Here is a 57,671-nt window from a genome sequence, read left to right on the forward strand (position 1 = left end):
TCATATGCGCTGTGATATGGACGCGGGGAAAACTGGTTAACTCAGAACATATCTGGCCTGCGCAATGGGATATGCCCAGTCATATTGATAATTGAGGGCGAAGAAGTATCTTCGCCCCGCAGGGGAAAGGATAAAACAGGCGATGATTTGCAGGTAATTATGGCGAGTGGAAAATATTCATGATCGACAAAAAACTATGAATTTAAAAAAAGTGTAGTGAAAAGTTATGTCTTTTATTCATTCCCCCTTTGTGACCCCCCTCCCATTAAGCAAATTTCATAAGCCTTAAGTGAAATATGATTAAATTCAACGCAACGGTCAAAAGTTAACATACCAATTCTGAAAGCTATTCTACCTCATGGTGTGGAGTCAGATTATGGCAGCCGTAAAGAAATTGTCTGTTATAGAAAAACTCGGTTTTGGTATGGGAGATGCCGCGTGCGGGATCGTGTATTCCTCCGTCACAATGTTTCTGACGTACTTTTATACGGATATCTACGGGCTTTCCGCCGCAGCTGTCGGGGTGATGTTTCTGGTCACGCGCATTCTTGATGCCGTCAGCGATCCGCTTACCGGTATTGTCGCGGATCGCGTAAAAACACGGTGGGGGCACTTTCGCCCCTGGCTTATCTGGTTCGCGATCCCTTACGCCGTGCTGGCGGTCATGACCTTCACCACGCCGGATTTCGGGCACTCCGGCAAACTGCTTTACGCCTACATTACGTATTCTCTGCTGATGCTGTGTTACACCTTTATCAATATTCCCTACTGCGCGCTGGGCGGGGTGATCACCACGGATGATAAAGACCGGCTTTCCGCGCAATCCTACCGTTTTACGATTTCATCGCTGGCCGGTTTGCTGGTTTCCGTCGGTACGCTGTGGCTGGTGGATTATTTTGGGAAAGAGGATCTGCAGGCTGGTTATCAGGCGACGATGGCGGTGATGGGCGCTATCGCTGTTTGTATGCTGGTATTTTGTTTTTGCTTTACCAAAGAACGTATCACTGCCGAAGATACCCGCCAGGTCTCCGTGCGCAGTGATTTGAGGAATCTGTTGTCGAACGATCAGTGGCGGATAGTGGCCATCATCACTTTTTTCTCCAGCATGGCGGGCGTCATGCGCAGTTCCGCAACGCTGTATTACGCGACCTATCTGATGCTGGATAAAGGCCAAAGTCTGGTGAGCGGGACAGCGATGAAAAGTACCTTTATCACCACCAGCGTGGTGGGAACGATATTTGGGGCGATAGCGGCTGGATATTTCGCCAAGCGTTTTAGTACGCTGACGATGTTTAAAAATATCAATTTGCTGCTGGTTCTGGCCGGTGTGGTGATGTTCTTTGTCCCGCCGAAGTTCCTGCCGGTTATTTTCCCGCTGTATTTTATTATTGGTTTTTTACATCAAATGTATCAGCCATTTAAATGGAACATGATGGCCAACGCCGCTGATTATGGTGAGTGGAAAACCGGACGGCGGATCACCGGATTATCCTTCTCTGGTAACTTATTCGCCTTAAAACTGGGGATGGCGTTTGCCGGTGCGTTCGTCGGCTTCTCTCTCGGCTGGTTTGGCTATCATGCGGGTGCGGAAACCCAAACCGCACTCGCCACCACCGGGATTATTGGCCTGCTGACGGTTGGGCCGTCGGTGTCATATCTGATCCTCTATTTCCTCGCCCGTTTCTACAAACTTGATGATGCCACGATGAAAAATATTCAGCGCGATCTGGCAAAACGCAGCGCCGAGATTGCCCGCGGGCAGGAAAACGAAGCCGGTGTCTTAGCTCCTGTGATGGCCGTTAAATAAAGGGATGGCGATGAAAATCAAACCTGAAGGAAGCGCGGATTTAGGCGACGGGCACTATCAGAATCCGATCCTGCATGCTGACTATTCTGATCCGGATATTGTCTGCGTGGGCGATGATATTTATATGGTCGCCTCGAGCTTTAACCATATTCCCGGCCTGCCGGTTCTGCATTCAAGGGATCTGGTGAACTGGACTCTCGTCAACCACGTTGTGCCACGGATCAATTATCCCGCTTACGACAGCGTGCAGCCTGGCAAAGGAGTCTGGGCGCCCAGTATTCGTTATCACAACGGGTTGTTCTGGGTGTTTTACAGTATGCCAGATGAAGGCATTTTTATGTCTTATACCGCAGACCCGCTGAAAGCCTGGAGCGAGCCGCATTGCATTAAAGCGGTGAAGGGCTGGATCGATCCCTGTCCGTTCTGGGATGACGACGGGCGGGCGTGGCTGGTGCACGCGTTTGCCCACAGCCGCTCCGGCATCAAGCATCAGTTGCAGTTGTGCGAAATGTCCTCCGATGCAACATCACTGCTTGATGACGGTCGAATCATTTTTGATGGCTCGGTCTCTCATCCAACGGTTGAGGGGCCAAAAGTATATAAGCGCCACGGCGGGTATTACATCTTTGCACCGGCCGGTGGCGTGGAGAGTGGCTGGCAAACGGTATTACGCTCGCGTCATATTACTGGTCCGTATGAGGCCCGCGACGTGTTGCATCAGGGGACATCAAAAGTGAATGGCCCGCATCAGGGTGGCTGGGTGGAACTGAAGAGCGGCGAATGCTGGTTCGTGCATTTTCAGGATGCCGCGCACGCTGGCCGCATTGTGCATCTGCAACCGATGCGCTGGAATGACAACGGCTGGCCGGAAATTGGTGCAGAAGTGGATGCCGAAGGGCTCGGTCAGCCTGTCGCCGTCCACGCAAAACCGGCCGGATGCCCGTCTGGTTTACCCTGCGCATCGCAAACCTCCGACGACTTTGCACAAGGCCGCTATGGCCTGCAATGGCAGTGGCAGGCGAACCCGCAACGTGACTGGTTGAAACCGTCTGCGGCTGGCCTGAGGCTGGCGTGTTTTCCCTTCGGGCCGCGATCGTTGTACGATACGCCGCAGCTGTTGCTACAGAAGTTCTCCTCGCCACAATTTACCGTCACCACTTGTCTGACCCCATACTTTACCCGCGACGGTGAGCAGAGCGGGTTGATCGTCTATGGCGAAAGGTATGGTGCAGTATCCGTGTGTCAGCAGAATGGCGAAAACGTGCTGGTGTTTGATTTCGGATGGATGAGCGATAAGGGTGAACTGAGCCAGCGAAGAACTGTTCTGACAGCTTTACAGCGCGGGCAGGCGGTATTTGTCAGGGTGAAAGTGCTGTCGCGCGGCGTCTGCCATTTCTCGTTTAAACAGGAAGAGGGCGAGGGCTGGAAGGCCATCGGGCCGCAGTTTGCTGCATCAGCGGGGAAATGGGTTGGCGCGAAAATCGGGATTTATTCGGCATCGTCAGCGGTGAATGCCGGTGCGGGATACGGCGAGTTTGCCTATTTCGATATGCAGGCTGACTAATTCCAAAATAAAAGCCAGCTCCGCGCGGAGCTGGCTGTCATTTTTTAAAGCACTTCTCCGTTGCTGCCAATCACTTTCTGATACCAGCTGAAGCTCTCTTTTTTAGAGCGCGCCATCGTGCCAGTGCCATCATCGTTTTTGTCGACGTGGATGAAGCCGTAGCGTTTGCTGTACTGACCGGTGGTGAAGGACACGCAGTCGATGCAGCCCCACGGCGTGTAGCCCATCAGGTCAACGCCGTCTTCCAGCACGGCTTTCTTCATCTGCTCGATGTGGGCTTTCAGATAGGCGATGCGGTAATCGTCGTGAACCATACCGTCGTCAGCCACTTTATCGATCGCGCCGAAGCCGTTTTCGACGATGAACAGCGGTTTCTGGTAACGTTCATACAGAATGTTAAGTGTGTAGCGCAGGCCGACCGGGTCGATCTGCCAGCCCCAGTCGGAGGCTTTGACGTGCGGATTTGGCACGCTGCCCGCAAAGCCGGACAGGCCATTGTCATCACTCGGGTTGTGCGCGGAAATCGCGTTGCTCATGTAATAGCTCAGGCCAATGTAATCCGCGCAACCCTCGCGCAGCGCCTGCAAATCACCGTCTTCCATTTTGATGTCAAACCCTCGACGCTCCCACTCTTTCAACGCATACGCAGGGTAGTAGCCGCGCATGTGGACGTCACTGAACAGGAAGCGCTCGTGCATCGCTTCGACGGAATACATCACGTCGTCCGGATGGCAGGAGAACGGGTACAACGGCACCATGGCGATCATGCAACCGATCTGGAAATCCGGGTTGATCGCGTGGCCGAGTTTGACCACTTTGGCGCTGGCCACGAACTGGTGATGCAGCACCTGGTACATCGTCTCTTCCGGGTTTTCCTGCTCGGTGAAGACCACGCCGGAGCAGCAATAACCGAACAACGGATACTGCCAGTTACGCTGGTTGTTGATTTCGTTGAAGGTCATCCAGTATTTCACTTTGCTTTTGTAGCGTTCCATCACCACCTGGCTAAAGCGCACGAAGAAATCGACGACCTGACGGTTTTTCCAGCCGCCGTACTCTTTCACCAGATGCCACGGCATCTCAAAGTGGGAGAGGGTGATCACCGGCTGGATGTTATGTTTGAGCAGCTCATCAAACATATCGTCATAGAATTGCAGTCCGGCTTCATTTGGCTGTAATTCGTCACCGTTCGGGAAGATGCGCGTCCAGGCAATCGATGTACGGAAGCATTTGAAGCCCATTTCGGCAAACAGCGCGATGTCTTCTTTATAATGGGAATAGAAATCTACGGCTTCGTGATTGGGATAGCTGTAGCCTTCCAGCACGCCATCGGTCATCACGCGGTCAACACCGTGCGCGCCGCCGGAAAGCACGTCGCAAATGCTGACGCCTTTACCGCCTTTATTCCAGCCGCCTTCAACCTGATGCGCCGCAACCGCGCCGCCCCATAAAAAATCTTTTGGTAACTGATGGCTCATTTGGTTCTCCCTTAATGTTTGATGCGGGCGGAGACCTCCGCCCTTTACACGGGTATTTCAGATTTAATTCATTTCTGCCTGCGTGGCGCGTCGGGATTCAGCCTGCACCTTTTTAGTGGCCACAACGTCGGGCTCATCTTTGAAACCAACCAGCCAGGTGAACAGGGCACCGAGGACGAAGGCGACGCTTATCGACAGCAGGAAGCCGAGGAACTGCGGCATGTGGCCTTCTTTGAAGAATACCGGCAGCACGGCGATGCCCGGCAGGCAGTAACTCCATGACACCGCATTGAAGGAGCCGGCGATTGCGCCGCCGATACCCCCCGCGACGCAACTGCACAGGAATGGTTTTTTCAGACGCAGCGCGACGCCATAAATGGCCGGTTCTGTAATGCCGAACAATCCGGTGACGCCAGCGGACAGTGAAATGCCTTTCATTTCGCGGCTGCGGGTTTTCAGATACACGCCAAACATGCTGCCGGTCATTGCGAAGACGGCAGAAGCCTGCAGGCCAGTGAAGGTGTCGTAGCCCAGCGTCGCGTAGTTGCCGACTGTGACCGGCGTAATGCCCCAGTGGACGCCCAGCGTAACCAGCGGCTGCCAGAATGCACCGACGAAGAATCCGGCGACGGTCGGGCTGAGGTGATAGAGATAGTTATAAACGCCGCCAATCGCGCCGCCAATAAGATTGCCTACCGGCCCGAAGACCAGCAGCGTCATCGGCACCATAATGGCGATACAAAACATTGGCGTGAACAGATTGCGGATAACGATCGGCAGCACTTTATTGAAGAAACGTTCAATGTAAGACATCGCCCAGACCATCAGAATGACAGGGATCACCGAGGCGGTATAGCTCAGGTATTTCACCGGAATACCAAGAAAATCGAGCGTTGGCGCGGCGATCGGTATGCCGACCACCTCCGTCAGGATGCGGGCGATTTCCGGGTTACTCACCGCTTCACGCATTAACTGCTGCATGGCCGGATCGGCGGAGTTGATCGACGTAATCTTGAACGCCGTCAGCATGTTCATGTAATCCGGGCTTATCAGCGCACAGGCGGTAATCACTGCGGTAAACGGATTGACGTTGAATTTTTTAGCCGCGGTGAAGGCGATCATGACTGGCAGGAAGGTAAATGCCGTCCATGAAACAAAGTTAAGAATACGGTAGGTGCCGCTGTTGGCGTCCATGATGCCGACCGCAGCGAGGAAAGAGATAATCCCCTGTAAAATACCGCAGGCGGCGAGCTGATAAAGGAATGGCGTGAAAATGCTGGAGATGACATCCATGACGCGGCTGACAATACCGACATTCGGCGCAGAGACCGGCGCATTTTCATCCACGTGGATAAGCTTCAGTACCTGTTTGTAGGCATCGCTGACGTGGTTGCCGATCACCACCTGCATCTGGCCTCCGGCCTCGATAACAGTAATCACGCCTTTTACGCGTTTTAATTCTTCTTTCTCAACGGCGCTATTATCTTTCAGAACGAAGCGTAATCGTGTGGCGCAATGTGTGATGCTAATCACATTATTTTCGCCGCCGATATATTTAACAATATCCTGAGCTGTCTGAGCGTAATCAATAGCCATTATTTATTATTCTCCTGCCGGGGTGTACAGAGATGATGTTTTATTTTTTTAATTGCTGGCAGGAGTGTAGCAAAAGAAAGGGTGATGTCACGATATAACAAAAAACAGGCTTAGGAATATGTCACAAGTTAAAAACACCTTGTTTTTTCATTGCGCTGCGTCACGTTTTATTAAGGGTAATTTCTTTCCGATGGTCTCGATAATATAAAGTACCGGAATCTGCGTGGTAATATTATATTGCCCTTCAAGCACAATTTGCGGCATGTGGTAAGAGATATTGAGATCGGCCATCCGCGCCAGCGTTGAGTTCTCGCTGTTAGTCAGGCTGATGATCTTGCAGTTATGCTGACTGAACTGGGTGGCGAAACGCAGGACTTCTTCTGTTTCACCGGAGACCGAGAGAATAATTGCAATAGCATCTTTATACATATCGCTGTTGATCGGAAAATAAGGGTCATCAATAAAGGTGCTGAATTTACCGACATTTGAGAAGAACCGCGCGCTGTATTTCCCCAGTGAGCCGGATGTTCCCACACCGACAAATATAATGCGCTGTGCATTAGCAATTTGTAGCGCGGCCTGATCTAATAATTCATCAAACTCATTGTTATTAATACTTTTGAAATAACTGATAATTTCGCTGATGCCGAATGACACTGGCGGTTTTTCTTCATGCTCTAAAAACAGTTTAAAACGGATACGAAATTCTGAGTAGCCGTCGCAATCCATTTTTTTGCAAAACCGTAGCACCGTGGTGGTGGACACACCCGCGGCATCCGCCAGCTCACGGATAGTCATGTACATTACTTTGTCGCCATTTTTGACGATGTAGTTATAAACCGTCAGTTCCAGTTCATTTAACGCGGAAATGGCTTTGTGAGTGAACATGTTGCTGCCTGTCAGGTAATGGAAAGCGAAAACGCGGTTACAGGTATTTTATCATCGTCACTTCGCAATCGACGTGACCTGTATTCCCCAATGCGCCATCAATGTGCTGGAAGCCGAGACGTTCGTACAGCGCGATAGCCTGCGTCAGGCTGGCAGTGGTTTCGAGGTAGCAGCGGGCAAACCCCTGCTGGCGTGCATGATCAATGGCCTGAAGCGCCAGACGTTTCGCCAGTCCCTGACCGCGCAGTGAAGGCATGAAGTACATCTTCTGCAGCTCGCACAAATCATCCTCTGCACCTGACAGCGGTGCCATACCGCCGCCACCGGCGACAACGCCGTCAAGCTCCACCACCCAGTAGGCACAGCGCGGCTGGCTGTAGCTTTCGTACAAATGGTCCAGGTTTGGGTCAGCCACGGTATAGCCTTTATCTGCCGTGAGGCCAAATTCGGCGGATACGTGACGGATCACGCTGGCGATCGCAGCATTATCTTCAGGGCGGATCGGGCGCACCAGCACGCTGACAGGGAGGGAGGTCGTCATGTTACTCACTCAGTTTCCACTATAGGCAATCAAACAGACCGTTTTAATACCATTTTAGGGCGGGCGGATGCAACGCTGCCGTCTTCTCATCGTTCTAATACTTATCCCAAATGAGATTTTTTTTCATCTGAATTGTAAAGATTTTATTGCCTGATTGTATACGTGCGTGATTAAATCTTCAGCGTTACACCAAGCACTACGCCTCTTTCTTCATTATAAGAGAGACGGTTTCTTATTCCTTTCAGGACGAAAGATAAAAATGTCTGATAATAATCAACGCAACGACAGTCTGCATCAGGTTCGTTTTCATGGTAAGGGCGGAGAATATTTCGCAATCTGGCTGGTGAATGCTTTACTGACCATCGTCACTTTGGGGATTTATTCTGCGTGGGCGACAGTACGCCGCCGTCGTTATTTTCTGGGTAATACTGAAATAAATGGTGATCGCTTTGATTATCACGCCAAGCCAATTCAAATATTGAAAGGGCGTTTACTGGTGATCGCCGGCATTATTGTATTTTATATTTTAGCAGCGTTAATGCCACAGCTGGCGTTGCTGTTCGTACTGGCGTTTTTTGCTTTGCTGCCGTGGGTGATTGTCCGCAGCTGGCGTTACAACGCGATTATGACCAGCTATCGTGGCGTGCGTTTTAACTATCACTGCAAAGTAGGCCGAGCTTACTGGACCATGTACCTGTGCCCGATCCTGCTGATGCTGGCGCTGTATATTCCTATTATGTTCGTGGTATTGATCGCCGTTCAAACTGCCAGTATCAGCGCGATATTGCTGAGCATGGTGTTGGTGGCTGTGGCATTAGTACCGGGCGTTGCTGCGGTGCAGGGTATTATCAGCGCAATGACGCACGATTTATACGTCAATAATATGTTCTTCGGAAAGACGGCGTTTCGCGCCGAACTGAAGAAAGCGGCTTTTATTAAATACAGCTTGCTGGGCATTTTATTATTCCTGCCGTTCCTGATTTTCGCTTTCTGGCTGATGGGCTCGTTCTTCACAACGATATACCAGATGGTCTTGATGGGCGGCATATCTGATGAAATGGCTGGTGCGATGCTGATGAGCAATATGTTCGACTTCTTCTTTGCCATCGTCATTCTTTTGGTCGGTTCGCTGGTGGTTGCCAGCTACCAGGTGGTCGCGATTCGCAATTACGTATTCAATCAGACACGTATCGGCGACGGTGTAAAACTGCATTCCTCCATGAAAACGCTGTCCTATCTGGGGCTGTTGTTCACCAATGCGCTGATCGTGGTGTTCTCGCTGGGTCTGGCAACGCCGGTGGCTCATGTGCGTACTGCGCGTTACGTGGCCGCATCAACGGCTGTTTCTGGCGACCTGTCGTTGCTGGATGTGCAGGCGCACGGCGACTCTGCCAAGACGGCTGTTGCAGAAGAAGTGGCGCAGGCATTTGATCTTGGTGTCGGTCTGTAACACATGACTATTGAAGGCTTTTATCAGCCTCCGGGACGGGCAGCGCGTGAGGCTGCCCGCCTTTTTCTGGAAAACGGGCAGTTTGTGACGCTGGATACGCCTGAATCACAAACCCGCTTTACCCTCAGTGAGATTGACGTTTCTGATGCGCTGGGCACCATTCCCTTGTTTCTTACGTTCCCCGACGGTAGCCGTTTTGTTCCCGCTGATGATGCAGCGTTTCGCCACTGGTTACTCAAACATCGCAAGCCGGGCTGGGTGTATCGTATGGAAAGCCATAAACGTGGCGTTGTCCTTACGCTGCTGGCGACCTGTCTGCTGATCGTTTTCTACGTCTATGAATTACTGCCGTGGGCCAGCAATGCGATTGCGCTGCGCATTCCGACCACGATTGAGCAAAACCTCGGTCGTCATACGATGACGCTTCTCCGGGCCAGTGATTTTCAGGATTCAGCGTTACCGCCAGATCGGCAGAAAGCGCTTCAGGTTCTGTTCAGCCAGGTAACGCCGCCGTCGTTGCGTAATGACCGGACACCAGTCAGCCTGAAACTGATGAATATTCCCGATGTGGCCAATGCGTTTATGCTGGCTGACGGCACGCTGGTCCTCAGCGACAATCTGGTCGCCCTCAGCCCCGGCGATGACGCGCTGGCGGCGGTGATGCTGCATGAGATGGGGCATCACGTTTATCGTCATCCGATGCGCATGCTGGTGCGTTCTTCACTGGTGTCGCTGACGTTGTTGTGGATGACCGGTGATGTCACTGGTATTGGCGATACGTTACTGCAGGCGGCGTCGCTGGCTAATGAGTTGCAGTTTTCACGCAATATGGAACGCGATGCAGATGACTGGGCAATAGTGGAAATGAAGCGCGAAGGGCGATCGCTGGAGCAAATGGAACAACTCTATTCGCTACTCGCGGCACAATCGCAGAAGGAAAAAATCAGCGACAACAATCTACCTGACTGGATGAGTACGCACCCTGCGATGCAGTCGCGGATGGAACATATTCGGGATGCCGCAAGGCAATAGCAGGTTTTAAATCACTGAATCTGATGCATAAAAAAGGCCGCTTGCGCGGCCTTCGTCATTTTAGGCATTCATCAACATTACAGCGCAGCGATTGTTGCTTTCTGTTCTGCAATTTTGATTTTGACTTCACCGCAGGCTGCCAGACGGTCGCGCTCTTTAGCGACAACGGCTTCCGGCGCACGCGCCACAAAACCTTCGTTAGACAGTTTGCCTTCGATAGACGCAATCTCACCGTCCAGTTTCGCCATCTCTTTGTCCAGACGCGCCAGCTCGGCGTCTTTATCAATCAGACCAGCCATTGGGATCAGCAGTTCAGCGCCTTCCACCAGTTTGGTGACAGACACAGGGCCTTTGTCGCCGGCAGGCAGAATGGTAATGGACTCCAGACGCGCCAGAGACTGAATGAAGCTCAGGTTCTGTTCCACACGACGCTGTGCATCGGCACTTGCGCCACGCAACAGCAGTTCCAGCGGCTTGGCCGGAGACAGGTTCATCTCGGCACGCACGTTACGGATTGCGATGATCGCCTGCTTGATCCACTCGAGATCGGCCAGCGCCAGTTCGTCCGTTTTGGCTGCATCAAATTCCGGGAAAGGTTGCAGCATGATGGTCTCTGCTGTGATGCCTTTCAACGTTTTCACGCGCTGCCAGATGGTTTCTGTGATGAACGGAATGATCGGGTGAGCAAGACGCAGCAGACCTTCCAGTACTTCCACCAGCGTATGACGGGTGCCGCGCAGTTGTGCTTCGCTGCCGCCGTTCATCACCGGTTTGGTGAGTTCCAGATACCAGTCGCAGAACTGGTTCCAGGTGAATTCATACAGAATGCTGGCGGCCAGATCGAAGCGGTAAGTGTCCATCGCATCGCGGTAGGCTTTCACCGTGCGGTTATACTCCGCGAGGATCCAGCGGTCAGCCAGCGACAGCTCCAGTTCGCCGCCGTTCAGACCACAATCCTGATCTTCTGTGTTCATCAGCACAAAGCGGCTGGCATTCCACAGTTTGTTACAGAAGTTGCGGTAACCCTCAAGGCGTTTCATATCCCAGTTGATGTCACGGCCGGTAGAAGCCAGTGCCGCCAGCGTGAAGCGCAGGGCGTCGGTGCCGTGCGGTTCGATGCCGTTCGGGAACTGCTTCTCGGTGCGTTTGCGGATTTTCTCCGCCAGCTGCGGCTGCATCATGTTGCCGGTACGTTTTTCCAGCAGGTCTTCCAGCGAGATACCGTCGATCATATCCAGCGGATCGATGACGTTACCTTTTGACTTGGACATTTTCTGCCCTTCGTCGTCGCGGATAAGCCCGGTCATGTAAACGGTGTTGAAGGGAACCTGTGGCTTGCCGTTTTCGTCTTTCACGAAGTGCATGGTCATCATGATCATGCGGGCGATCCAGAAGAAGATGATGTCGAAGCCGCTGACCACTACGCTTGAAGGATGGAAGGCTTTGAGATCAGGCGTCTGCTCTGGCCAGCCCAGCGTGGAGAAAGTCCACAGGCCGGAAGAGAACCAGGTATCAAGCACGTCTTCGTCTTGCGTCAGTACCACGTCTGCGCCCAGATTGTTTTCGCTGCGCACTTCCGCTTCGTCACGACCAACGAACACGTTGCCTTCGGCGTCATACCACGCCGGAATGCGGTGTCCCCACCACAGCTGACGGGAAATACACCAGTCCTGAATATCGCGCATCCAGCTGAAGTACATGTTCTCGTACTGTTTCGGTACGAACTGAATTTCGCCTGTTTCTACGGCTTCCACCGCGACTTTCGCCAGCGGCGCTGTGCGCACGTACCACTGGTCGGTCAGCATCGGTTCAATTACCACACCGCCACGGTCGCCGTAAGGTACGGTCAGATCATGAGGTTTGATTTCTTCCAGCAGGCCGGCTTCTTCAAACGCTGCCACCACGGCTTTACGTGCGGCAAAGCGCTCAAGGCCACGGAACTTCTCAGGAATGTCGTTGCTGCACGCGTCGCTTTCTTCACCGTTGGTGTCGAACACTTCAGCGGTCTGGCGGATGTCGCCGTCGAACGTCAGGATATTGATCATCGGCAGGCCGTGACGTTTCCCGACTTCATAGTCGTTAAAGTCGTGCGCCGGGGTGATCTTCACACAACCGGTGCCTTTTTCCATATCGGCGTGTTCATCGCCCAGAATGGGAATGCGACGACCGACCAGTGGCAGAATTATCTCTTTGCCGATCAGGTCTTTGTAACGCGGATCTTCCGGGTTCACTGCCACGCCGGTATCACCAAGTACGGTTTCCGGACGGGTGGTGGCGACCACCAGATAATCTTTGCCTTCAGCAGTTTTCGCGCCGTCAGCCAGCGGATAACGCAGGTGCCACATGGATCCTTTGGACTCGCGGTTTTCGACTTCGAGGTCAGAAATCGCAGTGCGCAGTTTTGGATCCCAGTTCACCAGACGTTTGCCACGGTAAATCAGGTCTTCTTTGTACAGACGGACAAACACTTCGCGTACGGCGTTGGACAAGCCTTCATCCATGGTGAAGCGCTCGCGCTCCCAGTCCACGGAGTCGCCGAGACGGCGCATCTGGCGGGTAATGGTGCCGCCGGATTCTGCTTTCCAGTCCCAAATTTTGTCGATGAATGCTTCACGGCCATAGTCGTGGCGGGTTTTGCCTTCTTCAGCGGCGATCTTACGTTCAACCACCATCTGCGTTGCGATACCCGCATGGTCAGTCCCCGCCTGCCACAGGGTGTTTTTCCCCTGCATGCGCTGATAGCGGATCATGGCGTCCATGATGGTTTGCTGGAAAGCATGACCCATGTGCAAGCTGCCGGTGACGTTCGGCGGCGGGATCATGATGGCAAAGCTTTCTTTACTGGTATCACCATGTGGCTTGAAATAGCCCTGTTGTTCCCAGTGCTCGTAAAGCGGCTGCTCGATGTCTTGCGGGTTATATGTCTTATCCATTTCGCTTCGTATTTTCGTCGGTCGATGTGGTGACTGAGGGCGGCGTGGCCGTCGTCAAAGAGAAACCCACGCTGCGATAGGCTTTGTAGCGTTCGCGCGCAAGTTGTTTAAGGGAATCTTCGTAAGGAACGAAGTCTACCACTTCATGGAAAGCAGTAGCAAAATCTGCAAATTCTGGCAAAAGGCTGATCAGCAGGTCACGTGGCGCATTGCCACGTTTTCCCGGCCAGCAGAGCTCCACCGGTGCGCCAAAACGCGGGCCTTCGCCGGCCAGGTTGTGCGGCACGAAGTGGGTCGGATCGCGCTTCCAGAGTGCTTCATCCAGACGCTCGGCCTGTGCCTGACTTTCACAAGCCAGCAGGACACGTTTGCCCATCCGGTAACGTTCAGCGGCGACCTGACAGGCCAGCGCTTCGTGCGAGCTGAGCTCGCCACTGGCATCCGGCGCATCGAGAAGAAAGAAGGTTGCCTGTTTCATGATGAGTTCACTGTGCTGCTGAGAAAAAACAGGGGCGCAACTGGGTGCGCCCGCCTGTGAAGGGGTTGGCGAACCAAACCCCGATTGTCAAAATTATACCTTATTTGACGGGTGAATCAGATCATTCATCACCGTCAAGACCGGCACGGTTCAGCAGGAACTGTGCCAGCAGTGCGACAGGGCGACCGGTCGCCCCTTTATTTTTCCCTGAACGCCACGCCGTACCGGCGATGTCCAGATGCGCCCAGCTGTATTTGCGGGTAAAGCGCGACAGGAAGCAACCGGCGGTAATAGCACCGCCCGCGCGGCCACCAATGTTCGCCATATCCGCAAAGTTGGAATCCAGCTGTTCCTGATATTCATCCGCCAGCGGCAGACGCCATGCGCGGTCACCCGCCTGTTCAGATGCGCCGATAAGCTCGTGCGCCAGCGGATTGTGGTTCGACAGCAAGCCGGTGATGTGATGGCCGAGGGCGATCACACAGGCGCCGGTCAGCGTGGCGACGTCAATCACCAGCTCAGGATCGAAACGTTCGACGTAAGTCAGCGCATCGCACAGAACCAGACGGCCTTCGGCATCGGTATTGAGCACTTCGACGGTCTGACCTGACATCGACGTGAGTACATCGCCAGGACGGAACGCCTGACCGCCAGGCATGTTTTCACAGCCTGCCAGCACGCCCACAACGTTGAGTGGCAGATTCAGTTCAGCCACTACACGCATGGCGCCATAGACCGCTGCTGCGCCGCACATGTCGTACTTCATTTCATCCATGTCAGCCGCAGGCTTGATGGAAATACCGCCGGAATCGAAGGTCAGGCCTTTACCGACGAGCACGATAGGCTTAGCGTCCGGATTCGGATTGCCCTTATATTCCATCACCGACATCAGCGATTCGTTTTTCGAACCCTGACCGACGGCCAGATAGGCATTCATTCCCAGCTCTTTCATCTGCTGCTCGCCGATGACGCGCGTGGTGATGTTGGTGCTGAACGCGTCGGCAAGCTGACGCGCCTGCGACGCCAGATAAGCGGCGTTACAGATGTTAGGTGGCATGTTGCCGAGGTCTTTCGCCGCTTTGATACCGGCGGACACCGCCAGGCCGTGCTGGATAGCGCGTTCACCGCTGGTCAGTTCACGGCGCGTTGGCACGTTAAAGACCATTTTGCGCAGCGGACGGCGTGGTTCGACTTTATTGCTTTTCAGCTGATCGAAGGTATAAAGCGACTCTTTGGAGGTTTCGACCGCCTGACGCACTTTCCAATAAGTATTACGCCCTTTAACGTGCAGCTCGGTGAGGAAGCAAACGGCCTCCATAGAACCGGTGTCGTTGAGGGTATTGATCGTTTTCTGGATAACTTGTTTGTACTGGCGCTCATCCAGTTCGCGTTCTTTGCCACAGCCAATCAGCAAAATGCGTTCTGAAAGAATATTCGGTACATGATGCAGCAACAGGGTCTGACCCACTTTGCCTTCAAGTTCGCCACGGCGAAGCAGGGCGCTGATGTAGCCATCACTGATTTTATCGAGTTGTTCGGCAATCGGTGACAGACGGCGAGGTTCGAAAACGCCGACTACAATACAGGCACTGCGTTGTTTTTCCGGGCTACCGCTTTTTACGCTGAACTCCATGCACTCTCCTGAATCTTAAAGACAAGGGCGGGAGGTACGGCTAGAATGGTCGCCGGAGATACTCTCCCGTCATTGTGTTAACGACCTGTGTTAACCTTAAACGGCGTTAGTTTTTATTTTGGCGGCTATAAGCATGTTCCTATAGGACACCCCAATTCTCGGTGTTGTAATACTATTTTAGCTGTGAAGGTTGCCATATGATGAGAATAAATGACGGATTAGCGATGAAACTAGCGATTTTCCTTCAAAAAGACAAGTTTTCACAGGCGTATTAAGCGTGATCATCATTAGATATCTGGTTAGGGAAACCTTCAAGAGCCAATTTGCCATTCTCTTCATTCTGCTTCTCATCTTCTTTTGTCAGAAGCTGGTCAGGGTGCTTGGAGCGGCAGTCGATGGCGATATCCCAACAAATTTGGTTCTGTCACTTCTGGGTTTAGGTATTCCGGAAATGGCGCAGCTTATCCTTCCTCTCAGCCTTTTCCTCGGCTTGCTGATGACGCTCGGGAAACTGTATACCGACAGTGAAATCACAGTCATGCATGCCTGTGGCCTCGGAAAACGGTCACTGGTCATCGCTGCACTGGTTTTGGCGTTATTTACCTCAGTTTTCGCTGGCATTAACGCTATCTGGCTTAGCCCCTGGTCATCCAAACATCAGGACGCGGTTCTGGCAGAAGCCAAAGCCAACCCGAGCATGGCGGCGATGGTCGAAGGCCAGTTCCAGCAGGCGCAAAACGGCAATGCGGTGCTGTTCGTCGGCAGCGTGAAGGGCAAAGAATTCCATAACGTTTTCCTGGCGCAGCTGCGCCCTAGTGGTAATCAGCGTCCTTCCGTCGTGGTGGCTGATAAAGGCCACATGCTACAGCGCCCGGATGGTTCTCAGGTTGTTACTCTCGATCAGGGCACCCGTTACGAAGGCACCGCGCTGCTGCGTGACTTCCGCATCACCGATTTCACCGACTATCTCGCCGTGATCGGACATCAGACCGTGCAGCTGGATCCGAACGAGTCCGATCAGATGACTATGTCGCAACTGTGGCATTCCGATGAACCGGAAGCTCGCTCTGAGCTGAACTGGCGCTTAACGCTTATCGTGTCTGTGTTCATCATGGCGCTGTTAGTGGTTCCGCTGAGCGTGGTGAACCCGCGTCAGGGCCGCGTTCTGAGTATGTTACCGGCGATCCTCCTTTATCTGATTTTCTTCCTGCTGCAAACCTCGCTGCGCTCCAACGGCGCAAAAGGCAAGCTGGATCCGATGATCTGGATGTGGGGAACGAACCTGGTCTACTTCGGGCTGGCATTGATTCTGAATGCATGGGATACGTTGCCGGTTCGTAAGTTCCGTGCACGCTTGAGAGGAGCTGCCTGATGTTTGGCGTATTAGACCGGTACATCGGTCGCACTATCTTCAACACCATCATGATGACGTTGTTCATGCTGGTGTCACTCTCTGGCATCATCAAGTTTGTCGACCAGCTGCGTAAAGTCGGGCAGGGCGGATATTCAGCGGCGGGCGCCGGGCTTTACACCTTACTCAGCGTGCCAAAAGATATCGAAATCTTCTTCCCGATGGCGGCTTTGCTGGGCGCATTACTGGGTCTGGGCACGCTGGCCACCCGCAGTGAACTGGTGGTGATGCAGGCATCGGGTTTCACCCGCATGCAGATTGCTGCATCGGTGATGAAAACCGCGATCCCGCTGGTGCTGCTGACCATGGCGATCGGCGAGTGGGTGGCCCCGCAGGGCGAGCAGATGGCGCGTAACTACCGTGCGCAGCAGATGTACGGCGGATCACTGCTTTCCACTCAGAATGGATTGTGGGCGAAAGACGGTCATGACTTTATTTATATCGAACGCGTGGCGGGCGAGAAAGAGCTGACCGGCGTGAACATCTATCACTTCGATAACGCAAATAAGCTGCAATCGGTGCGTTATGCCTCCTCCGCGACCTTCGATAACGGCGAGTGGAAACTGTCGCAGGTGGATGAATCCGACCTGACCGATAAGCTGCAAATCACCGGCTCCCAGACGCTGACCGGCGTGTGGAAAACCAATCTGACTCCGGACAAGCTGGGCGTTGTGGCGCTCGACCCGGATGCGCTGTCGATAAGCGGCCTCTACAACTACGTCAAATACCTGAAGCAGAGCGGGCAGGAGTCCAAACGTTATCAGCTCAACATGTGGAGTAAGATCTTCTCGCCACTGTCCGTTGCGGTGATGATGCTGATGGCGCTGTCCTTCATCTTCGGCCCGCTGCGCAGCGTACCGATGGGGGTACGCGTAGTAACGGGGATTTGCTTCGGTTTCCTGTTCTACGTACTTGACCAGATTTTCGGTCCGCTGAGCCTGGTTTACAGCATTCCGCCGATATTAGGCGCGCTGTTGCCAAGCGGGTTGTTCTTTGTCATCAGCATGTATTTGCTGTTGAAGAAGAAGTAAAACCGCCGTGTCAGAAACAAAAAAGCAGGCTGAGCCTGCTTTTTTTACGTCTGTCTGTTGGCATCTGAGCTGTCAGATTTCGTTATTTCTCACCAGCTCAGCGACCAGATCGTTCACGCCATCGCTCATGTTTTTGAACTTGGTCAGTTCGCTGCGGGTGACCACCACGAACACGCCGATACCGCGTTGCGGTACCATCGCGACATAAGTAATAAAGCCACCGCCGCCACCGGTTTTCTGGATGATGCGCGGCAACAGCGGCGTCGGTGCCATCGTTACCCAGCCCATACCCAGCGAATCGGCCATGCCCGGTACGTCCATGCCTTTCAGCGACACTAAATCTGAACGTTTGTAGTACATCTTCTGCGCCATTTCGGCGGTGGTGGTGCGCTGCCCGAGGAACTGGCGCATCCAGCGGCCCATGTCGGCTGGCGTGGAATACAGGCCGCCGCTGCCCGCTGCGGCGAGGGTATTGATACAAGGGCTTGGACGCAGGCCGACCATCAGCCGCGAACACTGGCTCGCGTTAGGCGTCAGCGTGGTATCGGTCATGCCCAGCGGCTGGGTAATCTGTTCGCGCAGCAGCTGCGGATACGGTTTATTCGCCGCTTTTGATAACGCATCGGAAAGCAGGTCAAACGCCAGATTCGAATAAGATGCGCGGGCACCCGGTGGCACGGTCAGTTTAGCGACGCTCAGCCAGTTCCAGCGATCGCTTTTGGTCGGCCAGGTAAAGACATTACGGTGTGCAACGCCGCCCGGCTGCTCACGCGGCAGGCCGCTGGTGTGCGTCGCCAGATTCAGCAGCGTGATCGGATTGGTGCCGCTGTAACTCGGCACTCGGGCGCCCGCTGGCGCGTACTTGCGCAGCGGGTCATTAATGCTGACTTTGCCCTGCTGCGCCATTTTGACCAAGACTTCGCTGGTGATGAGTTTGGTCAGCGAGGCGATACGCACCACGGAGTCTTCACGCGGACGCACATCGGAACCGGGGCGGGTTTCGCCGAAACTGCGGAAAACCTGCTGGTTGTTATCCACCACCACCAGCGCCATTCCCATTGCGCCGCTGCCGTAAAAAATGTGTTCTGCATGGTCATCCACGACCTGCGACGCCAGACGCGCATTTTGCTGCGCGTGGCTCCATAAAGGCGTACTGGCAAAGGCCAGCGAGAGGAGCGAAAGAGAGATTTTTTTCAACAAGCGGATATCCATCAACAGGCCATTAACGATTCGTAATTTGTATATTAATGCGAAGTTTCTGAAACGGCATGGGAAAAAAGCGCTCAATCCAAAGATATTTGTCAGCAAAACCTCCTCGCAATGCGGCCAATGCCTGTTTTTTCAACACTTAAACCGAACAAGGTGGGATAACTATTGCGTGACCTGCTGGGCTGGGTATAATGCCCACGTTTTCCGCATACTACTTTCTGTGCCGAAGTGGCGAAATCGGTAGACGCAGTTGACTCAAAATCAACCGCCGCAAGGCGTGCCGGTTCGATTCCGGCCTTCGGCACCATTAGTATGTAAATAGACCTCAACTGAGGTCTTTTTTTATGCCTAAAATCCAGTCCCCGCGATAGCTGAATTTCCCCGCCTTTATTCCCTTAAATATAAATTCAGCCAGCACCCAGCTACTACGATCATAAAATTCAACACCACAGTGATGGCGAAGTAAGTTTTAAACGGCTGCTTTTGCGTTTTATGCCGAAACAGCTGCTGGCCGAAAATTGCGCCAATCCAGCCACCCACAAAACCAAATAGCAGTAAGGTAAATTCCGGTATTCTGTGCCTGGCTTTACTGGCGGCCCTTTTGTCTACACCGTATAAAGCCAGTGTGAGAAGGTTGATGATTAAAAACCACATCACAAACGGATGAGGTAAGCATGCACTGCCAATTGCGGAAAATGCCAAAAGAAGATAACCAAACTGCTTAAAATTCATATGACTGCCCGAGTATCTACGCCTTCAGTCTGTACGATGAAATACGCCTTACCGTTTCCGTCAGGGTATCAAAGACTTCTATTTCAGATGTGACTATAACCATGCCCGCTTTTCTCAGTACCGACACATCGGCGGCGATACGCTGAATACTCAGCCAGAAAAGACCATCCAGCGCATTGATCTCCAAGCCGGAGGCCAGGGCTAACCGGAGACGCTCGCGGGGTTCTTTGGTCTGTTTGGCAATTTCCAGATAAGGTGCCGCCGTGGGGCCCGAAGGTTCTACCCGCTGAATGCGGTTTGAAAAGCGATAACGAAACGAGTCAGGGGCTTTGCTGAGATCGGTTGTCAGGCTGTAAACACAACCACGATTCTTGCCGTTAATCGTCACGGATTTCTGGTTAATAGATAGCTCTTCCCGCAGGCGGTCAATTAACTGGGGAGAGCGGATGAGCAACAGACGAAAAGGAAGTTCAAAGCTGGTGACGTAATCGACATTAAGCAGGGCAATTCGCAGGCGTTCTTCACTTCCAGCTTTTTGCTGCAAACATTCCCCGGCGACTTCCGCCCACTGACGGGTAATACGGGGCGACTCCCCGATGTCTGAAAAAACGTACTTTTCGATTTGATAATCAATGCGCTTCACCACAGCATTTCTCTCCGTTGCCCAGTACGCTCGCTGGCCAGTGTAACCACGGAACGTCTCAGCAGAAAGTGCATTATTATCTGATGTGTGGTGCCATCGTCTCCGCCGATAGCCATAAGTGTTACTGCAAAGATTATGAGCTCAGCAAGTGACATGTTGCTGAGCGACATTTCTCAGGTCTGCCGCCGGTTCACCTCATTACAGCCGGATACGATCTGCTGTGTGATGAGGGGGATGCGCTGTTACCCGCCTGACTGAACAGGGCGTTAGTGGCAGCGCCCGGCGCTATCTTGGTGTGATCCACTGCTTCTTCCAGCCTGGAGGCATCAGCCCGGCGGCGCGCAATCTGATGCAGGATATTGCCCTTCAACTCAGTACATCGGATAAGCCGTAATCTTTCTGGTTTTCGCCAGACCATTATTGGCCTTCTCACACAATTCAAACAGCGCAGGGATGAGGTGGGCTGAGGCCTTCAGAAACCCACTAACCTGCGCGATGCCCTCCGGCGGCAGCGTCTCGCAGTTCTCCAGCCCTTCGCTCAGGCATAGCAATCCCTGGCACAGTCCTTCGGCGGATTCAGTGGCCAGCGCACCGAGATCGTAAAGTTGCGCTTCAGCGAAGTTGCCCAAATCCAGCTCGGCAATGAGTGAGCGGAATACGGTGATGGAGTTGGCTGTAAAAGCGGTGTTGTCTGTATCAGTCATGATGATCATTCCATTGTCAGTGAGTTGAAATCCCATTTCCGGCAGGGATGTTGCCGCTGCGAAGTGACTCTATCCCTGTTGATGCACCAAAGAAATGACCTGTATGTATTTACAGTATTTTGTTGTGAAAAATGGAAGGTATCTCGCAAAATTTGTGGAGGGAGTGAGCTTTACCCAATGTCAGCGCGAACGGGAAGGGGGGAAACTATGAATGGAAAGTATGTAGATATAGCGTCATTAAGCCAGCGCGCCTGCGCTGGCTTGTTTTTACGACAATCTGTGATTAATGCGCCAGCGCCTGATTCAGCACTTCCAGCCGTTCACAAAGAATATAGCTCAGCAGGTCTTTCGCCTGCGGATTATCAAGCGTCACAATCGCATAAGACAGTGCACGGCAGTGATCGACGATCTCTTCCAGTTCCAGCGGGGTATTGTCGTAAAGGGTTGGCATTTTGAGTACTCCAGATTTGCTACTACTAGAGACGCTAACCTCGGGGTGGTAGCTCAAACAGCGTTAGCGTTACCGGTTTTCTGGATCCGGTGCTTCATGAGAAGCCACTGCCTGAGCCACCATTAATTGGGCGTGTTCAGACCGTACCACATTTCCCATTTTTACATAGGGTTGTAGGTACCAGAAAATGATGGAACGCTAATTCCGGCAGCGGATTTTGCCGCAGCGATGGGAGTCTAATACGTGGAGATTTGTACAGTAAGTGGTTTTTTTAGGCAACTTTCGTTCTTGCGAGATGTCTTGGGAAAGAAGATGTAACGCATCCTCAATATGTTTCCTAGAAAAACATTATTTCCATCGTGCCTGGTGCAGTTCCTTACGTTTAGTTATTCTTCATGCAAGAGTGAAAAGTATAAAAATTTCGAATGATACGTGTGTTTTCTCGTGGAACCCCATGGGAGAATTTTACATCATTTCATTATGCTGTTTTTATGTACAGTTGTAGCGGTTCAACATACTAGCCGCTGCTTACGCAATTCTGAGGTTGAATATTTTCATTTATGTCTAAATCTATTGGTGTGGTTGATCTCTTTGCAGGGCCTGGCGGGTTAGCTGAGGGTTTTGCATCTTACAAAGACGAGAACGGTAATCATCCTTTTAAGATATGTATATCTATCGAGAAAGAGTCTTCAGCCCATTCGACACTGTTACTACGTAGCTTTCTGAGGAAATTCGAGGACGGTTATCCTGACGAGTACTATAGTTTTTTAAATCAGGAAATTACTGAGCCTGAATGGAACAAAATTTATCCAAAAAAGTGGCAAGAGGCTTGTGCAGAAGCCAAATGCATGGAGCTGGGCAAGCCAGAAACTACGGAATATTTAACCAATAAAATTAATGCGATAAAACAAGATTTTGGTAAGGATACAATCGTTATTGGGGGGCCACCTTGTCAGGCATACTCTTTAGTAGGGCGTGCCCGGAATGCTGGAAATATTGATTATGTTCCCCAAGAGGATCATAGGCATTTTCTTTATAAAGAATATGTTGCGGTACTTAACACATTAGAACCTGCTGTCTTTATCATGGAAAATGTCAAGGGTATGCTGTCATCTGCGATTAAAGGAGATCGGGTGTTTTTACAGGTGATGGCTGATTTGAGAAGTGCGGCTGGAGAAGAAAGCTATAAATTATTTGCTTTATCCCCTAAAGGAGTAAGTCAAATTACCGATAGTAATCCTGAACCTTCTGATTTTATTATCAGAACAGAGGACCATGGAGTACCTCAAGCGCGTCATAGGGTAATAATAGTCGGCATCAGAAAGGATGTAGCTAAAGGATTACCAAATGACTTTAAGTTAGAAATGCCGGAATCTAAAAATGTTGTTTCTGTTCATGATGTTATAGGTAATATGCCAAGGTTGAGAAGTGGCTTAAGCAAACGAGCTGATTCGCCGGAGGCTTGGTTAGAAGTTGTTAATCAGAGTGTACAAGTAATACTTCCAGCACTAAGTAATTATACTGAAGAGGAAAAAGCTGAGTTCACATCGATTCTCGAAAACTGTGTTACAGAACTTGTCTTGGACGAATTACCACCGCGGCGTAGCTCACGATTTAAACGATCTATGAATAAAAGTTGCCCTAAGAAATTATGTGACTGGTTAAGCGATAGCAAACTTCATCATCTACCTAATAATGAAACGAGAGGACACATGGAAAGTGATCTTGCTAGGTATATTTTTGCTGCAACATTTGGGAAGGTTTTCAAGCGTTCACCCAAGGCATCAGAGTATCCTGAAGCACTGGCGCCAAACCATAAAAATTGGAAAAGTGGAAAGTTTGCAGATAGGTTCCGTGTGCAAATTGAAGGAAAACCGTCTACAACAATTACCAGTCATATATCTAAAGATGGCCATTACTTTATACATCCGGATCCTCGACAGTGCCGTAGTTTGACAGTCAGGGAGGCCGCAAGGTTGCAGACGTTCCCCGACAACTATTTTTTTAAAGGTAATAGGACTCAGCAATATGTACAGGTTGGCAATGCTGTCCCTCCATTTTTTGCAAGTCAGATAGCAGAAGCTGTCTCGAGAATAATATTCAAAGTTATAAATTAAAATATTATATTACGGCTTTAATTAACTTGATATTTTACACACAGCATGTGAGGTGAGGAACGTGAAATTAAAATGGAAGTTTTTAGATAATCAAGCCAATGAAAATGAAGGGCTAGCTAACTCTGGCATAGAAACTTTTCGCAGCGCGCCATATTCATCGATTGCACGTGAATGTGGTCAAAACAGCATCGATGCTTCGAGTGATAATAAAAATCCCATCAGCCTTAAATTTGAAAAAATCACTGTTCCAATAATAGAAATACCTGATATTAAAAGTCTGAAAACAACTATTGATCATTGCCTTGAAAAGGCTAAGAAGTCTAATGTTAATAAGGAGTTGGTTTTTTTTGAGAATGCAAAAAAATACTTGAAAAAAATGAAATAAATGTTTTAAAAATAACTGATAGCGGTACTACAGGTATTGTTGGTCCATGTGAAGAAGGGACTCCGTACTATGCATTAGTTAGGTCAACCGGAGTTAGTGAAAAGCAAAACGATACAGCTGGTGGTTCCTTTGGTATAGGAAAAAATGCTACTTTTGCTATGTCCGCGCTGAGAACAGTTTTCTATAGCACAAAATACGTAATAAATAATGAAACACAATTTTTGTGCCAAGGGAAATCACTTCTTATCTCTCACGAAGATGGTATGAAAGCAAAACTAAGGGGGACAGGATATTGTAGCGCTGATGATCATTATAACCCTGCTGAAAATGAAGAGGAAATTCCTTCGTGGCTGCGAGTTGGTGACATTGGTGCCTCAATTTCAGTTGTCGGGTTTCAAGATGATGAGCACTGGGAAGAGCGAGTTGCAGAATCACTTATTAGAAACTTTTTTTCATCGATAAATAACGAGTCTGTGATATTTGATGTTAATGGTAAGTATCTTTTAAATAAATTAAATTTAAAGAGTTTATTCGAAAATAAAAAAATATCAAATGCTGATGAAATATCCGGAAGTGAAGGTTTTTGTTTTAGTTATTCATTATACAGATGCTTGGTTTCCGAGCATTCAAAAGTATTTAAACGAGACATAGATGGTTTTGGTCGATTTAAACTAAATATTCTTGTAGAGGATGGTTTGGAAAAAAAAGTTGGCTTTATACGTAACGGTATGTATATAACAAACGAGTTGTCAAATTTTAAAGATAAGTTGAAGCGTTTTCCCGCATTAAAGGATTTTGTAGCAGTGATTGAACCGATCAATGATCTTTCAATCTCTGCGCTTAGGTCTGTAGAAAACCCTAAACATGATGAGTTTTCACCGTCGAGAATTGATGACCCCAATAAACAAAAGGCTATAATTAAAAAGTTTGGTATTTTAAGTGACTGGGCTAAACAGGCAATAAAAGATCTTACTACTCCCGAACCAAAAGAAGAGGATTTAATTAGTGAGCTTAATGATTTTTTTTCAATGCCTGGCCAGTCAGATTTGATTGATAGCGATAAAGGTGAAAATAATCCAGAAACAGTTTCTGTTGAAAAAATAAAAGTCAAAGTCTCATCAGTAAATGATTCTTCGAACCAAAATAGCGATTTTGATGACACTGATGCGAGTGAAGGGGAGGGGGATAACTTCAGGCAAGGACATGGGAAAAATACAAATGAGGGAGGTCCATATAATAGAGGTGGTTATGGGGGGGGTAAAACAACACCCACAAATAAAGAAAAATCAAATGATAAGAAAGAAAAAGGTGTCGTAAAATACTTTGAATTAAGAACCATTATTGGAGATTCAGCTAGTAATAGAATAATATATTTAACTCCAGCCGAGACTGTTTTGGCGCAGTTAAGGATTTTTACACCTGGGTTGTCTAAGAAAGAAGAGTTAAGTATTAAAGATGTTCATGATAGTAGGTTTATAGGAGGGTATTATTATATACAATTAAATTCTGGTGTGAGAAGTTTAATTAATCTAACTTTTACAACTGAGTATGATGGTCCAATTATTGTAAAGTTGTTAAAGGATAAGGGGGATGCAAAATGAAATATAATGAAGATATGCGTTTCACTCATCCGGTACTGGGGCCAATGACTTCGGATTATAAAGACGCCGTATTTGAGCTTAACGAAATAATTATTGAGGAGAAAAGACCAACTTGGGAAATTGATTTAAGTGGTTTTTTATATATAAAACAACCAGATATTGAGAGGTTAATTTCTGATGGTGAGGCTGGATGCTATTTATACATTTCGTGCGGAGAGACATACTACTCCTCATATGTAGGAATAAATCCTATGAATTGGTGGGTAACTATTCCTCCAGGTTTAGTTAGAGGGCGTGTTCTAATAAGGCCTGTTGTAAATTTACTTCATAATAATGTGCAAATACCTGATGTAAATGTAAATGATGAGTTTGGTCGTAACATTTCTTTACCCCACGGCAAACCAATCGCAATTGGGGCAGCATCAAGTTTTAATGCTGGCTATAAAAAACTTATACCAATGGAATCAATTTTCAAATTAATCAAGAGTAAAGATACTAAAAGTGGCTCATTTGAAATAAATTACTCAGGTCAAAGTGTAGATATTTATGTTGGTGTTGAACTTCATAAAATAATATCTGACCTTAGGGTTAATAAAATCACTCGTGATATTTTATTATCCAGTGTTTATCTTCCTTGTATTGTAGAGCTTCTTGTTGAAATGAATGATGATGAATTTTCAGAAATGCGATGGTTTCAAGTGCTAAAGGCTAAGTGCGAATCACATGGCATTAATTATAAAAAGAAAAGTGATTTTTTAAAAAATGCTCAAATACTTCTGAATGAGCCAGTGGCATTATTGAAGCAGTCACTAAAAGGGATTAATAATTATGGCGATTAATAAGGTGAAATATGTTGGCCAAGACTTTATAGATGACTTGTATAGCAATATATCTGTAAATATTGACCGCTATATTGATAATGATTTGGATTTTTCCGACTACGTTAAGAAAGGGAATTGGGATATTCCATTGTCTGTTGATTATGATCCCGATGTTTTATCTCAGCTAAATTTTGATAAAAGTGAGGCAGAGAACTCTAAAATTGTCTGGGCAGCACTAAAAAATCTTACACCTTCTTTAGCCTGTGAAGAGAGAATTTGGGTGCGGTTTACACATGGTGAATGCTTGGATTTTTGTCGAAAAAGATGGCCTGTTGGAAAAATAATAAGTGAGAAAAGAGAATCACATATAAAAAAACATTTCTTTGCATCTTCAATGACTGGATGGAGGGATGATAATGCAGTATCAAGATTATGGTGGAATGGTTGGATTGCAAGCCAATTTTCAGCTGATAATTTTAGTGTTGCTTTAGATGTTATCCTACGTACGGCTGATATCAGAAGTAACTTGATAGAGCGACCATGGATGTTTAGACGACAAGCGCTTTCAAATGGTATAATAAACTTCTTGCAGAATAAGTTTGTTTCTTCTGAAAACTTACGAGAGGATAGATTTCGAGCTTTTAGCGTTACGTTAAATCTCCGCGGCGCTGGTATTGTCTTTGAATCTATGAGTGAGCAACAAATACAGGGTTTTTTATCCGATTGCTACCATATTTCGCAATCTAATTTTGATGAGTAATGCTATCTATGACCATGATCTTTTGATGAAAGATTATGGTCAGGTTTTCTTTTATGTGAAAATTTTCATTTAAGTGTTAACTGTTTTATTGAAAGTTTATTGGATGCTATGATTATTTCAATGAAGTGTCTATATTATTTATTTAAATGACTTAATGACGCTATTTAGTAATAATTTTTTTAGTGAAAACTTCGGACAATAAAGTTTGCAAATTATAAATACTATATATCTCCCATTCTAATTAAAAGATGTCTTTTGTGAGTCCCCTATGACAGACGTCCACTCCAAAGCTATTCGCAGCAAAAACATGGCCGCGATTAAGAATCGCGGCACTAAACCGGAGAGGATGTTACTGCATCTTCTCCGGAAGCGGGGCTATTCGCCTCTTCTGAACGTCAAAGAACTGCCGGGAACACCAGACCTGGTTTTACCTGAGTATGGTGTTGTCATCTTCGTTCATGGTTGCTTCTGGCATGGTCACGAAAACTGTAAGTATTTCCGGTTGCCCGCTACACGTCCTGAATTCTGGCTGAACAAGATTATGCTCTCCAGGCAAAGAGACAGAGAATGTATCAGCCAGCTTTTAGCTGAAAACTACAGGGTCGCAATATTCTGGGAATGTAGTCTCAGGAGCCTCCCCCAACACATGCTCAATTTCATGCTATCCGGGTTTGATGCTTGGATTCATGATGCATCTGCAAATCGTATTGAATTTTCCTCCGCTACAGTTTCCTGAATTCTCCCCCCTAAAACATCTCCCCCAAATTCAACTGTCCCATCAGCAACGCATTATCACTGTAGTCCACCGGTACGGCGACGACGGCGGGGCCTTGTACGTCCATGGCGGCGCGCAGGGTGCTTTCCAGCGTGTCGGCGGAGGTGACGGCAAAACCTTTCGCGCCGAAGGCGTCGGCATAGGCTTTGAAATCTATCGGGCCGAACTGGATGCCGGAGGTGCGTTGGTATTTTTTCTGTTCCTGAATCGCCACCATGTTGTAGGCCTCATCGACCCAGATGATATGCAGCAGATTCACCCCGAGGCGGACGGCGGTTTCCAGCTCCATGCTCGATTGCATAAATCCGCCGTCGCCGGAAACTGACACCACTTTGCGGCCAGGATCGACCAGCGCCGCGCCAATCGCCCACGGCAGGGCGACGCCCATGGTCTGCTGGCCGTTGGAAATCAGCACCTGACGCGCGCGGAAGCTGTAAAGGTAGCGGGCGATCCAGATGTGGAAACTGCCCATATCGACGCAAAGCGTGACGTCGCTGTTGACGATATCCTGCATCGCGCGCACCAGGCGCAGCGGGTGGATCGCAAACTGGTTCAGGCTGCGGCCTTTCTGGTCTAACAGCGCGCGCTGCTGGCGGCGGTCTTCCAGAATATCGATCGACGCCGGGCTGAGATCGATACGCTGGTGAATTTGTTCGGTCAGCAAATCCAGAGTATCGGCGATGTCGCCCACCAGCTCGACGTCCGGCAGATAGTCACTGTCGGTCTCGGCGGGTACCACGTCGATATGAACCAGCTCGGCGTTGTCGTTACTCCACTGCGCCGGTTCGTACTCGACCGGGCTGTAACCGATGGTGATCACCAGATCGGCGTTGCGCAGCAGGCGGTCACCGGCCTGATTGTTGAACAGACCGACGCGGCCGGCGAAACGGTGGAATGACGCCTGGTCGATAACCCCTGCGGCCTGATAGGTGCTGGTGACCGGCAGATCGCTTTTATGCAGCAACCGGCGGATGGCCTCGGCGTTACGCGGCTGGCTGGCCATCAGGCCGAGCAACAGCACCGGATTTTTGGCCTGCCGCAAAAGGCGCGCGACCTGCAAGATTGCATCGTGCGGCGCGCTGCCCAGTACCGGCGCCTGTGAGGTCAGGAGTTTACCGCTAGCCGGTTCGTTGACGATGTCCATCGGCAGGCTGATGAAGGCCGCACCGGGGCGACCAAACTCGGCGGCGCGAAAGCCGTTTGCCAGCACTTCGGCCAGCGCCGAAGGGGAGGTGACTTCGGCTGAATACTTGGTGACCGGGCGGAACATCGCCACGGTGTCCATGGTCTGGTGAACCTGTTTCACATGATCTGCGCGTTTCACCGCGCCGCCGAGCGCCACCAGCGGATCGCCTTCTGAAGTCGCGGTGGCGACGCCGGTGATCAGGTTCGAACAACCGGGGCCGGAGGTGACCAGCGCGACGCCCGCTTTGCCGGTCAGGCGGCCGACGGCTCCGGCCATAAAGGCGGCGTTGGCTTCGTGGCGCACCGGGACCAGCGTGATATTGGAGTCGAGCAGGGAGTCGAAAACGCGGTCGATTTTGGCGCCGGGAATGCCGAAGACGTGTTTAACGCCCTGCGCTTCAAGCTGTGCGACCACCAGATCTGCACCGCAGTTCCATTCGGTTTTACTGTCTGAATTTTTCATGTTGTCACTCCTTCGCGATGTACGGTGATTAGCTTTCAACAGACTGGATGGCGTCGTTCAAATCGTCCGGGCATAAATTGGCGTGCAGGAAATCGCTGTCCTGCGGGAAGTCGATCAGCAGTTTTTCGACCGAGCCAAACGTCAGCGTGCCGCTCTCGACCTGATAATCCAGCACGTGCCCGCCGCTGCTGCGTTCCTGATTAATAAAGTGTTCGTGATATCCCGCGACGTTGATGCCCTGCATATACGCCGGGGTCAGAAAGCCAATCAGCACGCCCTGACTGTGTTCGATGTGGTAGGTCGGCTGGGCTTCGATGGCTTCGAGCATCGGTTTATAAGGGCGGTGTTGTTCGGGCACGGTGCGGGTCTCGACGCGGCTGAACGTCCCGTCGATGCGCAGCGCGCAGAAGGTGTTCTGGCTGGCGACTACGTTGTCGATCACCTTATGGATCTGCTCGCGGCTGTGCGGGCGATCGATGCGGTATTCATTTGTGGGATTGAAAAATGTCATCACGGCGAACGGCGTTTTTTGATCCGGGCTGGCGCGTCGTGCGGTGCCGTCGCCGCGCAGCTGGAAGATGTTGTTGTTGAACGCAATCAGCTCGCCGTCAAGATGATTAAAGGTGCCGAGACCGAAATCACCGTGTTTGAGCAGATCGGCCATGGTGGTCTCACCTTCGTACACGCCGCTCAGCAGTGCGCTCATCAGCGAAGACTGATAGAGCACGCGCTCAGGATGCTGTTGCTTAAACGCCGTGGCCGTACGGGCGATATCGGCGACGCAGGAACAGGAATCAGAATGGTTTTTCATGCAGAGCTCCGCAGTGGAATGGTTAACTTAGCTAACTAAAGGTTGACGCCATTCCGCCCGGAGTTCCAATATGAGGAGGTGTTCACTTTGAGACGTTTTTGATATGGAACTTCGTCATCTGCGCTACTTTGTCGCGGTGGCAGAGACGGGACACTTCACCCGTGCTGCCGAACAACTGGGCATCTCTCAGCCTCCTCTTAGCCAGCAAATACAGCGGCTTGAACATGAAATCGGAACCCCTTTACTCAAACGCCTGACCCGCGGCGTCGAGCTGACCGAAGCCGGAAAAGTACTGTACGACGACGCCCTGAACATCATCAAACTCACCGATGCTGCCCTCGAGCGTACCCGTGCGGTGGCGCGTGGCATGAACGGCACGCTGCGCATCGGTTTTGCGAACTCGACCGCATTTAACCCGCAAGTATTTGCCCTGCTGCACCGCTTTCGGGATAAATATCCGGGCATGGTGATGGAGCCGCAGGAAAAGGATATGGCCGGGCTGATGACGGCGCTGGGCGAAGGTGTACTCGACGTGGCGTTTATCCGCCTGCCGTGCGAGCGCAGCAAAGCGTTCAGTTTTAAGGTGATGGATATCGAAGAAATGATGGTGGCACTGCCGAAAACACATCCGCTCAGTCAGGGTAAAGATGTCAGGCTGGCAGCGCTGCGGCATGACAATCTGATTACCTTCCCGCGCGACTTATCGCCGGGGCTGTACGATGCCGTCACTCAGGCCTGCAAAGAGGCCGGGTTCTCGCCGCGCTTCGGTCAGCAGTGTCCGCAAATTACGTCATCGCTGAGCATGGTGGCGACAGGTTTTGGCTACGCGCTGGTGCCTGCTTCATTGAGTAAGATTGATGAGAATAATGTGCGCTGTCTGCCCCTTGCCGGGCAAACACTGACGACGCAAATCGCCCTGGCCTGGCGTCGCACGGATAACTGCAAGGCCGCGCTGCATCTGGTGGGATTGTTATAAAAGGGGCGATAAGTGTTTTATCACCCCACATTCATCACATGACGCTATCTATACGACAATAATCACAGACACGCGGCGATTCTGCGCGCGGCCTTCCTGTGTTTTATTGCTGGCAACCGGCTGGCTCTGGCCTAATCCACGGGTGTGAATATTGGCGCGTGGCATGCCTGCCTTCGCAAAGGCGTCGGCGACGGTATTGGCGCGGCGTAATGAAAGATCGTTATTGTAGCTGGCGTCGCCGTAGTTATCGGTATGGCCGTCGAGGTTCACTTTGGTCAGGCCGACGTGCATCAGCTCGTTCGCCAGTTTTTCCACGGTCTGTTCACTTTCAGGTGACAGTCTGGCCTGATTGTTCCCGAACAGTACTTTCGCATCCAGGCCCAGTTCCCAGCCGGAAGCAGTCTGGGTGAAGCCATTTTTTTGCAGCACGGCGATCTGTTCCGGGGTCAGTCCGGCGGGTTTGGTCTGACAGGCGGCCAGCAATAAAATGCACAGTCCCATCGCGGCGAACTGGTACCAGGTTTTAAACGTTTTATACGGATGCATCGGGGTAAACTCCTTTTAGTCTTTCGTCACGAGGGTCAGCGGCATACCGGTTGAGACATGCCAGCAACTGCCGGATATTTTTTTCGAGCGGTACATAGCCTCATCGGCCTTTTCCAGTAACTCTTTAGCGCTGTTTGCCTGTGAAGGCGACAGCGCGATACCAATACTCAGTGAAACATCCAGCGTTTTGTTGTTGAGTAATATCACCGGCGTTTTCATGATCTCGACAATGCGTTCGGCAAAGGCCACCGACTCCGCCGTAGAGATCATCGGATCGAGCAGAATGGCGAACTCATCGCCGCCGAGGCGCGCCAGCACGTCGCCTTCACGCAGGATTTTCGACAGCCGTTCGCCAATCACCATCAGTACGCGGTCACCCGCGGCATGGCCCAGCGAGTCGTTAATCTCTTTAAAGTTATCGACATCAATAAACAGCAGCGCCAGTGACAGCGGCGGACGCATCGGATTGAAGCACTGATTCAGGGTATCTATAAAGAACGCGCGATTATGCAGACCCGTCAGGCCGTCGTGCAACGCCTTTTTGGTCAGCGAAACGTTCTCATTTTTCATGTGATTTTCCCAGGCCTCCAGCTCGGTCAGCAGGCTGTTGAAGTCCTGACTGAGCGTGTGCAGCTCGGCAATCGGCGCGGAAGGCACGCGCAAAGTGAACGAACGGTTAGCGCTCACTTCATGCGTCACGCGTGTAATATGGCCGAGTGCGTCGACGATGCCTTTTTGCATCCTTCGGGAGAAATAGAGCGCGACCAGCGCAGTCAGCACCAGACAGCCGAGCAGGCTGAGCACCGTTTCCAGCAGGAAGCCAAGCAGGCTGGTGCCGTTACCGGTGAGCCATACGGTACCTATCACTGAACCGGAGTGGATCACCGGCAGCGTGACCGGATCGGGAAAGGCGAGATGGCCGACGAACTGCCCGAGTTTGTCCCAGTTGCCTTCTACCGGACGCCGCCATTCTGCGAAGGTGTTACCCGCCGGGGTCAGAATTTTAGCCTGCGCGAAATCGCCACGGCTAGCGATAAACACCAGCGAATCGTGCGCGGCGGAGGCGTCGTTGAACACCAGCGCGGCTTCGGTGGTGTAACTGATCGCCCGCGCGGTGAGTTGTAAATTGCTTTCTGCGTGTGAACGCAGTGCCAGCAGGGCCAGCATTGTCAGCAAAAATCCCGCCAGTCCGATCGCCGTCAAAATCACAATCACATGGATGCGGTTCAGCGCTGCGCCCAGCGTCTTGCGCTGGCGTGGCTGTTCTACGTCAGGAACAGGAATATTATTTTCCATGGTCACTCCTTTTCCCTGGCAAGTTGTAATACGGCGGGATTTACCCGCACGCCGCTGCGTGACAGCGTATCCAGATTTAATTTGAATCCGGTATGTTGGGCGGTGATCACCAGACAAAATGCATTGAGCAATGCACAGGCGTCATCCTGTTCTCCAATAGTCAGAACTGCATGGCCGTCCAGCCGCTGATGTAAATCGGCCTGCTGCTCCGGCGTGGTGTTACCCGAATAAATGGCGTCACACTGCGTCGCCAGCATCGGGCTGTCGAAAGGGTAAGTCATCACGTTGAGCGGCCTGCCGGAGAAGGCACTGCCGTCGGGCGTGAGTTGCGCAGCATATTTCACTGGCGGAATGATGCACAGTCGCAGCGCGGTGGAAGTGGCTTGCCCCGGCGGCCAGCGGGAATAACTGAGGATACCGTTGACGGTTTGGGCAACGCTCGAATCTGGCGCCATATCATTATGAGTTTGCGCGGCGCTTGGGGTCAGCGGGGCTATCAGCAGAAGCATGAGCATGGCAAAGCCGTACGCAGCCCGAAATAACGAGCGGGTGTGCGTCTTCACTGACAGGCAAAAAGAATGTCGGGCTTTTCCCATTGGCTCGCTCTGCGTTTCATCCGGTTGAAATTGTTTCACCGGCGTAAGAATAACTTTATCGGCAATAGTTCTGAAAGCGTCAGTAAAAAATTTTTCCCCTTGTTGCAGCACAAATTTGTGGCGTTTTGTTGACACGGATCCAGGCTCTGCGCGGGAAACTGAAGAAGTATTAATGTAATAAGAATTCGCGCTGTTGTTTTATTGAGCAACGAGTCTCGGGGTGGAAGTGGATAAAAAAACCAACCTGTTTGTATTTCGACCGTTAATTAAATAATAATCACGGGGATAACAATTTATTACTAAAGAATAATGTTACCGGTCTCTCTTTTTCATGAAATTAAATTAGTGAAAATGTTAATGGATTGGAATTTAAAGGAATATTAAGCGGCTATTTTAGGATATTCGTGACCATGATCTCAATCTCAGGCGGTTACCCAGATTTTTATGCTACGGATAGGTATCATGCCCGCATTAATGGTATGTTTTATCCGTCAGGATGGTTTTTTTGATGACGGGTGCAGTGAAAAAACATCAACCATTCTGGGGAATGAAATATTTTATAATTAAGTAATGAGGGATTATGGATAACACAACTATCGGAACGCTGTCTAAACAGTCAGTAAGTTCCTGGCGTAAAACTGACACCATGTGGATGTTAGGCCTGTACGGAACGGCAATTGGTGCAGGGGTTCTATTCTTACCTATTAATGCCGGTATTGGCGGGTTAATACCGTTAATTATTATGGCAATTCTCGCATTCCCAATGACGTTTTTCGCTCACCGCGGATTAACCCGATTTGTTTTATCCGGGAAAAATGCCGGTGAAGATATTACCGAAGTTGTAGAAGAACATTTTGGTATTTCCGCCGGTAAGTTAATTACTCTGCTTTATTTCTTCGCCATTTACCCGATTCTTCTGGTGTATAGCGTCGCGATTACTAACACCGTTGAGAGCTTTATTACTCACCAGATGCACATGACTGCGCCACCTCGCGCCATTCTTTCTCTGGTGCTGTTGTTAGGCTTAATGACGCTGGTGCATTTCGGTCAGGATCTGATCGTCAAAGCGATGAGTATTTTGGTCTTCCCGTTCGTCGCCGTATTAATGGCGCTGGCGCTGTACCTGATCCCAAACTGGAACACCACGGTCTTCGAAAATGTCTCTTTGTCCGGTAACGGCGTAGGGCACGGCATGCTGATGACCTTGTGGCTGGTTATTCCGGTGATGGTGTTCTCCTTCAACCACTCGCCAATTATCTCTTCTTTCGCGGTCGCGAAACGCAAAGAGTACGGCGACGACGCTGAGAAAAAATGCTCACGCATTCTGGCATTTAGCCACATCATGATGGTGCTGACGGTGATGTTCTTCGTCTTCAGCTGCGTCCTGAGCCTGTCTCCGGCAGACCTGATGGAAGCCAAAGCGCAGAACGTTTCTATTCTGTCTTATTTAGCTAACCATTTCTCCAACCCGGTAATTGAATATATCGCACCGTTTATTGCTTTCATCGCGATTACTAAATCTTTCCTCGGCCATTATCTTGGCGCGCGTGAAGGTTTCAACGGCATGGTGATTAAATCACTGCGCAGCAAAGGGAAAACGATTCCATTACCTAAGCTGAATCGTTATACCGGTATTTTCATGTTAGTCACGGCCTGGGCGGTTGCTACTCTGAATCCAAGTATTCTGGGTATGATTGAAACCCTCGGTGGACCGATTATTGCGATGTTATTATTCCTGATGCCTATGTATGCCATTCGCAAAGTACCGGCGATGAGAAAATACAGCGGCCACATCAGTAATGTCTTCGTGGTAATTATGGGTCTGATTGCTATGTCAGCGATTGTATTCAGCCTGATCGGTTAATTAATAAAATATGTTAATACAGTGAGCGGAAAGAATCCGCTCACTGCTTTCTGCTACCTGTTTCTTATTCTTTCCCGTCATCCTATTCAGACATGGAGTCCACCGTGATCAGCGTCTTCGATATTTTCAAAATTGGTATTGGTCCTTCCAGTTCGCATACTGTTGGCCCGATGAAAGCCGGGAAAATATTTACTGATGAACTTATTTCTCTGGGTCATCTCGCACAGACCACCCGCGTGGTGGTAGACGTTTACGGGTCTTTATCGTTGACCGGTAAAGGTCACCATACCGATCTGGCCATTATTATGGGGCTGGCCGGCAATATGCCGGACGACGTTGATATCGATGCGATCCCGGCGTTTATCCGTCAGGTGGAAACCACCGGACGTCTGATGTTGGGCAAGGGCGCAAAAGAGGTGGATTTCCCGGCCGGTTCCGGCATGAATTTCCACACCAGCAATTTGCCGCTTCACGAAAATGGCATGTCGATCAGTGCCTTTAACGGCGACGAGCTGCTGTACACGCAAACCTATTATTCCATTGGCGGCGGCTTTATCGTCGAAGCCAGTAAATTCGGCCTGCAGGATGAAAACCCGGTAGTGCGTCCGTACCCGTTCCAGTCCGCCAGTGATTTGCAAAAGCATTGCATTGATACCGGCCTCTCGCTCTCGGCGCTGATGCTGCAAAACGAACTGGCGAGCCATTCCCGTGCACAAATCAGCGATCACTTCGCGGCAATCTGGAACGTGATGAGTGAAGGCATTACGCGCGGCATTCACACCGAAGGGCTGCTGCCCGGTCCGATGAAAATCAACCGCCGCGCCGCCGCGCTGCGCCGCATTCTGGTGACGCAGGATAAAAATAACGTCGATCCGATGGGCGTCGTGGACTGGATCAACATGTACGCGATGGCGGTGAACGAAGAAAATGCCGCGGGCGGCCGCGTGGTTACTGCGCCGACCAACGGCGCATGCGGGATTATTCCTGCGGTGCTGACCTACTACGATCAGTTTATCCGCCCGATAAGCCCTGATTCATACAGCCGTTTCTTCCTTGCCTCCGGCGCGGTCGGCATTCTGTTTAAAATGAACGCCTCGATTTCCGGCGCAGAAGTCGGTTGTCAGGGCGAAGTTGGCGTCGCCTGTTCGATGGCGGCGGCGGGTCTGACCGAACTGCTGGGCGGCAGCACCGCGCAGGTGTTTATGGCAGCGGAAATCGCTATGGAACATCATCTCGGGCTGACCTGCGATCCGCTGGCCGGACAAGTTCAGGTGCCGTGCATCGAACGCAATGCGATCTCTGCCGTGAAAGCGGTGAACGCCTCGCGCATGGCATTGCGCCGCACCAGCGAACCGCGCGTGTGCCTCGATAAAGTCATCGAAACCATGTACGAAACCGGCAAAGATATGAACTCCAAGTATCGCGAAACGTCCACTGGCGGCCTGGCAATTAAAGTCCTCGCCTGTAACTGATTCTTTCCTCTTCATTTCCGAAAAGGCGGGAAACCGCCTTTCTCGTCTCCTTCCCGATTTTTCTCCTGTGCTATGTTTTGGTTATCAAAAAATTTATGTAGTCCCTCAAAACACCTGGAAAACAGTTAAAAGGAAACGTCCGGCATGTCTAAATTTTTCATGAATGACCGCAAGACTCTGATTAACGATGTTATCGAAGGGGTGATCCTGGCCTCTCCCTACAAAAATCTGGCGAAGCTGGACGTCGATCCGGCGATCCGCGTCGTGGTGCGCCGCGACTGGGATAAGAAAAAAGTCGCCTTGATCTCCGGCGGCGGCTCCGGCCACGAACCGGCGCACGTCGGATTCGTCGGCAAAGGAATGCTGACCGCCGCGGTCTGCGGCGAAGTGTTTGCCTCGCCGAGCGTCGATGCGGTGCTGAACGCGATTGTGGCGGTGACCGGTAAAGCGGGCTGTCTGCTGATCGTCAAAAACTACACCGGCGACCGGCTGAATTTCGGGCTGGCGGCGGAGAAAGCCAAAGGCATGGGGTATGACGTCGAACTGGTGATGGTCTCAGACGATATTTCCTTGCCGGACAACAAACAGCCGCGCGGCATCGCCGGTACGGTGCTGGTGCACAAAATCGCCGGCTACGCCGCCGAGCAGGGAAAATCCCTGAAAGAGGTCACCAAAATCGCGCAGCAGGCGATTGATGCCACTGCCAGCATGGGCGTGGCGATGGCCGGTTGCAGCCTGCCGGGCGGCGGCGAAGATGAAGAAGAACAGCGTATCGAATCAGGCCATGTCGAGCTGGGTCTGGGCATTCACGGCGAGCCAGGCGTGTCGAAGATGAAAACCCAGAACAGCAAAAAAGTGGTGGATACGCTGGTTGAAAAGCTTCAGGCACATGTGAAGAAATCCGACAAACTGGCGGTACTAATCAATAACCTCGGCGGTGTTTCTCCGCTGGAGATGAGTCAGCTGACCAAAGAAGTGGTGCATTCGGCGCTCGGCGGTTCGATCCGTTATCTGATAGGCCCCGCGTCGCTGGTCAGTGCGCTGGATATGAAAGGTTTCTCTCTGTCGGTAATTGCGCTCAAAGGCGGTATTGAAGAAGCGTTGCTGGCAGACGTTGAAGCGTCCGGCTGGCAGCCTCTGGTTAAATTGGAAAAACTGGCGAGGAAGAAAGGCAAGAAAATCAGCGAGAAGAAAACCGCTAAAGCCTCTTCGAACGCGCAAGTCAGCAAAATTGTCGAAACTATTACCCAGACACTTTCCGAACTGGAAGATGAGCTGAACAAGCTCGATGCCAAAGTCGGCGACGGCGATACCGGTTCGACCTTTGCCACCGGCGCGCGCGATATTCAGAAACAGAACAAAGCCAAAAAACTGCCGCTCAATAATGTAGCGGATCTGCTTGGCGTGATCGGCGATCGTCTGGCGGTAGTGATGGGCGGATCGAGCGGCGTGCTGATGTCGATCTTCTTTACCGCTGCCGGTAAGAAATTCGAAGAAGGCGAAAAATTGCCGAAAGCGTTGCTGTTTGGTCTTGAACGCATGAAGCACTACGGCGGCGCCGATCTCGGCGATCGTACGATGATCGATGCGCTGCAACCGGCTCTGGAAGCACTGGGCAAAAAAGATGCCCTGAAAGGCGCGGCCAAAGCAGCAGCCAAAGGCGCGAAAGACACGGCCAGCATGAAGAAAGCCAATGCCGGACGTTCGTCATACCTCAGCAGTGACAGCCTGAAAGGCGTGAAAGATCCGGGCGCCGTGGCGGTCGAAAAAGTCTTCGAGGCACTGGCGAAAAAATAGCATTCGGATGACAGCGCTTTGGTGAATAAACAAAAGGCCTGCGGGGAAACCGGCAGGCCTTTTTTTGTATATATCGCAGAATTGATCTAAAACAATTTTAGGTCATTTGCTCGCCCACCACTGAGGCCATACCCGTATAATTTGCGGCCAATTATTTGCCGCCGAACGAAGACCTTTTATGCCAATCAGCCTGATCCAACCCGAACGCACTCTGTTTTCTTACCCGCGTTACTGGGCCGAATGCTACGGTACTGCGCCGTTTTTCCCGATGACCCGCGAAGAAATGGATCACCTCGGCTGGGACAGCTGTGATGTTATCGTGGTGACCGGTGATGCGTATGTCGATCACCCGAGTTTCGGTATGGCGATCGTTGGCCGTATGCTGGAAGCGCAGGGTTTTCGTGTCGGGATCATCGCGCAGCCGGACTGGAGCAACAAAGACGATTTTATGCGGCTGGGAAAACCGAATCTGTTCTACGGCGTGACCGCAGGAAACATGGATTCAATGATCAACCGCTACACTGCTGACCGCAAACTGCGCCACGACGATGCCTATACGCCAAACAACGTGGGCGGCAAGCGTCCGGATCGCGCCACGCTGGTCTATACGCAGCGCTGCAAAGAGGCGTTCAGCGATGTGCCGGTGCTGCTCGGTGGCATCGAAGCCAGCCTGCGCCGCATCGCGCATTACGATTACTGGTCAGATACCGTTCGCCGCTCGGTGCTGGTGGATTCCAAAGCTGACATGCTGATTTACGGCAACGGCGAGCGTCCGCTGGTGGAAGTCGCGCACCGTCTGGCGGCAGGCGAGGCCATTACCGATATTCACGACGTGCGTAATACCGCCGTGATGCGTAAAACGGCGCTGGTCGGCTGGAGCGGGGTGGATTCCACGCGGCTGGATAAACCGGGTCGCATCGAACCTATCATGAATCCGTACGGTGAAGATTTACCCTGTTCAGAAGGTGAACTGCCCGCGCCAGACGCGCCGCAGCCGGTGACCGTGCGTGCGCCGAAACCCAAGCCGTGGGAGAAAACGTACGTCCTGCTGCCGTCATTTGAAAAAGTGAAGGCCGACAAAGTGCTCTATGCGCACACCTCGCGGATTCTGCATCACGAAACCAACCCTGGCTGTGCACGGGCATTGATGCAAAAACATGGCGATCGTTACGTGTGGATCAACCCGCCGGCGATCCCGTTATCCACCGAAGAGATGGACGAAGTGTTTGCACTGCCGTTCCAGCGCGTGCCACATCCGTCTTACGGCAAGGCGACCATTCCGGCGTATGACATGATCCGTTTTTCGATCAATATCATGCGTGGCTGCTATGGCGGCTGTTCGTTTTGCTCGATCACTGAGCACGAAGGGCGGATCATTCAGAGCCGATCCGAAGAGTCGATCGTCCGTGAAATCGAAGAGATCCGCGATAATGTGCCGGGATTTACCGGCGTGATTTCCGATCTCGGCGGGCCGACCGCCAACATGTATATGCTGCGCTGCCAGTCGCCGAAAGCCGAGCAAAGCTGCCGCCGCGCCTCCTGCGTGTATCCGGAAATTTGTACGCACATGGACACCAACCATGAGCCGACCATCAATCTTTACCGCCGTACCCGCAGCCTGAAGGGCATCAAGAAAATCCTGATCGCATCGGGCGTGCGTTACGATCTGGCGGTGGAAGATCCACGCTATATCAAGGAGCTGGCTGAACATCACGTAGGTGGATATCTGAAGATCGCGCCGGAGCATACTGAAACCGGGCCGCTGTCGAAGATGATGAAACCGGGCATGGGCAGCTACTACCGCTTCAAGGAGCTGTTCGACAGCTATTCGAAACAGGCGGGTAAAGAACAGTACCTGATCCCGTATTTTATCTCGGCGCATCCGGGCACGCGCACCGAAGATATGATCAATCTGGCGCTGTGGCTGAAGCAGAACCGCTTCCGTCTTGATCAGGTACAGAACTTTTATCCGTCGCCGCTCGCCAGCGCGACCACCATGTATTACAGCGGCAAAAATCCACTCAACAAAGTGGATTACAAAAGCGAAGACGTCGTAGTGCCGAAGGGCGATCGTCAGCGCCGGTTGCACAAAGCGTTACTGCGTTATCACGATCCGGTGAACTGGCCGGTGATCCGCGAAGCGCTGACAGCCATGGGAATGCGTCGTCTGATCGGCGTTCGCCCGGATTGCCTGGTGCCGCCGGATGGTTTTGATCCGCGATTTGCTCCGCCGCGCTCGGGGATCGCACGGCCTGCGACTACCCGTTTTACGGCGTCGAAAGCACAGAATCCGGGAACGGGAAAAGGGAAACCAGAGGCGTCACGTGCGGGTAAAAAACCGGTCGCGGCCGGAAAACCGGCCGCGCAGGGAAAAGGCGCAAATCGAAGCGTTAATCGAGGTAAAAGACCGGTTTAAGATCGCTGCTTATCGGGCTGTTATCGGCATTGGCAGGCATCACGTCTGCCATATGCTTCCACCACTGCTGGCAGATATCCGTTTTCGCCACCGCATCCCATCTCTCTTCTGATTCGATTTCGACATAGCCAAACAGCAAATTACGTTTTTCATCGAGAAAAATACTGTAGTGATGCGCGCCGTGGGCTTTCAGGGTTTCCGCCAGTTCCGGCCAGATCGGAGAATGCCGACGCTGATATTCAGCATGCGCATTCGGGTTGATCTGCATAACGAAGGATTTACGGATCATATTTGCTCCTGGTTGGACTGCTCCTCCCCCTTCGCAGGGGGAGGAGCAAAAAAATTACATCGCTTTCAAATATAGCTCACGCACTTCTTCCCGCGTTGGTGTTCTTGGATTGCACGGCAGGCACGGGTCGGCCAGCGCTTTATCGAGCCAGTTTTCGATATCCGCTTCCACAATTCCCAGCTCCCTGAAACCGCATGGGATCCCTACGCGTTTAGACAATGCACGGATAGCCTCGACCGCCCCGATGCTGGCCTGCGTTTCGCTGATACTTTGCGTATGTACGCCCATCGCGCGGGCAATATCGGCAAAGCGCTGCGGTGCGCACGCACGGTTAAACTCTTCTACCACCGGCAGCAAAATGGCATTGCAAACGCCGTGCGGCAGGTTGTGCGTCGCCCCCGGCTGATGCGCCATCGCGTGAACTAACCCCAGACCAGCGCTGTTAAACGCCATGCCCGCCAGGTATTGTCCCTGCGCCATTTTTTCGCGTGCTTCGATGTCATCACCGTGCTCGACCGCTTTCGGCAGCCATTGGGTGATGGTCGAAATCGCCGCCAGTGCCGTCGGGTCAGTCAGCGGATGTGCACCGACAGAGACATAAGCTTCGATAGCGTGGGTAAGCGCATCCATACCCGTCGCGGCGGTTACGTCCGCCGGGATCTTGAGCATAATCGACGGATCGTCCACCGCGATATCCGGGATCAGACTGACGTCGATAATGACTTCTTTCACCTGACGCTGGCTGTCGATGATCACCGCATTGCTGGTGAGTTCGGCGGCTGTCCCGGCGGTCGTGTTGATCGCCACCAGAAAGACGCCCGGCCTGGTGACGTTTCCAACACCGGAATAGCGCGTGACCGGTCCCGGATTGGCGGTCAGAATTTTGATGCCTTTGGCGGTATCAATCGGGCTGCCGCCGCCGAAGGCGATCAGATAATCACAGTGATTTTCGCGATACAGGCGGAAACCTTCATCGACAATTTCTGAGGTTGGATTGGGAACGACCCCACCGAAGAGCGCGTAAGGTAACCCGACATTTTTGAGTGCGGAGAATAAGCCATCGAGCAGACCGAGTTCGACTAACTGACCGTCGGTGACGATCAGCGCTTTGCCGTGATCTTTGTTCGCCAGCATCGCCACCATATCGTCGATTGCGCCCTGGCCGTGAAGGCTGATTTTAGGAAGTGCCAACATAAAACTCATAAAAATCCCTCTGTGAGTAAATAGAACTGATGTTCTGTGTGGCGATGCTCCAGGGTCTTTGCCAGTTCTTGCTACGGGGAACATCCTTTGTTCCCCGTGCAGGATTTATATTTTCCGGAGCAGGATCCGCCGGATCAGGCTTTTAATGCCGCTTCGAAAGGGGTGACGTCAAAACGTTTGCCGAGGGCAATCAGTTCATCGGTCTGGATAGTCTGTTTCATGCCGCCCATGGAGATCACTTTAACTAGAATCTCCGCGGATTTTTCGGCGGTATCGATCAGGCCAAAAGCATCGTCGAGCGTCGGGCCGCAGCCGAAGATGCCGTGGAACGCCCACAACACCAGACTGTGATGCTGCATCTGATCGGAGGTCGCCGCGCCGATGCCGTCGGTGCCCGGCACCATCCACGGCACAATGCCGACGCCGTCCGGGAATACCACCAGACATTCGGTGCTGCATTCCCACAGCTTGCGGGTGATCTTGGCGCTGTCGAGTTCCAGCACGTAGGTCAGTGCGATCAGGTTGGTGGCGTGGCAGTGCATGATCACGCGATCCTGACCTTGGGTGACGCGTTTACGCACCGCGTGAGATTGCAGATGTGACGCCAGTTCTGACGTTGGTAATCCGCCGGCGGTCAGCCCCCAAAGGATGTTGTAGCTGGCGCCTTTGTCATCGAGCTGGATAACTGTCAGCGCTTCGGAAGGAGCGAGTTGCACATTGCGAAAGAACTTACCGGAACCGGTCACGATAAAGTATTCGTTTGCCAGATCCGGCGCGTGCTGCGTCAGTTCAACGCGGCGCGGCTGGGCATAAAAATCATTTTTGTATGGGGCCACGTCTTCCGGCAACAGACGCATGCTGACGTTACCGCCGTTGCGCTCATCCCAACCTTTCAGCCACATATCGGTGGTCGCTTTGACCATGCCTTGTACAAACCACGAGCTAAACAATGTTTTCATCTGAACTTTCCTGCAAATAAGGTGAATGCGTTTCGGCGTTGCGATAAGGCATGGATCAGCGTTTTGACAGCACGCTGGTTTCATAATGGCGGACGGCATCCAGCCACTGACCGCCGACCGGCACGTCGTGGCGCTGGCAATACATGTCCCAGACTGCCTGCCACGGCAGCGATTTTTGTTCTTCCAGAAGCGCCAGGCGTGCGGTGTAGTCGCCTTCCACTTCCAGTTTTTTCAGTAAATCAGTCGGCTCAAGCAGGGCTTTGAGCAGCGCTTTTTTCATGTTGCGTGTGCCGATCACCCAGGCGGCGATGCGGTTTATCGAGGCGTCGAAGAAATCCAGCCCGATGTGAACGCGGTCGAACAGGTTATGGCGCACGATTTCGCTGGCGATAGCCTGCGTTTCATCATCGAGCAGCACGACGTGATCGCTGTCCCAGCGCACCGGGCGGCTGACGTGCAGCAACAGACGTGGCACATACAGCATCGCGGCAGAAATTTTGTCGGAGATGACTTCGGTCGGATGGAAATGGCCTGCATCGAGGCACAGTGCGGTGCCACGGCTGGCGGCGTAGCCAAGATAGAATTCGTTGGAGCCAACGGTGTAGCTTTCCGAACCGATGCCAAACAGCTTACTTTCGACGGCGTCGATGTGTTCGCTGAGATCAAACTTCTCGGCAATCACTTCATCCAGCGCGCTCATCAGGCGCTGGCGCGGAGCCAGACGGTCGACGGTGACGTCTTTCATGCCGTCCGGCACCCAGATGTTCATCACCGACGGCGTGCCCAGTGCGCGGCCAAACGAGGCGGAGACGCGGCGGCTGGCCTGACAATGTTCGATCCAGAACTGGCGTACTTGCGGATTGGCGCTCGACAGCGTGAATCCGTCGGCGCTCATCGGATGCGAGAAGCACGAGGGGTTGAAATCCAGACCCAACTTGTTCTTCTTCGCCCAGTCTACCCAGCCGGTAAAATGTTTCGGTTCGATTTCATTGCGTGCAACGGGTTTGTCGGATTCAAGATAAATGGCGTGCAGGTTCAGGCGGTTAGGGCCGGGGATCATGGAGATCGCCAGTTCTAAATCGGCGCGCAGCTGCTGCGCGTTTCGCGCTTTGCCGGGGTAGTTGCCGGTGGCCTGGATCCCGCCGGTCAGCCCGCCTTCCGGGTTCTCAAATCCCGCGACGTCATCCCCCTGCCAGCAATGAATGGAAACCGGCAGGGTATCGAGTTGTTTGATTGCGGCTTCGGCATCAATGCCCAGCTGCGCAAAGCGTTCTTTAGCAAGCGTCCATGCGTGATCGATTGATGAAGTCATACTGCGAGCTCCTCATTGACGTGACAGAGCGCCTCAAAACGGCGCCAGTGAATAGCGAAATCCGCGTGAATACGGGGAAGATAATGGTGTTGCTCGAAGTTCGTGGCGACGATGCGGCGAAATTCAGCGGTGTCTTTGACAGCGCCGAGCGCCATCAGCTGGCAGCCGATATTGCCGAGCGTGGAGGCTTCCACCGGCCCGGCGCTGACGTTGACCTGACAGACATCGGCGCACAGCTGATTAAGAAACTGGTTCTGACTTCCGCCGCCGACAATGTGAATGTCTTCCAGCGGCGCGCCCTGCAAATCCGCCAGCTGTAGCGCAATTTTTCGATACAGCATGGCGAGGCTGTCGAAAATACAGCGTGCCAGTTCGGCCGGTGATTCAGGTACCGCCTCGCCCGCCTGCTGACAGGCTTCGCGAATGGCGCTGACCATCGACGGCGGATTAATAAAGCGGTCTTCGTTCGGGTTGATAAGGTAGGTAAACGGCGGGACGTTCTTCGCCAGCGTGATGAGCGAAGGCAAATCCTGAATATTCAGTTCGCGGCAAACGCGCTGAAAAAGCCACAATCCCATGATGTTACGCAGCACGCGAAAACTGTCATTGATGCCGCCTTCATTAGTGATGTTGTCGTGTAACGCCTCCGCGTGATTGAACGCTTTCGGGCTTTCGATGCCCATCAGCGACCAGGTGCCGGAGCTGAGGTAGGCGCTGTGGGAACTGGTGAGCGGTGCCGCAACGACGGCACTGGCGGTGTCATGCGTGGCGACGCTGAAAACGGGCACGCTGCGCCCGCGCGGGCTGTGCCAGAGGCCGGGAGAGTCGCCTGGCTGAGTGGGTTTTTGCAGCCAGCGGCGCGGAACACCCGCCAGATTCAACAGGTCTTCATCCCAGTCGCCGGTGGTGATATTGAGCATTTGCGTAGTGCTGGCGTTGGTGTATTCCCAGTTGAGCTGGCCGGTAAGACGAAAGAGAAAATAGTCTGGAATCATCAGCAGATGCGCGGCTTTACTCGCGATTTCAGGTTGTTGTTCGGTCAGCGCCCTCAGCTGATACAGTGTATTAAAAGGCATGAACTGGATGCCGGTTTTCTGGTAAATCACGTGGCGGCCAATCAGCTTTTCCATCCGCGCCATCACACCGTCGGTGCGGCTGTCGCGATACGCCACCGCCGGACCCACCCGCTGGCCTTGTTCATCGAGCAACACGAAATCCACGCCCCAGGTATCAATACCGATGCCGTCGAGGGGAATACCGGAAGCGTCCAGACGGTTTAATCCTTCCAGAATGTGCTTCTCGAGATCATCCAGATCCCACGTATCCTTGCCATCAATGCGCGTCAGGTTATTCGGGAAACGATGAATTTCTTTCAGCGTCAGCGTGGCCGCTGAATCAGGTTCCTGGCGGGTAAACGTGGCCAGCATGACGCGGCCGCTGGAAGCGCCGAGATCAATAGCGGCAAGATGGTGGGTTCTCATAGCAGCCATTCCTTATTGAATATGCTGCCCAGTGTAGGGGAGGCTTTTCGGGCGCACCTTCCGGTGATTGCCACGGGTTTTAGCGGGATGGCAGCATCAAAAAGGTAGATGCGAGGCAGATCACACTTCAGCTCAAAGCCTTATCGGACCTTGCGATGAAAACGCCGGGTAACGCGTAAGCGGCCTTTGTGATCTTTGCCGCAGATCCGCATCACAGCGGGGTGAATCTTAAAAAAATGACCGGTTATGCCGTTTTTTACGCTGCGGTTTGAAGGTAAGAACGCCGGGCGCAGGGTAGGGTTGTTTCACGATGAATGATGAATCTCCCAAACCGGAGGCGATAAATGACGTTACTGAAGGGTGATGATTATTTTGCGGCACCCGAGCTGACTGTGACGGTCGAGCGACGTCTTCCGCAAAGCGTATTTCCGGAGCACTACCACGATTTCCACGAAATTATGCTGGTGGAAAGCGGCTCAGGCGTGCACATCTTTAATGACCATCCCTATACACTGACCGCCGGTACAGTCTGTTTTGTGCGTGCCAGCGATCACCACTTGTTTGAAAACGTGGAGAATTTGCGTCTCACCAACGTGTTGTTCCGCTCACCCAAAGCATTCCGGTTTATTCAGGACGTCGGCCATTTTCTGCCACAGGAACATCATTATCAGTCGCAAATTCACTGGCAGCTCAGCCCACATGTTCTGGCGCAGGTGCTGGAGTGCATCGCGCAGCTGGAAGCATTGCCAGACAGCATTGAGATGGAACATATCGCCACGCGCGAAAGCCTGTTTTTACAGCTGTTGATCCTGCTGTATCAGGACTGTTTCCAGCCACAATTGCGAGACACCTCTGAAAACAAGGTCAATCAACTTTTGCAATGGCTCCAGTCACATTACAGTGAGGAAGTTAACTGGACCGAGGCCGCCGAACGTTTTTCTCTGGCGCTGCGCACCCTGCACCGGCAGATGAAGCATTACACCGGTCTGACGCCGCAGCGGTATCTGAACCGTCTGCGCCTGCTTGAGGCGCGCCGGCGTTTACATCATAGCGATCAAAGTATTACCGATATTGCCTATGCCTGCGGGTTCAGTGACAGTAACCACTTTTCGACGCAGTTCCGTCGGGAATTTTCGGTGTCGCCAAAACTCATGCGTGACCAGTTACGTTAAGCGACACCTCTCGCGGCTCATGGCAATGCGTGCCTGAGCCGCCTCGTTTATTTTGTTGTCAAACGGGTTTGAGATTGCTGCTATGTCGCTGAAATTGAATAAAAATGACTTCTTTCTGACCGGAATGAACTCCGTGGTGGTGGCCGAACGCCATCCGCAGGCGGATTTCCCCAGCCACGATCATGATTTCGACGAGCTGGTGATTGTCTGGCGCGGCAACGGCGTACACATCTGGAATGACATCCCTTATCCCATCACCTGTGGCGACCTGTTTTATATCAACGCCAAAGATCGTCACAGCTATGAGTCCGTCAATATGCTGGCGCTGGATAACGTGCTTTATTGTCGCGAACGTTTCCGGCTGGCCGCAGACTGGGCGCAACTGTTGCCTGGCGAGCACTCTGCGCAGGATCAACGCTACTGGCGGCTGAGCACGCTGGGAATGTCGGTGCTGCGTGACAAGGTCGATGAGCTGGCGAAGGAGTGCATGAAGTCGGAGCCGCTTTCCATACAACTGAGTGAAGCCCTGCTGATGCAGCTTTCACTTTTGCTGCTGCGTTTTCGTCATCAGCCAGACAGCGGCGTACTGCCCGATGCCCATCAGCTGGATTTACTGCTCATGGCGCTGCGGGCGGGGATCGCCGAGCCTTTCCATCTGGAGACGTTTTGTCGCCAGCATCAGCTTAACCCCCGTGCTTTAAGGGCGCTATTTAAGCAGCACACCGGCATGAGCGTGACCCACTACCTGCGTCAGTTGCGGATCTGCCGGGCGATGAGTCTGCTGCGCTATGGCAATATGACCATCAGTGATGTGGCGGCGGAGTGTGGCTTTGATGACAGTAATTACTTCTCGGTGGTATTTAACCGCGCCTGTGGCGTATCACCGCGCGATTACCGGCAACGTTTTACCTCTCAGACAGGTATCGCAAGATAGGACAAGGCACTTCACTATTGGATACGAAACCCTAATGTCGATTTAAAACAATAAATTAGGGCTTGTTGCCTGGGTGCGGGAAAAATAAAAAAGGGGTTTGAAGGCGCAGGGCAGGCCGAATTTTTAATGCTATAGGAATATCTTTACTAAACATTATTTACCGCGGGTCAGGGGGGGATAAAACAAGAAAAAGAAAAGTGACTTCTGCCAGTGACTTTAACGGGGATCTTATCTGTTAGTCTTCCCTCTTTTGTCTGAAATTTGAATGGTTATGCAGGAAATATGAATGCATTACCGTTACTGAAAAATATGAATGAGCTATCAATGTCAGAGGGATAACATTAATAACAATAAACGCATTGTTATTAATGTTACTTTCAGGCCAATTTTTCTTCGCTCAATGTTTGTGATTTTTCAGTTGCTTCCCACGCATAGAATATTTTATTACGGCCACTGTTTTTGGCGTTATACAGCGAAACATCGGCCTGACCTAATGCATGAATAAAGTTACCGTCCTCAAGCGCAGCCAGCCCGGCACTCACCGTGACATGCGTGGAGACTTCAGCATTAAAAAGATGCGGGATATTCAGCGCCAGCACTTTATTCTGAATTCGTTCGGCCATGCGTACGGCGTGTTCCTGTTTCACGTTGGACATCAGCACCAGAAACTCCTCGCCACCGTAGCGTACGACGACATCCCGTGACCGCACGGCGTCGCGGATCGCCGCCGACACCCGCACCAGCGCCTGATCCCCCATGGTGTGGCCGTAGTTGTCGTTATAGGCCTTGAAGTGATCGATATCGAGCAGCATCACGTAATGGCCCGAGGCCTGACTGAACAGCGTCTCCAGCTTGTTTTGCAGCCCGCGCCGGTTGTAAAGTCCGGTGAGCGGATCCAGCATGCTGAGATCGCTAAACTTTTCCCGTTCACTGTAGAGATTCGACAGCATCCTGCGGGTGAATTCATCACTGCGGCGCAGCATCAGATGGTGCAACCACAGGCCGATCAGCGGCAGTGAGACGGTGAATAAAATGCGGCCAACGTGCTGAAAATCATCCAAAAAGACGACGCACAGCGTCGCTGGTACTGCGTGGAGGCAAAAAGCGAGAAAATTATCTGACAGCGCAATAGCGCTGATAAAGAAAATACTGAGCAAACTGACCAGGAGATAGTTTTTATCCACTTCGCCAATTTCCTGAAACCGTAATGCAATGAGCCATGCCCAAAATAATCCGACAATTATCGAGCATACATTCAGATGGGCTGAGTAATTTTTCTTTGAGAAAAAAGAGAATACTAATCCGGCAAAGCAAAGCACAAAAATAATCACCAGCGGGGCGGGAACCGACGTCGCTTTCTCCGGAGGATAAACCATAGAAAATAGCGCAGTGGCACTATTTAAAAAAAAGAATAACAACATAGCCAGTCGATGTTTGCTTTTTAGCAACTCATCATAGGAATGAGATATCATCAAATTTACTCTATTTTGCGTGTGTTGTTGGTCTGAAAAGATAAAAAATCTTATCGCCCTATGCCGCTATTATTTCTTTGCCGGCAGGCTAATGGTTGTGATACGTAATTATTAGATTTCTATGAATATTGTCGGTCATGAATACTTTTTTACGGCCTTAAAATTAGCACTTTTATCTGTAAGTGTCACCTCCACGAGGCAGCGCGCTGTAAATAGGTGGTAAATGAGAAAAAATCCTATATGATATTAGTTCTCATTATCATTATTAGGAGCAGGGATATGATACCGGCGATTGTCATGGCATGTGGGATCTGGGCGGTTGTGTGGATGCTGGGTAAGCGTCTGACCAGCGGCTGGGGTGTGCTGTTGCCTTGCGCGCTGATGCCATTGCTGGCGATGGCGCATATGACCCTGGATCAGTTACGCGTACTGGTCGTGGTCGCGATGCTGATCACGCTGGGGATGCTGTTCCACCGGACGTTACGCCACTATATGCTTTTGCCTTCATTTATGGCGCTGGCAGGCGGTCTGGCCGCTGTGACGTTGAATTTTAGTCTATAGTGAAATGAGACAAGCAATAAGTGATTGTTATTGAAAAGGAACGAGCGAAATGAAAAACAGAAAACACAACAAAGCCGCAGGGATTTTTTACTTTTTGAAAACGAGAGAGTTAATGCAGGAAGGAAAAGCGGAAGAACAAATTCATGTGGTGCGAAGAGAGGGACTTGAACCCTCACGTCCGTAAGAACACTAACACCTGAAGCTAGCGCGTCTACCAATTCCGCCACCTTCGCACAGATGAATTCTGCTTACTGCTGATTTATATCACCGGTTTGGTGCGAAGGGAGGGACTCGAACCCTCACATCCAAAGGACACTAACACCTGAAGCTAGCGCGTCTACCAATTCCGCCACCATCGCTTACCGTGCCGTGCAATATAAATCTCGTGATTGTATTGGTGCGAAGGGAGGGACTCGAACCCTCACATCCAAAGGACACTAACACCTGAAGCTAGCGCGTCTACCAATTCCGCCACCATCGCGTTCCAATTGATTACTGTGTCGATCCATTCATCAGAATGTCATCAGCAAGTAACACAACCACGGGGGCGAATTCTAGAGATTTTCCCACAGGCGTCAACAGTTATTTCCCCCATTCCGGACGTTTGATGTAAAAAACACCATATCCACGGTGAATAGATCAATGGGTGATATTTTCATCAGGTTAATTGATGGTTTATTCAACAATCTTTCCATGAAGGCCCTTTTGCTCCACAGCACAACCCTGTGCTGAAAACAGCGCGATCAACCAGTCCAGCAGCACGCGGATACGCGGTGCCAGAAAACGGCCAGGCGGGTACATGATGTACAGCGGCATCGGCGGTGGCAGGAGTTCCGGCAGCACTTCAATCAGCGCGTCCAGCGCCAGTTCCTGCTCAACCGCCAGCTTCGACACCTGAATCAACCCAAAGCCTGCTTTCCCCGCCGCGACGTAGGCGTCAGCACCGCTGACAGTCAGTACGCTGTTGAGATGAATTTTTTCCGTCGCACCGTCCGCAATAAATTCGAGATGCGTTTCAGGCCGCTGATGTGCGAAAAAGTAGCCGACGGCGTGATGCGAGCCGAGATCGGCAAGCGTGAGTGGTGTACCGAACTGTGTCAGATACGCCGGAGACGCGCAGGTAATCTGCACTAAGTCGGTCAGGTGGCGGGATTGCAGATTATCGTCTTCCGATGGCCAGGCGCGCACCACGCAGTCCACACCCTGGTCCAGCAGATTGATGGCGTTGTCGTTGGCACTGAGAATAAGGTTTATCTGCGGGTAACGCTGATAAAACGCCTTCAGCGCTGGGATCACCCGTTCGCGCGCCACCGAGTGCGGCATATCAATGCGCACGGTGCCCGAGGGCTGTATTTGATGATGGGCGAACAGTGCATCAGTTTCTTCCAGTGCCGCCAGTAAATGCAGGCAGCGCTGATAATAAATTTTGCCTTCTTCAGTGATTTTCACCTGACGGGTGGTGCGCAAAAACAGGCGGACGCCCAGCCGCTGCTCCAGCCGCTTTAGCGTGGTACTGACCGTGGCGCGAGGCAGAACCAGATCTTCAGCCGCGCGGCTAAAACTTTCCAGCTCGGCGATGCGCACAAAGATTTTCATTGCCTGAAACTGATCCATATTGTCTCCGGGATTGTTCGCGATTGATGAATAGTCTTGCACGTTTTCACTGATTTATCTTTCCCGGAATAACAATCACACTTCATGGCATTACTTACCCCTTCATGTCATAAGGAAAGTCAGATGAAACAACGTCAGCTTGGAAAAAATGGTCCGATGGTTTCTGCGCTCGGTTTGGGCTGCATGGGCATGAGCGATTTTTACACCACCGGTCTGGATGAGAAAGAGTCACTGGCGACGCTGGAACGTGCGCTGGAGATAGGGGTGACGATGCTCGACACCGCCGACGTATACGGCCCGCACACTAATGAGGAGTTGCTCGGACGTTTTCTGAAAGGGCGGCGCAATAAAGTCTTTTTAGCCACCAAATTTGGCATTGTGCGCGATCCGGCAAATCCCCATGCTCGCGGCACCAACGGTCATCCGGATTATGTCCGCCAGTCGGTTGAAGGCAGCCTGAAGCGTCTGGGCACTGACGTTATCGATCTTTATTATCAGCATCGCCCTGATCCGTCCGTACCGGTGGAAGACACGGTCGGTGCGCTGGCGGATCTGGTGCGTGAAGGAAAGATCCGTTACATCGGGCTGAGTGAAGTGTCAGTAAGCACGCTGGAGCGGGCGAATACAGTTCATCCGATCACCGCCCTGCAAACCGAATATTCGCTGTGGTCGCGCGATGTGGAAGCTGAGATCCTTCCCGCATGCGAACGCCTCGGCATTGGTTTTGTGCCTTACAGCCCGCTGGGCCGCGGTTTTCTGACCGGACAAATCCGTTCGGTTGATGATCTGGATGCGGATGATTACCGTCTCGCGAGCCCGCGCTTTCAGGGGGATAACTTTGCGAAAAATTTGCAGCTGGCAGAGAAAATCGGAGAACTGGCGCAGGAAAAAGGGGTGAAACCGTCGCAGCTGGCGCTGGCGTGGGTATTGTCGCGCAGTGAGAACATGGTGCCGATCCCTGGCACCAAACGTCGTCATTATCTTGAGGAAAACATCGCCGCGCTTGATGTCTCCCTGAGTGAAGCCGAAATCGCGGCGATCGAAGCAGTCTTTCCTTTCCGCGTGGCAGCAGGGGATCGCTACAACACAGAAATGATGCGCATCCTCAGTGTCTGATCAACCTGTCCGTTTTATCAGCACAGGCACGTGAACGGCTGATTAACGTCTTTTCTTTTTCGTATCACGCGGTGCGCGACCACGAACGGCTTTGTACACTTTAAAGCGGCCATTCTGTGCCAGCACTTCGTGGCTACCAAACGCGTCATCGAGCAGTGCGGCGTAAGGCAGGAAGGCGTTAGCCACAATGCGCAGTTCACCACCGATGTTCAGATGGCTGATTGCGCCACGGATCAATTGTTCGGACGCATGCAGGCTGGTTTGCAGGCCTTCATGGAACGGGGGATTAGAGATGATCATATCGAAACGGCCATCAATGTCGGAATAGACATTGCTGGCAATCACTTCGCCGACCAGTTCATTGGCGGCAAGCGTGGCGCGGCTGGCTTCGATAGCGGCTGCGCTCACATCACTGAGCGTGATTTTCATCTTCGGCGAGTACGTTGCCAGCACAGACGCCAGAACGCCGGAACCACAGGCGATATCCAGCACTTTGCCCTTGACTGGCTCTTCAAACGTATTGATCAGCAACAGGCTTCCGCTGTCCAGACCTTCACGGCTGAAGACGCCCGGCAGGGTTTTGATGGTCACTTCCTCGACCATGTACTCATCCCACCAGCCATCAGCATCAAACTCAGGCTGCTTTTCCAGACGGCCATGATACAAACCGCAGCGACGGGCACTGTCGATTTTGCTGACTTCACAAATGCCTTCCAGCGTAGTTTCCGCGCTACGAACGCCGCTGCGGTTTTCGCCGATGACAAAAACGTCGATCCCGACCGGCAGCTGTGACAGCAGGTTGAACAGCTGGAACTTGGCTTCGAGCTTGCTCTTCGGCCAGTAATAAATCAGCACATCGCAAGGCGCAATAAGCCCGGCGTCGGCGAGTAAACCGAACTGCACGTTGTCGCCCAGGGTTTTGCTGAGCATCTGCCAGTGGTGATACATGTTGGTGTGGACGCGGACTTCTTCGGCGTCAATTTCAGCAGGCAAGCTGTCTTGCAGGTCGCCGGCGAACAGGACGCGGCGGCCTTCGAATTCTTCGCTATGGCGCAGTATGACTTCACTGGCCGGAGTTAATGCAGACATCAGGATAAGGCTCCTCAGGGTTTGGCTGGCGATTATAGAGGTTTATTGGCGCATGTTCGATGTGTTTGCTAGCATAGCCGGGCTTTTTAGCTATTCAACGGGCAGGGATCGGGCATGGCATCCAGAAGAGATACGCTGTTACAACAGCTGGGCATTACCCAGTGGACGCTGCGCCGGCCTGCGGTTTTGCAGGGCGAAGTCGCCGTCAGCCTGCCTGCGGACACAAAATTACTGATCGTCGCAGACGTACCGCCCGCTGAAGATGATCCACTGGTGCGCGACGTGTTGCTTAGTTTGGCGCTCACCGGCGGGCAGGTTTACCGCCTGACGCCGGAACAGGTGACGATGTTGCCTGAAGATACCCGCTGCAATGTCTGGCGACTGGGCTTAAGCGAACCGCTGACGCTCGCCGGAACGCAGTTATCCAGCCCGGCTCTGGCCGAGCTTTATCAAGATGCCGGCGCCAAACGCGCGCTCTGGCAGCAGATTTGTGAAAATGAACCCGATTTCTATCCTGACGCCCGCTGATCTTCCCCGCGCATTCCAGATTGAACAGGCCAGTCACGCGTTTCCGTGGACGGAAAACACTCTGGCCAGCAATCAGGGCGAGCGCTATCTGAATCTCAAAATCATGCAGGGCGACGAGATGGCCGGTTTTGCGATCACGCAAATCGTCCTCGACGAAGCCACGCTGTTCAATATCGCCATCGATCCGGCTTTCCAGCGTCAGGGCTTAGGCCGAACGTTGCTGGAAGACATCATCCAACAGCTTGAGAAAAAAGACGTTTTCACACTCTGGCTGGAAGTGCGTGCTTCCAACACCAAAGCCATCGCGCTGTATGAAAGCCTCGGCTTTAACGAACTCTCCATCCGTCGTAATTACTATCCTGCCGCACAAGGCCGCGAAGACGCCATTATGATGGCGCTGCCGCTGGGATAGCCCAAAAAAACCATTGATTGCCCATCCCGTCTAAATCAGTGAAAATAGCTGGCTATAACTTTTATTACCGCTTTGCCTGACGTCCTTCTGACGTGATGTGAAATCCTATGCAGGGCGGACCAACCGCAGAAACGTGAAAAACATGTCTCCAAGTGAATACGCCCTTGAAGTGGCTAAGCGCCGCACATTTGCCATCATCTCTCACCCCGATGCCGGTAAAACGACTATTACTGAAAAAGTCCTGTTATTCGGACACGCTATCCAGACCGCCGGTACGGTAAAAGGCCGTGGCTCAAGCCATCATGCCAAATCCGACTGGATGGAAATGGAAAAACAGCGTGGTATCTCCATCACTACGTCAGTGATGCAGTTCCCGTATAAAGAGTGTCTGGTTAACCTGCTCGATACCCCGGGGCATGAAGACTTCTCCGAAGATACCTACCGTACACTGACCGCCGTCGACTGCTGTCTGATGGTAATCGACGCCGCGAAAGGGGTCGAAGACCGTACCCGCAAGCTGATGGAAGTTACCCGTCTGCGCGATACGCCGATCCTGACCTTCATGAACAAACTCGATCGTGATATCCGCGATCCGATGGAAGTCATGGATGAAGTCGAACGTGAGCTGAAAATCGCCTGTTCGCCAATTACCTGGCCAATCGGCTGCGGTAAGTTGTTCAAAGGGGTTTATCACCTCTATAAAGACGAAGTGTATCTGTATCAGACCGGTAAAGGTCACACCATTCAGGAAGTGCGCACGGTGAAAGGGTTGAACAATCCTGAGCTGGATGCCGCCGTCGGTGAAGATCTGGCCAGGCAGCTGCGTGAAGAGCTGGAGCTGGTGCAGGGCGCATCGCACGAGTTCGAACACGAAGCTTTCCTTGCGGGTGAACTGACGCCGGTCTTCTTCGGTACTGCGCTGGGTAACTTCGGTGTAGATCACATGCTCGACGGTCTGGTGGACTGGGCGCCTGCCCCGATGCCGCGTAAAACCGACGTGCGCGAAGTGAAAGCCGACGACGAGAAATTCACCGGCTTCGTGTTTAAGATCCAGGCCAACATGGATCCGAAACACCGTGACCGCGTGGCGTTTATGCGCGTGGTGTCCGGTAAATACGAAAAAGGCATGAAGTTGCGTCAGGTGCGCACTGGCAAAGACGTGGTGATTTCCGACGCGCTGACCTTTATGGCCGGTGACCGTTCGCACGTCGAAGAAGCGTTCCCCGGCGACATCATTGGTCTGCACAACCACGGTACGATTCAGATCGGTGACACCTTTACCCAGGGTGAGAACATGAAGTTCACCGGCATCCCTAACTTTGCCCCTGAAATGTTCCGTCGTATCCGTCTGCGTGATCCACTGAAACAGAAACAGCTGCTGAAAGGGCTGGTTCAGCTGTCAGAAGAAGGCGCGGTTCAGGTCTTCCGTCCCATCGCCAACAACGATCTGATCGTCGGCGCGGTAGGTGTTCTGCAGTTCGAAGTGGTCGTCGCGCGCCTGAAAAGCGAATACAACGTGGAAGCGATTTACGAATCCGTCAACGTGACCACCGCCCGCTGGGTTGAATGTGACGACGTTAAGAAATTCGAAGAATTCAAACGTAAGAACGAAACCAACCTCGCGCTGGATGGCGGCGATAACTTAGCGTATATCGCCCCGACGATGGTGAACCTGAATCTGGCTTCTGAGCGTTATCCTGAAGTGAAATTCCGCAAGACCCGCGAGCATTAATTTTTTTGCCCGCATGGGTTTTTGATCTGAAGACGGCCACTGTGCCGTCTTTTTTATGCATTTTATCTTATGTTTTGTTACGCCCCTCACATTTCCCGTTGTGCATTTTTTCTCCTTTGTGACCGAAATTCGGCCATATTTCCCGCGAAATCTTAAGACTTGTCTGCATTCGACCCTGTAATCGCCGATCGCTCTACTCTTTTGGACATTCTTGACTATATTAAATGTGTGTTCACAAAACAGTGGCGTAAAGCACTGCTTAGATGTGACGAAGCAGAGTGTTATATCGAAAGGCGATGAAAAGCCCGAATAAAACGACGTACTCTGCTACAAAG

At 51.8% G+C, this 57,671-nt stretch carries 50 protein-coding genes and 4 tRNA genes; 26 read left to right on the plus strand and 28 right to left on the minus strand.

The window, feature by feature from the left end; genetic code table 11:
• Window positions 1-376: 376 nt before the first annotated feature.
• Together ACMHLI_RS00005 and ACMHLI_RS00010 are read left to right on the plus strand one after the other, a co-directional pair.
• Window positions 377-1,807, plus strand: coding sequence for a glycoside-pentoside-hexuronide (GPH):cation symporter (locus ACMHLI_RS00005; protein ID WP_413527715.1), 1,431 nt, complete (start codon window positions 377-379; stop codon window positions 1,805-1,807).
• Between the two features lie 10 nt (window positions 1,808-1,817).
• Window positions 1,818-3,371: a glycoside hydrolase 43 family protein gene (locus ACMHLI_RS00010; protein ID WP_413527716.1), complete on the plus strand. Its 1,554-nt coding sequence runs from the start codon at window positions 1,818-1,820 to the stop codon at window positions 3,369-3,371.
• A 44-nt stretch (window positions 3,372-3,415) separates the two neighbouring features.
• Here the strand turns inward: ACMHLI_RS00010 and ACMHLI_RS00015 are convergent, their stop codons facing one another.
• The 4 genes from ACMHLI_RS00015 to ACMHLI_RS00030 all read right to left on the minus strand — a co-directional run bounded on the left by ACMHLI_RS00015 (window position 3,416) and on the right by ACMHLI_RS00030 (window position 7,874).
• Window positions 3,416-4,849: a 6-phospho-beta-glucosidase gene (locus ACMHLI_RS00015; RefSeq protein WP_413527717.1), complete on the minus strand. Its 1,434-nt coding sequence runs from the start codon at window positions 4,847-4,849 to the stop codon at window positions 3,416-3,418.
• Window positions 4,850-4,912: 63 nt separating this feature from the next.
• On the minus strand, window positions 4,913-6,445 hold the full coding sequence (locus ACMHLI_RS00020; RefSeq protein WP_413527718.1) for a PTS transporter subunit EIIC: 1,533 nt from the start codon (window positions 6,443-6,445) through the stop codon (window positions 4,913-4,915).
• A gap of 147 nt (window positions 6,446-6,592) precedes the next feature.
• Window positions 6,593-7,333, minus strand: a complete 741-nt coding sequence (locus ACMHLI_RS00025; protein ID WP_413527719.1) for a MurR/RpiR family transcriptional regulator — start codon at window positions 7,331-7,333, stop codon at window positions 6,593-6,595.
• A gap of 37 nt (window positions 7,334-7,370) precedes the next feature.
• Window positions 7,371-7,874 (minus strand): GNAT family N-acetyltransferase, encoded by a 504-nt coding sequence (locus ACMHLI_RS00030; RefSeq protein WP_413527956.1) that lies wholly within the window; start codon window positions 7,872-7,874, stop codon window positions 7,371-7,373.
• 259 nt (window positions 7,875-8,133) lie between these two features.
• On the opposite strand from ACMHLI_RS00030, the gene ACMHLI_RS00035 reads away from it, so the two are divergent.
• The gene (locus tag ACMHLI_RS00035) at window positions 8,134-9,324 is read left to right on the plus strand and encodes a YjgN family protein (protein WP_413527720.1); all 1,191 of its coding nucleotides are present in this window, start codon (window positions 8,134-8,136) and stop codon (window positions 9,322-9,324) included.
• 3 nt (window positions 9,325-9,327) lie between these two features.
• Window positions 9,328-10,356 (plus strand): M48 family metallopeptidase, encoded by a 1,029-nt coding sequence (locus tag ACMHLI_RS00040; protein ID WP_413527721.1) that lies wholly within the window; start codon window positions 9,328-9,330, stop codon window positions 10,354-10,356.
• Between the two features lie 77 nt (window positions 10,357-10,433).
• Here the strand turns inward: ACMHLI_RS00040 and ACMHLI_RS00045 are convergent, their stop codons facing one another.
• The 3 genes from ACMHLI_RS00045 to pepA form a co-directional block, all read right to left on the minus strand.
• Window positions 10,434-13,289, minus strand: a complete 2,856-nt coding sequence (locus ACMHLI_RS00045; protein ID WP_413527722.1) for a valine--tRNA ligase — start codon at window positions 13,287-13,289, stop codon at window positions 10,434-10,436.
• Window positions 13,282-13,767, minus strand: a complete 486-nt coding sequence (locus ACMHLI_RS00050; protein ID WP_112169325.1) for a DNA polymerase III subunit chi — start codon at window positions 13,765-13,767, stop codon at window positions 13,282-13,284. Before ACMHLI_RS00050 ends, ACMHLI_RS00045 begins: the two co-directional genes overlap by 8 nt.
• Before the next feature lie 121 nt (window positions 13,768-13,888).
• The gene (pepA, locus tag ACMHLI_RS00055; RefSeq protein WP_112169327.1) at window positions 13,889-15,400 is read right to left on the minus strand and encodes a leucyl aminopeptidase; all 1,512 of its coding nucleotides are present in this window, start codon (window positions 15,398-15,400) and stop codon (window positions 13,889-13,891) included.
• Window positions 15,401-15,677: 277 nt separating this feature from the next.
• Between pepA and lptF the strand changes: the two genes are divergently transcribed.
• Window positions 15,678-16,772, plus strand: a complete 1,095-nt coding sequence (gene lptF, locus ACMHLI_RS00060; protein ID WP_413527723.1) for an LPS export ABC transporter permease LptF — start codon at window positions 15,678-15,680, stop codon at window positions 16,770-16,772.
• Entirely contained in the window at window positions 16,772-17,842 is a 1,071-nt protein-coding gene (gene lptG, locus ACMHLI_RS00065) for an LPS export ABC transporter permease LptG (RefSeq protein WP_413527724.1), read from the plus strand. The genes lptF and lptG overlap by 1 nt, the downstream gene beginning before the upstream one ends.
• Window positions 17,843-17,914: 72 nt before the next feature.
• Here lptG and ampH read toward each other — a convergent pair whose 3' ends face one another.
• Window positions 17,915-19,054 carry a D-alanyl-D-alanine-carboxypeptidase/endopeptidase AmpH gene (gene ampH / locus ACMHLI_RS00070; protein WP_413527725.1) on the minus strand — a complete coding sequence of 380 codons (1,140 nt, stop codon included), beginning with the start codon at window positions 19,052-19,054 and terminating at the stop codon, window positions 17,915-17,917.
• Between the two features lie 219 nt (window positions 19,055-19,273).
• Between ampH and ACMHLI_RS00075 the strand changes: the two genes are divergently transcribed.
• A tRNA-Leu gene (locus tag ACMHLI_RS00075) sits at window positions 19,274-19,358 on the plus strand.
• An 80-nt stretch (window positions 19,359-19,438) separates the two neighbouring features.
• Here the strand turns inward: ACMHLI_RS00075 and ACMHLI_RS00080 are convergent.
• From ACMHLI_RS00080 to ACMHLI_RS00095, 4 genes are all read right to left on the minus strand, one after another.
• Window positions 19,439-19,783 (minus strand): DUF1294 domain-containing protein, encoded by a 345-nt coding sequence (locus ACMHLI_RS00080; protein ID WP_413527726.1) that lies wholly within the window; start codon window positions 19,781-19,783, stop codon window positions 19,439-19,441.
• Window positions 19,784-19,799: 16 nt separating this feature from the next.
• The gene (locus ACMHLI_RS00085) at window positions 19,800-20,429 is read right to left on the minus strand and encodes a DNA-binding protein (RefSeq protein ID WP_413527727.1); all 630 of its coding nucleotides are present in this window, start codon (window positions 20,427-20,429) and stop codon (window positions 19,800-19,802) included.
• 368 nt (window positions 20,430-20,797) lie between these two features.
• The gene (locus ACMHLI_RS00090; RefSeq protein WP_413527728.1) at window positions 20,798-21,130 is read right to left on the minus strand and encodes a hypothetical protein; all 333 of its coding nucleotides are present in this window, start codon (window positions 21,128-21,130) and stop codon (window positions 20,798-20,800) included.
• Window positions 21,131-21,413: 283 nt separating this feature from the next.
• A complete protein-coding gene (locus ACMHLI_RS00095) occupies window positions 21,414-21,581 on the minus strand; it encodes a hypothetical protein (protein ID WP_413527729.1) in 168 nt (55 codons plus the stop codon).
• Window positions 21,582-22,141: 560 nt separating this feature from the next.
• Between ACMHLI_RS00095 and ACMHLI_RS00100 the strand changes: the two genes are divergently transcribed.
• From ACMHLI_RS00100 to ACMHLI_RS00125, 6 genes are all read left to right on the plus strand, one after another.
• Window positions 22,142-23,698: a DNA cytosine methyltransferase gene (locus ACMHLI_RS00100; protein ID WP_413527730.1), complete on the plus strand. Its 1,557-nt coding sequence runs from the start codon at window positions 22,142-22,144 to the stop codon at window positions 23,696-23,698.
• A 61-nt stretch (window positions 23,699-23,759) separates the two neighbouring features.
• Complete coding sequence (locus ACMHLI_RS00105) at window positions 23,760-24,083, plus strand: hypothetical protein (RefSeq protein ID WP_413527731.1); 324 nt, start codon at window positions 23,760-23,762, stop codon at window positions 24,081-24,083.
• A 263-nt stretch (window positions 24,084-24,346) separates the two neighbouring features.
• Entirely contained in the window at window positions 24,347-25,684 is a 1,338-nt protein-coding gene (locus tag ACMHLI_RS00110) for a hypothetical protein (RefSeq protein ID WP_413527732.1), read from the plus strand.
• Window positions 25,681-26,523 (plus strand): hypothetical protein, encoded by an 843-nt coding sequence (locus ACMHLI_RS00115; RefSeq protein ID WP_413527733.1) that lies wholly within the window; start codon window positions 25,681-25,683, stop codon window positions 26,521-26,523. Before ACMHLI_RS00110 ends, ACMHLI_RS00115 begins: the two co-directional genes overlap by 4 nt.
• Window positions 26,513-27,265, plus strand: coding sequence for a DUF6339 family protein (locus tag ACMHLI_RS00120; RefSeq protein WP_413527734.1), 753 nt, complete (start codon window positions 26,513-26,515; stop codon window positions 27,263-27,265). Before ACMHLI_RS00115 ends, ACMHLI_RS00120 begins: the two co-directional genes overlap by 11 nt.
• Before the next feature lie 268 nt (window positions 27,266-27,533).
• A complete protein-coding gene (locus ACMHLI_RS00125; RefSeq protein WP_413527735.1) occupies window positions 27,534-28,001 on the plus strand; it encodes a very short patch repair endonuclease in 468 nt (155 codons plus the stop codon).
• 10 nt (window positions 28,002-28,011) lie between these two features.
• On the opposite strand, the gene alsS is transcribed toward ACMHLI_RS00125, so the two are convergent.
• Both alsS and budA read right to left on the minus strand, forming a co-directional pair.
• Complete coding sequence (alsS, locus tag ACMHLI_RS00130) at window positions 28,012-29,688, minus strand: acetolactate synthase AlsS (RefSeq protein ID WP_413527736.1); 1,677 nt, start codon at window positions 29,686-29,688, stop codon at window positions 28,012-28,014.
• A 28-nt stretch (window positions 29,689-29,716) separates the two neighbouring features.
• Entirely contained in the window at window positions 29,717-30,499 is a 783-nt protein-coding gene (gene budA / locus ACMHLI_RS00135; RefSeq protein WP_413527737.1) for an acetolactate decarboxylase, read from the minus strand.
• Between the two features lie 103 nt (window positions 30,500-30,602).
• Between budA and ACMHLI_RS00140 the strand changes: the two genes are divergently transcribed.
• On the plus strand, window positions 30,603-31,475 hold the full coding sequence (locus tag ACMHLI_RS00140) for a LysR family transcriptional regulator (RefSeq protein WP_413527738.1): 873 nt from the start codon (window positions 30,603-30,605) through the stop codon (window positions 31,473-31,475).
• A 48-nt stretch (window positions 31,476-31,523) separates the two neighbouring features.
• On the opposite strand, the gene ACMHLI_RS00145 is transcribed toward ACMHLI_RS00140, so the two are convergent.
• From ACMHLI_RS00145 to ACMHLI_RS00155, 3 genes are read right to left on the minus strand one after another with little or no spacing between them, the layout of a single operon-like run.
• The gene (locus ACMHLI_RS00145; RefSeq protein WP_413527739.1) at window positions 31,524-32,021 is read right to left on the minus strand and encodes an OmpA family protein; all 498 of its coding nucleotides are present in this window, start codon (window positions 32,019-32,021) and stop codon (window positions 31,524-31,526) included.
• Between the two features lie 15 nt (window positions 32,022-32,036).
• Window positions 32,037-33,317 carry a diguanylate cyclase domain-containing protein gene (locus ACMHLI_RS00150; protein WP_413527740.1) on the minus strand — a complete coding sequence of 427 codons (1,281 nt, stop codon included), beginning with the start codon at window positions 33,315-33,317 and terminating at the stop codon, window positions 32,037-32,039.
• Between the two features lie 2 nt (window positions 33,318-33,319).
• A complete protein-coding gene (locus tag ACMHLI_RS00155) occupies window positions 33,320-34,048 on the minus strand; it encodes a YfiR family protein (RefSeq protein WP_413527741.1) in 729 nt (242 codons plus the stop codon).
• A gap of 445 nt (window positions 34,049-34,493) precedes the next feature.
• Here ACMHLI_RS00155 and ACMHLI_RS00160 point away from each other — a divergent pair, with 445 nt between their 5' ends.
• The 4 genes from ACMHLI_RS00160 (at window position 34,494) to ACMHLI_RS00175 (ending at window position 41,462) form a co-directional block, all read left to right on the plus strand.
• A complete protein-coding gene (locus ACMHLI_RS00160; protein ID WP_413527742.1) occupies window positions 34,494-35,777 on the plus strand; it encodes an HAAAP family serine/threonine permease in 1,284 nt (427 codons plus the stop codon).
• A 104-nt stretch (window positions 35,778-35,881) separates the two neighbouring features.
• Window positions 35,882-37,249, plus strand: a complete 1,368-nt coding sequence (locus tag ACMHLI_RS00165) for an L-serine ammonia-lyase (RefSeq protein ID WP_413527743.1) — start codon at window positions 35,882-35,884, stop codon at window positions 37,247-37,249.
• 144 nt (window positions 37,250-37,393) lie between these two features.
• On the plus strand, window positions 37,394-39,046 hold the full coding sequence (locus tag ACMHLI_RS00170) for a glycerone kinase (RefSeq protein ID WP_413527744.1): 1,653 nt from the start codon (window positions 37,394-37,396) through the stop codon (window positions 39,044-39,046).
• Between the two features lie 178 nt (window positions 39,047-39,224).
• Window positions 39,225-41,462: a YgiQ family radical SAM protein gene (locus ACMHLI_RS00175; RefSeq protein ID WP_413527745.1), complete on the plus strand. Its 2,238-nt coding sequence runs from the start codon at window positions 39,225-39,227 to the stop codon at window positions 41,460-41,462.
• On the opposite strand, the gene rhaM is transcribed toward ACMHLI_RS00175, so the two are convergent.
• The 5 genes from rhaM to rhaB form a co-directional block, all read right to left on the minus strand.
• The gene (gene rhaM / locus ACMHLI_RS00180; protein WP_112168361.1) at window positions 41,437-41,751 is read right to left on the minus strand and encodes an L-rhamnose mutarotase; all 315 of its coding nucleotides are present in this window, start codon (window positions 41,749-41,751) and stop codon (window positions 41,437-41,439) included. The genes ACMHLI_RS00175 and rhaM overlap by 26 nt on opposite strands.
• 54 nt (window positions 41,752-41,805) lie before the next feature.
• Window positions 41,806-42,954, minus strand: coding sequence for a lactaldehyde reductase (fucO, locus tag ACMHLI_RS00185; RefSeq protein WP_413527746.1), 1,149 nt, complete (start codon window positions 42,952-42,954; stop codon window positions 41,806-41,808).
• Window positions 42,955-43,088: 134 nt separating this feature from the next.
• On the minus strand, window positions 43,089-43,913 hold the full coding sequence (gene rhaD, locus ACMHLI_RS00190) for a rhamnulose-1-phosphate aldolase (protein ID WP_413527747.1): 825 nt from the start codon (window positions 43,911-43,913) through the stop codon (window positions 43,089-43,091).
• Window positions 43,914-43,968: 55 nt separating this feature from the next.
• Window positions 43,969-45,225: an L-rhamnose isomerase gene (locus ACMHLI_RS00195; protein WP_213051413.1), complete on the minus strand. Its 1,257-nt coding sequence runs from the start codon at window positions 45,223-45,225 to the stop codon at window positions 43,969-43,971.
• A complete protein-coding gene (gene rhaB / locus ACMHLI_RS00200) occupies window positions 45,222-46,706 on the minus strand; it encodes a rhamnulokinase (protein ID WP_413527748.1) in 1,485 nt (494 codons plus the stop codon). Before rhaB ends, ACMHLI_RS00195 begins: the two co-directional genes overlap by 4 nt.
• A 344-nt stretch (window positions 46,707-47,050) precedes the next feature.
• Between rhaB and rhaS the strand changes: the two genes are divergently transcribed.
• Window positions 47,051-47,878, plus strand: a complete 828-nt coding sequence (gene rhaS / locus ACMHLI_RS00205) for an HTH-type transcriptional activator RhaS (RefSeq protein WP_213051412.1) — start codon at window positions 47,051-47,053, stop codon at window positions 47,876-47,878.
• 82 nt (window positions 47,879-47,960) lie between these two features.
• On the plus strand, window positions 47,961-48,812 hold the full coding sequence (rhaR, locus tag ACMHLI_RS00210; RefSeq protein WP_413527749.1) for an HTH-type transcriptional activator RhaR: 852 nt from the start codon (window positions 47,961-47,963) through the stop codon (window positions 48,810-48,812).
• 377 nt (window positions 48,813-49,189) lie between these two features.
• Here the strand turns inward: rhaR and ACMHLI_RS00215 are convergent, their stop codons facing one another.
• Window positions 49,190-50,284, minus strand: a complete 1,095-nt coding sequence (locus ACMHLI_RS00215; RefSeq protein ID WP_413527750.1) for a GGDEF domain-containing protein — start codon at window positions 50,282-50,284, stop codon at window positions 49,190-49,192.
• A 279-nt stretch (window positions 50,285-50,563) separates the two neighbouring features.
• Between ACMHLI_RS00215 and ACMHLI_RS00220 the strand changes: the two genes are divergently transcribed.
• Window positions 50,564-50,845: a DUF1435 domain-containing protein gene (locus ACMHLI_RS00220; RefSeq protein WP_413527751.1), complete on the plus strand. Its 282-nt coding sequence runs from the start codon at window positions 50,564-50,566 to the stop codon at window positions 50,843-50,845.
• A 49-nt stretch (window positions 50,846-50,894) separates the two neighbouring features.
• The gene (locus ACMHLI_RS00225) at window positions 50,895-51,029 is read left to right on the plus strand and encodes a hypothetical protein (protein ID WP_274611815.1); all 135 of its coding nucleotides are present in this window, start codon (window positions 50,895-50,897) and stop codon (window positions 51,027-51,029) included.
• Here ACMHLI_RS00225 and ACMHLI_RS00230 read toward each other — a convergent pair.
• The 4 genes from ACMHLI_RS00230 to ACMHLI_RS00245 all read right to left on the minus strand — a co-directional run bounded on the left by ACMHLI_RS00230 (window position 50,992) and on the right by ACMHLI_RS00245 (window position 52,459).
• Window positions 50,992-51,078: transfer RNA gene (locus ACMHLI_RS00230), tRNA-Leu, on the minus strand. The two genes, ACMHLI_RS00225 and ACMHLI_RS00230, sit on opposite strands and share 38 nt — an antisense overlap.
• Window positions 51,079-51,118: 40 nt before the next feature.
• Window positions 51,119-51,204, minus strand: a tRNA-Leu gene (locus ACMHLI_RS00235).
• Window positions 51,205-51,240: 36 nt separating this feature from the next.
• A tRNA-Leu gene (locus tag ACMHLI_RS00240) sits at window positions 51,241-51,326 on the minus strand.
• Window positions 51,327-51,520: 194 nt separating this feature from the next.
• Window positions 51,521-52,459 carry a LysR substrate-binding domain-containing protein gene (locus tag ACMHLI_RS00245; protein WP_413527752.1) on the minus strand — a complete coding sequence of 313 codons (939 nt, stop codon included), beginning with the start codon at window positions 52,457-52,459 and terminating at the stop codon, window positions 51,521-51,523.
• A 123-nt stretch (window positions 52,460-52,582) separates the two neighbouring features.
• On the opposite strand from ACMHLI_RS00245, the gene ACMHLI_RS00250 reads away from it, so the two are divergent.
• On the plus strand, window positions 52,583-53,575 hold the full coding sequence (locus tag ACMHLI_RS00250) for an aldo/keto reductase (RefSeq protein WP_413527753.1): 993 nt from the start codon (window positions 52,583-52,585) through the stop codon (window positions 53,573-53,575).
• A 42-nt stretch (window positions 53,576-53,617) separates the two neighbouring features.
• Here ACMHLI_RS00250 and rsmC read toward each other — a convergent pair whose 3' ends face one another.
• Window positions 53,618-54,664 carry a 16S rRNA (guanine(1207)-N(2))-methyltransferase RsmC gene (gene rsmC / locus ACMHLI_RS00255; protein ID WP_413527754.1) on the minus strand — a complete coding sequence of 349 codons (1,047 nt, stop codon included), beginning with the start codon at window positions 54,662-54,664 and terminating at the stop codon, window positions 53,618-53,620.
• 114 nt (window positions 54,665-54,778) lie between these two features.
• Between rsmC and ACMHLI_RS00260 the strand changes: the two genes are divergently transcribed.
• The 3 genes from ACMHLI_RS00260 (at window position 54,779) to prfC (ending at window position 57,336) form a co-directional block, all read left to right on the plus strand.
• Complete coding sequence (locus tag ACMHLI_RS00260) at window positions 54,779-55,192, plus strand: DNA polymerase III subunit psi (RefSeq protein ID WP_413527755.1); 414 nt, start codon at window positions 54,779-54,781, stop codon at window positions 55,190-55,192.
• Window positions 55,161-55,604, plus strand: a complete 444-nt coding sequence (rimI, locus tag ACMHLI_RS00265) for a ribosomal protein S18-alanine N-acetyltransferase (RefSeq protein ID WP_413527756.1) — start codon at window positions 55,161-55,163, stop codon at window positions 55,602-55,604. Before ACMHLI_RS00260 ends, rimI begins: the two co-directional genes overlap by 32 nt.
• 142 nt (window positions 55,605-55,746) lie before the next feature.
• Window positions 55,747-57,336 carry a peptide chain release factor 3 gene (gene prfC / locus ACMHLI_RS00270; RefSeq protein ID WP_413527757.1) on the plus strand — a complete coding sequence of 530 codons (1,590 nt, stop codon included), beginning with the start codon at window positions 55,747-55,749 and terminating at the stop codon, window positions 57,334-57,336.
• The last annotated feature ends 335 nt before the right edge of the window (window positions 57,337-57,671 follow it).

The organism is Rahnella inusitata (genome assembly GCF_965118895.1).
GTDB classification, from domain to species: Bacteria; Pseudomonadota; Gammaproteobacteria; order Enterobacterales; family Enterobacteriaceae; genus Rahnella; species Rahnella inusitata_A.

Excerpts from the sequence above, each read along its gene's own strand:
- ACMHLI_RS00045 (WP_413527722.1), bottom strand. The coding sequence starts at position 13,289 with ATGGATAAGACATATAACCCGCAAGACATCGAGCAGCCGCTTTACGAG.
- ACMHLI_RS00225 (WP_274611815.1), top strand. The coding sequence starts at position 50,895 with ATGAAAAACAGAAAACACAACAAAGCCGCAGGGATTTTTTACTTTTTG.
- rsmC (WP_413527754.1), bottom strand. The coding sequence starts at position 54,664 with ATGTCTGCATTAACTCCGGCCAGTGAAGTCATACTGCGCCATAGCGAA.
- ACMHLI_RS00110 (WP_413527732.1), top strand. The coding sequence starts at position 24,347 with ATGAAAGCAAAACTAAGGGGGACAGGATATTGTAGCGCTGATGATCAT.
- ACMHLI_RS00040 (WP_413527721.1), top strand. The coding sequence starts at position 9,328 with ATGACTATTGAAGGCTTTTATCAGCCTCCGGGACGGGCAGCGCGTGAG.
- ACMHLI_RS00140 (WP_413527738.1), top strand. The coding sequence starts at position 30,603 with ATGGAACTTCGTCATCTGCGCTACTTTGTCGCGGTGGCAGAGACGGGA.
- ampH (WP_413527725.1), bottom strand. The coding sequence starts at position 19,054 with ATGGATATCCGCTTGTTGAAAAAAATCTCTCTTTCGCTCCTCTCGCTG.
- ACMHLI_RS00260 (WP_413527755.1), top strand. The coding sequence starts at position 54,779 with ATGGCATCCAGAAGAGATACGCTGTTACAACAGCTGGGCATTACCCAG.
- ACMHLI_RS00030 (WP_413527956.1), bottom strand. The coding sequence starts at position 7,874 with ATGACGACCTCCCTCCCTGTCAGCGTGCTGGTGCGCCCGATCCGCCCT.
- ACMHLI_RS00245 (WP_413527752.1), bottom strand. The coding sequence starts at position 52,459 with ATGGATCAGTTTCAGGCAATGAAAATCTTTGTGCGCATCGCCGAGCTG.
- ACMHLI_RS00160 (WP_413527742.1), top strand. The coding sequence starts at position 34,494 with ATGGATAACACAACTATCGGAACGCTGTCTAAACAGTCAGTAAGTTCC.
- rimI (WP_413527756.1), top strand. The coding sequence starts at position 55,161 with ATGAACCCGATTTCTATCCTGACGCCCGCTGATCTTCCCCGCGCATTC.
- prfC (WP_413527757.1), top strand. The coding sequence starts at position 55,747 with ATGTCTCCAAGTGAATACGCCCTTGAAGTGGCTAAGCGCCGCACATTT.
- ACMHLI_RS00150 (WP_413527740.1), bottom strand. The coding sequence starts at position 33,317 with ATGGAAAATAATATTCCTGTTCCTGACGTAGAACAGCCACGCCAGCGC.
- ACMHLI_RS00175 (WP_413527745.1), top strand. The coding sequence starts at position 39,225 with ATGCCAATCAGCCTGATCCAACCCGAACGCACTCTGTTTTCTTACCCG.
- ACMHLI_RS00195 (WP_213051413.1), bottom strand. The coding sequence starts at position 45,225 with ATGACTTCATCAATCGATCACGCATGGACGCTTGCTAAAGAACGCTTT.
- rhaB (WP_413527748.1), bottom strand. The coding sequence starts at position 46,706 with ATGAGAACCCACCATCTTGCCGCTATTGATCTCGGCGCTTCCAGCGGC.
- pepA (WP_112169327.1), bottom strand. The coding sequence starts at position 15,400 with ATGGAGTTCAGCGTAAAAAGCGGTAGCCCGGAAAAACAACGCAGTGCC.
- ACMHLI_RS00080 (WP_413527726.1), bottom strand. The coding sequence starts at position 19,783 with ATGAATTTTAAGCAGTTTGGTTATCTTCTTTTGGCATTTTCCGCAATT.
- ACMHLI_RS00215 (WP_413527750.1), bottom strand. The coding sequence starts at position 50,284 with ATGATATCTCATTCCTATGATGAGTTGCTAAAAAGCAAACATCGACTG.
- ACMHLI_RS00020 (WP_413527718.1), bottom strand. The coding sequence starts at position 6,445 with ATGGCTATTGATTACGCTCAGACAGCTCAGGATATTGTTAAATATATC.
- ACMHLI_RS00015 (WP_413527717.1), bottom strand. The coding sequence starts at position 4,849 with ATGAGCCATCAGTTACCAAAAGATTTTTTATGGGGCGGCGCGGTTGCG.
- ACMHLI_RS00010 (WP_413527716.1), top strand. The coding sequence starts at position 1,818 with ATGAAAATCAAACCTGAAGGAAGCGCGGATTTAGGCGACGGGCACTAT.
- rhaD (WP_413527747.1), bottom strand. The coding sequence starts at position 43,913 with ATGAAAACATTGTTTAGCTCGTGGTTTGTACAAGGCATGGTCAAAGCG.
- ACMHLI_RS00120 (WP_413527734.1), top strand. The coding sequence starts at position 26,513 with ATGGCGATTAATAAGGTGAAATATGTTGGCCAAGACTTTATAGATGAC.
- ACMHLI_RS00125 (WP_413527735.1), top strand. The coding sequence starts at position 27,534 with ATGACAGACGTCCACTCCAAAGCTATTCGCAGCAAAAACATGGCCGCG.
- ACMHLI_RS00145 (WP_413527739.1), bottom strand. The coding sequence starts at position 32,021 with ATGCATCCGTATAAAACGTTTAAAACCTGGTACCAGTTCGCCGCGATG.
- ACMHLI_RS00115 (WP_413527733.1), top strand. The coding sequence starts at position 25,681 with ATGAAATATAATGAAGATATGCGTTTCACTCATCCGGTACTGGGGCCA.
- ACMHLI_RS00095 (WP_413527729.1), bottom strand. The coding sequence starts at position 21,581 with ATGCCAACCCTTTACGACAATACCCCGCTGGAACTGGAAGAGATCGTC.
- ACMHLI_RS00250 (WP_413527753.1), top strand. The coding sequence starts at position 52,583 with ATGAAACAACGTCAGCTTGGAAAAAATGGTCCGATGGTTTCTGCGCTC.
- rhaS (WP_213051412.1), top strand. The coding sequence starts at position 47,051 with ATGACGTTACTGAAGGGTGATGATTATTTTGCGGCACCCGAGCTGACT.
- rhaR (WP_413527749.1), top strand. The coding sequence starts at position 47,961 with ATGTCGCTGAAATTGAATAAAAATGACTTCTTTCTGACCGGAATGAAC.
- ACMHLI_RS00025 (WP_413527719.1), bottom strand. The coding sequence starts at position 7,333 with ATGTTCACTCACAAAGCCATTTCCGCGTTAAATGAACTGGAACTGACG.
- ACMHLI_RS00220 (WP_413527751.1), top strand. The coding sequence starts at position 50,564 with ATGATACCGGCGATTGTCATGGCATGTGGGATCTGGGCGGTTGTGTGG.
- ACMHLI_RS00005 (WP_413527715.1), top strand. The coding sequence starts at position 377 with ATGGCAGCCGTAAAGAAATTGTCTGTTATAGAAAAACTCGGTTTTGGT.
- rhaM (WP_112168361.1), bottom strand. The coding sequence starts at position 41,751 with ATGATCCGTAAATCCTTCGTTATGCAGATCAACCCGAATGCGCATGCT.
- ACMHLI_RS00090 (WP_413527728.1), bottom strand. The coding sequence starts at position 21,130 with ATGACTGATACAGACAACACCGCTTTTACAGCCAACTCCATCACCGTA.
- ACMHLI_RS00100 (WP_413527730.1), top strand. The coding sequence starts at position 22,142 with ATGTCTAAATCTATTGGTGTGGTTGATCTCTTTGCAGGGCCTGGCGGG.
- ACMHLI_RS00050 (WP_112169325.1), bottom strand. The coding sequence starts at position 13,767 with ATGAAACAGGCAACCTTCTTTCTTCTCGATGCGCCGGATGCCAGTGGC.
- budA (WP_413527737.1), bottom strand. The coding sequence starts at position 30,499 with ATGAAAAACCATTCTGATTCCTGTTCCTGCGTCGCCGATATCGCCCGT.
- fucO (WP_413527746.1), bottom strand. The coding sequence starts at position 42,954 with ATGAGTTTTATGTTGGCACTTCCTAAAATCAGCCTTCACGGCCAGGGC.
- alsS (WP_413527736.1), bottom strand. The coding sequence starts at position 29,688 with ATGAAAAATTCAGACAGTAAAACCGAATGGAACTGCGGTGCAGATCTG.
- ACMHLI_RS00035 (WP_413527720.1), top strand. The coding sequence starts at position 8,134 with ATGTCTGATAATAATCAACGCAACGACAGTCTGCATCAGGTTCGTTTT.
- lptG (WP_413527724.1), top strand. The coding sequence starts at position 16,772 with ATGTTTGGCGTATTAGACCGGTACATCGGTCGCACTATCTTCAACACC.
- ACMHLI_RS00170 (WP_413527744.1), top strand. The coding sequence starts at position 37,394 with ATGTCTAAATTTTTCATGAATGACCGCAAGACTCTGATTAACGATGTT.